Below are 53,109 nucleotides of genomic sequence, written 5' to 3' on the forward strand. Positions count from 1 at the left end.
TTTTACACGACCAAGACCCTTAGCGGAAGTTTGCTCTAGCCGGAGCCAACCTGTCGTGCTCTTAATTCAGGACTGGCTTTATCTTTGGCCGCGCGGTCGCTTACTTCGTAGCGCGCTAACCCCGTGGAGTCGCAGCCATGGTGCAGAATCTCATAGCCGGATTTGTCGTAGTGGCTTTGATTATCATGGGCGTGCTTGCTTATGCCCAGAAACATGAAGGGTGCTTGCGTGGGCGCTCGCTCCAAACCTTCCAGCCCTGCGGATCAATCGGCTCTGACATATAGCGCTGCCCGCGACGCCGCGGCTTGCCTCGCGAGACTGTGTTTCAACAGCCTAGGTCTGGTTGTGGCCGCAACGCCCCCCGACGATTCTCCTCTGCGCGTTGCTTTCAAGAGCACAGCGGACATCAGGCCCGCCTAATCTGAGCCACAAGAGCGCGCTCGGCTCTGCTCGGCAAGATCGAGGAGAGCCTCGACCTGATCCAGGCCAGCGAAGACGCGAACGCCAAGCATAGAATCGCCCGCGCGTGGTGCCAGCCCCGTCATCCTGAGGTGCGAAGCGCGCGATGAGAAGCATCGCGCGGGGAGCCTCGAAGGATGAACGGCCTCGATGCAACCGGGCCGTCGCCCTTCGAGGCTTGCCCAGCTGCGCAATGCGCCGCAGGGCAAGCACCTCAGGGTGACGGGGATGGGTCCAAGTCGCCTTGTCTACGCCGTCACTTCGCGAACGACCGCGTCGGCGGCAAATGCAGCGCCCAGGCGTCGACCTTGTCGCTCGCGCGCGGATAGATCTCGGTCACGATCGGATCGTGGCCGGGAATATAGCGGTCGGGATGGCCGGCGAGACGTTCGATCGTCTCCCAACCAACGGCCATGTCGCCGACATTGTAGACGATCGGGAATGGGTTGCGGCGCTGCAGATTGGCGTAGTAATGCGCGGCGTCGGACGCCAGCACCACCGGACCGCGCGCGGTCTCGACCTTGACCACCTGCAAGCCGTCCGAATGGCCGCCGACACGATGCACGGTGACACCGGGTGCAACCTCGCCGTCGCCGGAATAGAAATTGACGCGCTCGCCATAGACGTGGCGCACCATCTGGGTGACGTGCTCGACCGAGAACGGATGTCGCAGCAGTCCGTTGCACATGCAGCGGCCCGTGGCGTAAGCCATCTCGCGCTCCTGGAGATGGAATCGCGCATGCGGGAAGCGGTCGAGATTGCCGGCGTGATCGTAATGCAGATGCGTCACGATAATGTCGCGGATGCTCGACGCGGCGACGCCAAAACGCTCCAGCGCATCGACCGGATTGAGCGTCAGCTTGCGTGCGCGCGAGGTCGCCTCCTCGGCATTGAAGCCGGTGTCGACCAGAATCTCGCGGCCCTGCCCGCGGATCAGCCAAACGAAGTAGTCGAGATCCTGCGCCGCGCTGTCATGCGGGTCGGGCGCCAGGAAATTCATGCTGGGGGTGCGCGGCGACATGGTCGCATAGCGCAGGGCGTAGATTTCGTAGGCGTTTCCCATGACTTTGATCCCGGCTTTTGCTTTTCTGAGTGGACCTGCCGCGCACCAAGCCATTGCCCACCGTAAAGGTCAAACGTCTGAGCCTGCGGTGGACGCAGGGTGCAATGTGAGACCAATCACATTTTCGTCGCGAGTACCGGCCTAACATGACGGCCGGAACCCTGAACGAGAACGCGTCGAGGAGAACCGTGACCGCAGATTTATTCCCCTTGCGAGCTGCTTGTGCGTCGCGGTCAATTGTCGCGATAGTGCCGAATCTCCAAGCGGTTGACGCCCCCACTCGCCGGTTTGATAATGCACATTGCGTAAGTTAAGGTCGCCGCGGCGCAAGCTGGGAACGGCGCCTTTTTGGCTGGACCGCGCTGACTATGAAAATTCGCCTGCTTTTTCTTCTGCCCTTACTTGTCTCGCTCATCCCGGCCGCGCCGTCGCACGCGGCCGGCGACCGCTATGCGCTGGTCATCGGCAATGCCAAATATCCGGACGCGGACAGCCCGCTGAAGGAGCCGATCAACGACACCCGCGACGTCGCCGACGAGCTCAAGCGCGACGGCTTCTCGGTCGATGTCGGCGAGAACCTCACCGGCGACGGCATGCGCCACGCCTTCGACAAGCTCTATGGCAAGATCAAGCCGGGCTCGGTGGCGCTGATCTTCTATAGCGGGTTCGGCATCCAGTCGGCGCGCCAGAGCTACATGATCCCGGTCGACGCGCAGATCTGGACCGAGTCCGACGTCCGTCGCGACGGTTTCAGCATCGAAGCGATCCTGGGCGAGCTCAACACCCGCGGCGCCGGCGTCAAGATCGCGCTGGTCGACGCTTCCAGGCGCAACCCGTTCGAACGGCGGTTCCGCAGCTTCTCGGCGGGCCTGACCCCGGTCATCGCCCCGAACGGCACGCTGGTGATGTATTCGGCGGCGCTGGCGTCGGTGGTATCGGACGCCGGCGGCGACCACAGCCTGTTCGTCCAGGAACTGCTCAAGGAAATCCGTGTCCCCGACCTGATGGCGGAGGAAACGCTGAACCGCACCAAGATGGGCGTCACCCGCGCTTCGCGCGGCGAGCAGGTGCCGTGGATCTCGTCCTCGCTCGCCGAGGATTTCTCGTTCATTCCGGGTGCCGCTGGATCGCGCCCGACGGCGACCACCCCGCCACCGGCGCCTCCCGCACCGCCGCCGGTCGCCAACAACCCGCCTCCGGCTCCGCCAGCCCCGCCAGCACCACCCGTGGCCGCGAACAATCCGCCGGCGCCGCCTGCACCTTCGTCACCGCCGCCGGCACCGAAGCCGCAGGTTGAGGCCGCGCTGCCTCCGCCGCAGCCGCCGGCTAAACCGGCGGACCCAGCCCCGGCGCCGAACGCGGATGGCGGGCCGAGCGCGGCCGCGCTGGCTGAAGATCCCACGATCAAGGGCCTGACGGCCAAGATCGCCTCCAATCCGGACGACGTGAATGCGCTGTACCGGCGTGGCCAAGTCTATGCCAGCAAGGGGGCCTACAGCCTCGCCATCAGGGATTTTGACGACACGCTCCGGATCAATTCGAAGGACGTCGAGGCGCTGAACAACCGCTGCTGGACCCGTGCCGTGATCGGCGACCTCCAGGGCGCGCTGAAGGATTGCAACGAGGCGCTGCGGCTGCGGCCGAACTTCGTCGATGCGCTGGACAGCCGTGGGCTGGTGAACCTCAAATCCGGGGCGGCGAAGAACGCCATCGCCGATTTTGACGCCGCGCTGAGGATCAACCCGCGCCTGACCTCCTCGCTCTATGGGCGGGGCGTGGCGAAGCAGCGCAACGGCTCAGCCCAGGAGGGCGCGGTCGACGTCGCCAATGCCAAGGCGATGGACCCGAACATCGTGCAAGAATTCGCAAGTTACGGAGTGCGTTGATATTTTTTTTGATTTGAGGCCGACGGCGCCTCGAACCCGCGGCGGTCCGGCAAGACTAACAGAACGGATGCCGCAGGCGGCCTTGCCGTGGGGCCATTTGCAGGAATTTTGGAACCGCGCGGGCTCGCGCAGGAGGGACTGGCAATGAGATTGGCTGCAAAGGGACTGACCGCGATCATTTCCGTCATTACCATCGGCGCGGCGCTGTCGCTGACGCTCCCGCCGGCCTTCGCAGGCGATGACGGTAACAGCAAGAACGTCACCGAGGACGAGATCGTCCGCGCGCTGGCGCCGGCGCCGAAGAAGCCCCTGACCCGCGGCCTCTCGATTGCCCCTCAGGCCGATCCGGCGCCGAACCCGGCGGAAACCAAGCTGATCCAGTCCGTCCGCGGCCGCGCCACGCGCTCGCTGTCGTCGACCGAGCGTGAGGAGATCGCCTCCGCCGCCAAGGACAAGCCGAATATCGATCTCGAAATCACCTTCGACTACAACTCGGCCGATATCAGCTCCAAGTCGCTGCCTTCGGTGCAGGCGCTGGGCCGCGCACTGACCAGCCCCGATTTGAAGGGCTCGACGTTCGTGGTCGCCGGCCACACCGACGCCGCCGGCGGCGAGGGCTACAATCAGGAGCTGTCGGAACGCCGCGCGGATTCGATCAAGCGCTACCTCGTCGAGAAGTACAGCATTGCCGCCACCGACCTCGTCACCGTCGGCTATGGCAAGAGCAAGCTGAAGGATCCGAACCAGCCGATGGCGGAGGTGAACCGCCGCGTGCAGGTCGTGAATATGGAAAACAAGACCACCGCATCGAAGTGACCACGACGTAATCCGTTGAAGTGCCAAGTCGTGATGTGGTGTAAAGTCCTGCTCCCAGCGCGCGTCCCGCAGCCCTGCGGGACGCCGCTTCGTTTCAGGGAAACGATCCCAGCAACCCCGAGCCAGGCCAGGATGATCCGGCGATGAACATCTCCGAATATCTCAAGCCTGCGGGAACCGTGGCGTTCATCATTGCGCTCGGCGTCGGTTATTACTGGTTCGAGCATCGACATCGCCCCGAGGCGAAGGAGACGCCGGGCGAGGCGCTCGTCATCGTGACGAAGTCGACCAATGCCTGTTTCTCCGATCTGGTGCGGGTCACCGGCTTCTTCGTGCCGCGGCGCGAGGCCGTGGTCATGGCCGACCAAGAAGGATCGAAGGTCACCGACATCTTCGTCACTGAAGGCGCGGTCGTCACCGACAACCAGGAGCTGGCGCGCCTGACGGCGCCGCCGCAGATCCCGGGTCAGCCGCAACGACCGGGCCCGCAAGGCCCGATCTCGCTGAAGGCACCCGCGCCTGGTCTCATCACGGAAGTGCGGACCATTGTTGGTGCGCCGGCCTCGCCGCAGGCCGGACCGATGTTCCGCATCGCCGTTAGCGGCGAGATCGAGCTGGATGCGCAGGTCCCGGCCGTGCACATGCCAAAACTCAGCCCCGGCGCGACGGTACGGATCAGCCGGGATGACGCCGCCGACCTGATCGGCCGGGTCCGGCTGGTTGCACCCGAGATCGACCGCGCGACGCAGCTCGGCCGTGTCCGCATCAGCGTCACCAACAATCCATCACTGAAGGTCGGCGTGTTTGCCCGTGCCTCGATCGACGCCAAGCGAAGCTGCGGCGTCGCGGTTCCCAAGACGGCGATCGACCATCTCACCGTGCAGGTGGTCAAGGGCAATACCGTCGAGACACGCCGGGTGCGCGTCGGGCTGACATCCGACAGCCAAACCGAAATCCTTGAGGGGGTCGACGTCGGCGAAATCGTCGTGGCCGACGCCGGCTCTTCGCTCCATGACGGCGACCAGATCAAGACCATGTTCGCCGATGAACTCGATCGCACGCGGGTACGCTGATGGCTCTCAATATCTCGGCATGGTCGATCCGTAATCCACTGCCGTCGGTGGTGTTTTCGATCATCCTCCTGATCCTCGGCTGGACCTCCTTCAGCAAGCTCGCGATCACGCGACTGCCCTCTGCCGACATTCCCGTGATCTCGGTCGCGGTGGCGCAGTTCGGCGCCGCCCCGGCAGAACTCGAATCCCAAGTCACCAAGACGGTTGAAGACGCCGTCTCCGGCGTCGAGGGCGTGCGGCACATCACCTCCTCGATCACCGACGGCGTTTCGGTCACCACCATCCAGTTCGCGCTGGAGACCAACACCGACCGCGCACTGAACGACGTCAAGGACGCGGTGACGCGCGTGCGCTCGAACCTGCCGCAGAACGTCACCGAGCCGCTGATCCAGCGCGTCGACGTGATCGGCCTGCCGATCGTCACCTATGCCGCGATCTCGCCCGGCAAGACGCCGGAGCAGCTCTCTTATTTCGTCGACGACGTGGTCAAGCGCGCGCTGCAAGGCGTGCGCGGCGTCGCCCAGGTCGAGCGCATCGGCGGTGTCGAGCGCGAGATACTGGTCTCGCTCGATCCCGACCGCCTGCAGGCGATGGGGCTGACTGCCGTCAATGTCAGCCAGAGCCTGCGCGGCACCAATGTCGACGTCGCCGGCGGCCGCGCCGAAATCGGCAAGAACGACCAGGCGATCCGGACCCTGGCCGGCGCCAAGACGCTGAGCGACCTCGCCGGCACCATGGTCCCCCTGTTCGGCGGTGGTGAGGTCCGTCTCGACGATCTCGGTACCGTCACCGACACCATCGCCGACCGCCGCACCTTCGCCCGCTTCAACGGCGAGCCGGTGGTCGCGCTCGGCATCAAGCGCTCCAAGGGCGCCAGCGACGTGAAGGTCGCCGAAGCCGTGCAGAAGCGCATCGACGCCCTCAAGGCCGCCTATCCCGACGTCGACCTCAAGCTGATCGACACCTCCGTCGAATACACCAACGGCAATTACGAGGCGGCGATCTCGACCCTGTTCGAAGGCGCCATCCTCGCCGTGGTCATCGTGCTGTTGTTCCTGCGCGACCTGCGCGCCACCATCATTGCCGCGGTCTCGCTGCCGCTGTCGATCTTCCCGGCGTTCTGGGCGATGGACATCCTCGGCTTCTCACTCAACCTCGTCAGCTTCCTCGCCATCACGCTGTCGACGGGTATCTTAGTCGACGACGCCATCGTCGAAATCGAGAACATCGTACGGCACATGAACATGGGCAAATCGCCCTACCGTGCCGCACTGGAAGCCGCCGACGAAATCGGCCTCGCCGTGATCGCGATCTCGCTGACCATCATCGCGATCTTCGCGCCCGCGAGCTTCATGTCGGGCATCGCCGGACAGTTCTTCAAGCAGTTCGGCATCACCGTCTCGGTGCAGGTGTTCTTCTCGCTGCTTGCGGCACGCTTCGTGACGCCAATGCTGGCGGCCTACTTTCTCAAACATAGCAATCACGAGGAGCCGCCGCCGGGCCGGGTGCTGCGAGGCTATCACAAGCTCGTCTCGTGGTCGGTGAAGCACTATTTCATCACCGTGATGATCGGCTTCGGCATCTTCGCCGCCTCGATCTGGAGCATCACGCTCCTGCCGCAGGGCTTCCTGCCGGCGCAGGACAGCGCCCGCTCGCTTCTGGCGCTCGAGCTGCCGCCGGGCACGCAGCTCTCCTATACCGAAAAAGTCACCGAAGACATCGTCGCACGCCTGCGCAAGCGGCCCGAGGTAAAGAGCATCTTCGTCGACGGCGGGCGCGTCCCGCCGGGCACCCAGGAAGTCCGGCGCGCCGCCCTGATCATCAATTACACGCCCAAAAACGACCGCAACATCACCCAGCGCGAGCTCGAATTCTCGATCAGCCAGGAGCTGGAGAACGTTCCCGATATCCGCTTCTGGTTCCTGGACGAGAACGGCCTGCGCGCGATTTCGCTGGTTGTGACCGGTGTCGACCCCAACATCGTCAACAACGTCGCCAGCGAGCTCGCGACGCAGATGAAGCGGATTCCGACCATCTCCAACGTGATCTCGGAAACCTCGCTGGAACGTCCCGAACTGCGCATCGAGCCGCGCGCCGATCTTGCCGCGCGACTCGGCGTCTCGACCGAAAGCCTGTCGCAGACCATCCGTGTCGCGACCATCGGCGACGTCGGTCCGGCGCTCGCCAAGTTCGACGTCGGCGACCGTCTGGTGCCGATCCGCGTGCAGCTCGAGGACGCCGCGCGCGGCAATCTCAAGACACTCGAGCAGTTGCGCGTGCCGCTCGGCGAGCATGGCGAGAAGGGCGGCGTGCCGCTCTCCGTCATCGCCGACGTCAAGCTCGACCAGGGTCCGACCAGCATCAACCGCTACGACCGCGAGCGACAGGCCACCGTTGCCGCCGACCTCGTCGGCGCCGCGGCGCTCGGCGATGCCACCAAGAAGATCTACGACCTGCCGGTCATGAAGAGCCTGCCGAAGGGCGTGAAGGTCTCACCCTCCGGCGACGCCGAAAGCCTCAACGAGCTGTCCGACGGCTTTGCCACTGCGATCACGGCCGGCCTGATGATGGTGTATGCGGTGCTGGTGCTGCTGTTCGGTACCTTCCTCCAGCCGATCACCATCCTGTTCTCGCTGCCGCTCTCGATCGGCGGCGCCATCGCCGCCCTGCTCGTCACCGGCAAGCAGCTCACCACGCCCGTGTGGATCGGCATCCTGATGCTGATGGGCATCGTCACCAAGAACGCGATCATGCTGGTGGAATTCGCGATCGAGGCGATCCGCGACGGCAAGCCGCGCGACGAGGCGATGATCGACGCCGGCATGAAACGCGCCCGCCCGATCGTGATGACCACGATCGCGATGGCCGCCGGCATGATGCCGAGCGCGCTCGCGGTCGGCGCCGGCGGCGAGTTCCGCTCGCCGATGGCACTCGCGGTGATCGGCGGCCTGATCTTCTCGACCATCCTGTCGCTGGTGTTCGTGCCCGCGATGTTCATGGTGATGGACGACCTCGGCGCCCTGATCTGGCGCTTCGGCAAGCGGCTGATCGTGCACAGCGACGATGCGGAGACCGACGGTCATCACGAGGCTGCGGAGACGGTGCCGGCGCCGAAGAGCATCGTGCATCCGGCGGCGGAGTAGACCGAGCCCGGTAGCGGAAGTCGTCGTAGCGAAGTGAAACTCTTCGCCGCGACCGCTTGATCCTACTCGTTCCGCGCGATCGCCGTCAGCTTGGTCATGTTCCGCAGCAGGATGCGGCCGCGCTGGAGATCCAGGATCGCTTCCTTGCGCCAGGCCTGAAGCTGGCGGTTGACACTCTCGCGGGCGGCGCCGACGAAGACGCCGAGCTGTTCCTGCGAGATGTGCACCTCGGAACCGAAATCGGCGGCGAGCGCGCAGAGCCGCCGCGCCAGCCGCACCGGCAGCGGCTGCAGCATGGATTCCTCCATGCGCTCGCTCTGCCAGCGGATGCGCTGGCACAAGAGCGCGATGATCTTGATCGCGACCTTGGGCTCGCGCTCGAGGAAGGCGAGGAAGTCTTCGCGCCGCAGCACGAACAATTCGCTCACCTCGCCGGCGGTCGCGTCCGCGGTGCGGCTTTGGCCGTCGAGCACCGCGACCTCGCCGAACAGATCGCCCGGCCCCATGAAGTTCAGCGTCAGCCGGCTGCCGTCGGAGGCGCCGGTCTCGATGCGGACCTGGCCGCGGCGCACGCCGTACAGCGCGTCGCCCGCATCGCCCTTCTGGAACAGCACCTCGCCATTCCCCAGATGCTGGGTGTGGCAGAGGTTGGACAGCCGCTGGAGTTCGTCCGTCCCGAGGTCGGCGAACATGGCATTCATTTTCAGAATGACCGCAAATTCGGCCTGCTTGCTCATTTCAACGTCCTTGTGAATTTACTCGTCAATTTCCTGGGCAAATCGCTTGGAAGCATCGTCGTCAGAATCGCGTAAAACCGCGCCGGGGAAGTGTGTCATAAGTCACATAACTTTGCAGCACCTCCCGACTAATTTTAGCCGCTTGGAGCGGCTTCCCGTCCCGGGATAAACTCAGGCGTGAAGGACGGGCAATCTGCCGGATTCGACGCCGCTCGTCCGTCGTTGGAAAGTCGACATGAGAGCAGTGAAATTCGTCGGCGCAGCTTTGGTCGCCGTCATCGTCGTGATCGCGCTCCTGCTGGTGATCGGGATCCCCTCGGGCTTCCTGACCGCGACGATTGCCTCCCGCGTCGAGCAGGCGAGCGGCTATCGCCTGTCGATCGACGGAACCACCAAGATCAGCCTGTGGCCGACGCTGAACGTCACGCTGAACGACCTCACGCTCCAGGACCCCAAGGACCGGAGCGGCATCACGCGCGTGACGATCGACAGCGTGCAGGCCGACATGTCGCTCGCAAGCGTGTGGTCGGGTCACCCGAAGATCAGCGAGATCGACGTCACCCATCCGGTGCTGTACCAGCCGCTGCTGCGCGAGCGCCTGCCGAACGCCGATGCATCGCCGAAGCCGCTTGCGCTCGACATAGACGGCGCGACCATCGACCGCGTCAAGATCATCAACGGCGAAGTCGTATTCTCGCGCGTTCGCGATCGCGTCGACGGCCGCATCAGCGCGATCAATGCCGACGCCGTCATGGGCCGCGACCGCAAGGTCAATGTCGCCGGCACCGCGCGCGTCGGCGAGCACCCGACCAAGTTCGACATCAAGGCGACCACCCCGGCGCCGCCGGTCGAACGGCAGACCATCCCGGTGGATTTTGCCATCGATATGCCCGACGTGCTGAAGTCTCAGCTCGCCGGCCATGCCGAGCTGCGGCTCAACGGCGCGGTCGTGATGGTCAACGGCGTCAACGGCACGCTCGGCGACGGCGCCTTCAACGGCTGGGCCTCGGTCGATATCGCGAGCAAGCCGCTGGTGAAGGTCGACCTCGACTTTCAGCGGCTCGCGATCCCTCTGGCGAAATCGCCTGACGGTGCGGCCGGACAGCCCTGGAGCGATGCGCCGATCGACGTGTCCGGACTCAATTATGTCGACGCGCAGATCAGGGTCTCGGCCAACGAAGCCGTCATCGGCGACGCCCGTCTTGCGCCGCTGGCGCTCGATGCAAAACTCGCCGGCGGTATCTTGAAGGTGGGCACAGCGAATCTCGGCGCCTATGGCGGCCAGGTTTCGGGCGAGGTGATCCTGGATGCGACCAGCGGCGCGCCGAGCTTTGCGATGCATTCCGACCTCCTCGGCGTGCGCGCGCTGCCGCTGCTGCAGGGCCTTGCCGAATTCGACCGGATCGACGGCAAGCTGCAAGCCAAGCTCGCTTTGCGCAGCGCCGGCACCAGCCAGCGCGCGCTGATGGCGAACATGCAGGGCACGGCCTTCGTCAGTCTCCAGGACGGCGCGATCCGCAGCATCAATGTCGCGCAGATGATCCGCTCGCTGACGTCGGGCACGCTGTCGGGCTGGCAGGACAGCGAGGCCCAGAGCACCGACCTGTCGCAGCTCTCGGCATCCTTCCGCATCGACAAGGGCCAGGCGGTGACGACCGATCTCAATCTGATCGGGCCGCTGGTGCGCGTCACCGGCGCCGGCACCATTGCGCTCGACACCAAGATGATGGGTTTTCGCGTCGAGCCGAAACTGGTGATGACGACCGAAGGCCAGGGCCGCACCGCCGATCCCGTCGGCTTCGGCATTCCCGTGATGATTACCGGCGCGTGGTCGCAGCCGCGGATCTATCCTGACATGGCCGGCATGCTCGACAATCCGGATGCCGCCTATGCGAAGTTGCGCGAGATGGGCAAGGGCCTGTTCGGACCGGATGGCGCCGGGCTCGGCAACATCCTGAACAGTTTTGGCCTCGGCGGGGCCGCCGCCCCAGGTGGCGGCAACGCGGCCGGCAACACCAATCCGCAAGCCCAGCAGCCGGGGCAAGGACAAGGGCAGAACAATCCGCTCGGCGGCCAGCTCGGCGAGGCGATCGGCAATCTGATCCAGCAGGGGCTGTCGAGCGGCGCCGGAAACGGCACCGGCCGAAGCCGCAGCCTGCCCGGCGCATCGGCTACCCCGGCCCCCCAGGCTTCGCCGACCCCTCCGACCCAGGACCCGCCTGAGGCGCAGCAGGATAGCCAGCCGATGAACGACGTGATGCGGCAGCTGTTTAATCGATGATTGGCGGACCAAGGCGGCGAACTCCGCGCGCAGCCTTACACCGCCTCGTCACACAGTTCTTCCTCCGAACGGAGGAGACGGCCTGCCTGCTGCGGCAATTCACCACCCTGCCGCCACCCACGTCCCCTGCGGGTAACCACACCCGCCCCTTGCTGGTCCCTTGCCGGTCCAAAAGCCCAAATTGTGGTAGAACAGCCGCGGGGCCCGTACGGCCCATAGCGCCGGCGTCGGTCGCGGCGCAAGAGGATCCGGATGGCGGGAGCGAAAGACAAGACCTGGTTTCTGCGCGAGGGCCTGTTCGCCAAATATGTCGTCTCCCTCGTCGGCCTCGTCGTGTTCGTGCTCGCCGTCAACGGCGCGATGGAGACCTGGATCTCCTATCGCGCCACCAAGACCTCGCTGACCGACGGGCTCGAGGACAAGGCGCAGGCCGCCGCAAGGCGCATGGAGCAGTCCGTCTCCGAGCTCGAACGCCAGATCAGCTGGGTGACGACGGCAAGCCGGGACACGCTGGAGAAGCGCCGTGCCGATTACGCCCAGCTGCTGCAGCAGGTCTCCGTCGTCTCACAGCTATTCCAGCTCAACGGCGACGGCCACGAAGTGCTGCGCGTCTCGCGCCAGTCGACCACGACCGGCAGCAATGCCGACCTCGCCCGCGACATGCGCTTCACTGACGCGGTGGCGCGCGGGGTCAGCTATTCGGCGGCCAGTTTCGTCGATCAGAAGCCGGTGATGTCGATCTCGGTGGCGCATTCCGGTTTCAATGCCGGCGTCACGGTGGCCGAGATCGATCTCAGCTTCCTCTCCGACCTCCTGTCCGACGCCCAGGTCGGCAAGGCCGCCTTCGCTTATGCGGTCGACGCACGCGGCCGCGTGCTGGCGGCCTCGTCGAAGGGGCCCGATGTCGGCAAGGACCTGTCGAAACTGCCGCAGGTCGCGGCGGCGATCGCGCCCGGCCGTGAGCCCGAGACGTCAGGCACCGACTTCAACGGCCATTCTGTTTTGACTGCTGCGAGCACCGTACCAAAACTTGGCTGGAGCGTGCTGTTCGAGCAGCCGACCGTGCAGGCGCTGACGCCGATCCGCGACCAGCTCGTCCGCATCGCGCTGCTGATCGGCATGGGCCTGCTGGTCGCGATCCTCGCCGGCACGCTGCTGGCGCGCCGCATGATCATCCCAATCACGGCGCTGCGCGACGGCGCGCACAAGCTCGGCGAAGGCGACTTCAGCCACCGCATCGACGTGCACACCTCCGACGAGCTGGAAGAGCTCGCCGGCCAGTTCAACCGCATGGCCGGCCAGCTCCAGGAGACCTACACGGACCTCGAAACAAAAGTCGAAGAGCGCACCCGCGACCTCGCGCAGTCGATCAACGAGCTGAAGGTGCTGGAAGAGGTCGGCCGCGCGGTCGCCTCCTCGCTCGACCTCAACGCCGTGCTGCCGACGATCGCCGCGCGTGCGCTGGAGATCAGCCACGCCGATGCGGTGCTGATCTACGGCTATGACGCCGAGCAACACCGCTTCAACCTGGTCGAGGCCGACGGCATCGACAAATCGGTCGAGGGCGCCCATGTCACGATCGACGAAGGCGAGAACATTTTGAGCGAGGCCGCCGCGCGCGGCGAGCCGATCGCGATTGCCGATCTCGATCACGCCGCCGGGCAGCCGCTGCGCGACGTCGCCGTCGATGCCGGCTTCCATTCGGTGCTGGTGGTGCCGCTGGTCGACCAGCAGGGCACGCTCGGCTCGCTCGTGGTGCTGCGCCGCTTAAGCGGCGCGTTCGAGGGCAGCCTCACCGGCCTGATGCGCACCTTCGCCAACCAGGCGGTGCTGGCGATGCGCAATGCGCGCCTGTTCACCGAGGTCGACCACAAGAGCCACGCGCTCGAGACCGCGCACGAGACCGTGCGCGCCCAGGCCGACAAGCTGCGCGAGCAGACCGAGCAGCTCAAGGACTGGAACAAGTCGCTCGAAGAGCGCGTCGAGACCCAGCTCAGTGAGATCGAGCGTATCCGCAAGCTCGAGCGTTTCCTGGCGCCGCAGGTGGCGCAGCTGATCGCCTCCTCCGACAGCCCCGAGGGGCTGCTCACCAGCCAGCGCCGCGAAGTGACGGTGGTGTTCTGCGATCTGCGCGGCTTCACCGCATTCACGGAAGCGACCGAGCCGGAAGAGGCGATGAACGTGCTGCGCGAATATCACGCAGCGCTCGGCAAGCTGATCTTCAAATATGAGGGCACACTCGACAAATATGCCGGCGACGGCGTGATGATCCTGTTCAACGCGCCGATCCAGTTCGAGGACCACACCACACGCGCCGTGAAGATGGCGGTGGAGATGCGCGACACGATCGGCCCGCTGACCGAGCGCTGGCGCAACCGCGGACACAGCCTCGGCTTCGGCATCGGCATTGCGCTCGGCTATGCTACGCTCGGCCAGGTCGGCTTCGAGCAGCGGCTGGAATATGCCGCGATCGGCAGCGTCACCAACCTCGCCTCCCGCCTCTGCGGCGAGGCCCTCGCCAACCAGATCGTGGTGAGCCGCCGCGTCTACGGCATGGTCGAGCAATCCGTCGAGGCCCGCGCGCTCGACGATCTCCAGCTCAAGGGTTTTAATCATCCCGTGCTGGCGATGGAGATTTTGTCCTGGCACGAGGAAGTCAACAATTTGGTGGATGCCTCCGCGGCGCGGCGGAGAGGCTGACCTCCAACACAAAAGTCGAAAACAACCCCATGCACAGTAGCCAAGGCACTGGCGGCGTTGCGAATCTTCGTGACCTCTACGGATTTTAAGAAATTACCTTTGACACGTCGGGCAAAACACCGGCATGATGGCATCATCGGGCGTTTGCGCCTGATCCCACCAAGCTCTGATGTGCTTGCTCGTCGGGTCAACTGATCCGACGACTACCTTTCCATTGCAACCCTGACCTCGCCCACGAACCACATCCCTTCTCGCCGCGACTAACCCTCGCCTCAACGGCGAGACTGGAATTCGAATGGGAGAGACCCGTGGCGTTTGCGTCACCTTCGCGTGCCTATGATTTGCAGATGCTGGACCGTCCCACTGAGCGTGCGCGCGACCATGGCTGGGTCTATGGCCTGCCGCCGGGCATCGAGAGCGAGCAATGGCCGCTCGATCCCGTGACTGGATTCCCGCTGATGCACGGCTTTACGCTGAAGCTGCCGGACGACTACCGCGTGCATGGCGACGATATTGTCGCGGTGTCGTTCTTTGCGACCGCGCCTGACCACAATGATGGCGGCGCGCCCGATGATCCCGAGATCCGCGAAGCGGTAGCGGCACGGCCCTCGCATCCGCGGCTGTCCCGCATGACCGACATTCTCGATTACGAATATGCCGCGCTGCTGCTGACGGCACGCGAATATGACGGCGCATTCGCAACGCCACCGGCGCCACTTGCGCTTGCCACCGCCGACCGGCCGCGCTGGTTCGACGTCGGCGGCGCCAGCGCCTTCTTCGAGGCCGCCGCGCCCTACGCGAAGAAGATGTTCGCCGCCCCGCCGCGCACCGACCTCGCCGAGAACCGCGCGATTGCGCTTGTCCCGCGCGCGACCGATCCCAACGCCGGCAAGGGTCCGCAGGACGAACACACCAGGCGCAAGGCGCCGACCGGCTATCAGCCGTTTTACTACTACGCCGGCGGCGTGCCGAGCCGCGACAATTTCCGCCTGCACGATTGGGGCAAGGACCACGCCCCAAATCATCTCGGCGGCACCATGCGGCCCTGCCAGGCCGTGCCGGAGATGAGCCCGTTCTACATCGAGTTCGAGGAATATTTCGGCGGCTACAATTTTGGTGGCGGCAATGCGCAGCTCGATTTCGGGGACATGAAGTTCGACTGGGCGTGCGGGTAGCGCCTCAATACCGCTCTTCCCTCCCCCTTGCGGGTCGCCACAAGGGGAAGGCAAGCGCCCCCTCACTGCAGGGTCAAAAACTCCACCCAGTTCGGCTTCTTGCCGGTGGCGTAGGATTTCAGCTTGCTGAGCGCGCCGCTGCTCTGGTCGATGGCGTAGACGGTCATGCCGTCGGATAGCTCGCCGACCGCGGCGAGGTAGCGGCCGGTCGGATCGATGTTGAAGCCGCGCGGCTGCTTCTCGGTCGGCACGCTGCCGATCGTGGTCAGCTTGCCGCTTGATGCATCGACCTTGTAGGCGGTGAGCGTGTTGGTGGTGCGCTCGGAGGCGTAGAGGAAGCGGCCGTCCGGGGTGATGTGGATGTCGGCGGCCCAGGGTTTGCCGCTGAAGCCCTCAGGCAACGCAGTCGTGCGCTGGATCTCGCCCCAGGCCCCGCTCCTGGCTTCATAGCTATAGGCTGCGACGTCGCCGTTCAGCTCGTGGATGAGATAGACGAACTTGCCGTTGGGATGGAACACGAAGTGCCGCGGCCCGGATTTCTCCGGCGTCTTGATCGACGGCGGATCGCTCGGCGCCAGCGTGCCCGCAGCGGCATCGAACGCAAAGCTCAGCACCTGGTCGGAGCCGAGATTGGTCGCGAACACAAAACGGTTGTCGGGCGCGGGCAGGAAGGCGTGTGCGTTCAGCCCGGTCGGGATCACCTGCTTCGGCTCGCCGACGACGCCGTTCGCTTGCAGCGGATTCAGCGCGACCTTGTTGCCGCCATAGGAGGCGCTGAACAGCACCTTGCCGCCGCGGTCGGTAGCGATGTTGGCCATGCTGTCGGCGAGCGGCCCGTTGCCGATATGGCTCAGCTGACCCGTCTTGGGATCGATCGCAAAGCTCACCGCGAGGAACGGCTGCGAGCGGATTCCGGCGATCAGCACGCGATGGTCCGGCGTGATCGCGAGCGGAGTCGAGGCGCCAGCCTTTTCAACGCCGGTGAAGGCGGCGGTCTGCACCGGTGTCATCTCGCCGCTCTCGGCGATCTTGAACACGCTGATGTCGTTGCTGTCGGCATTGCCGACATAGGCGAAGGTTTCGGCCATGCCGGCACGGACTCCGGAAACGAGGGCAAGGGTGCTGACAAGAGCGGTGAAGAGTGTGGTGGCGATCGCCGCGCGGTGTGCGGGGCGTGTCGGTCTGATCATGGGCCGTCCTCCTTGAGCCGGTTTGGCTTGTCGTTTTGCGGCAGAGGATAGCGGCTGGTGTTCCCTTGCACCAAATTCCAATTGGGATTGATCGATGCTGAAATGGTATCGGTTCGGTTATGGGCGCTAGCGCACCGCGGCCGTCAGGTCGCGCGAGGGCAGATGCGGGCCGGCCGGATGGTCGGGCGGACCGAGCAAAGTCCAGACGGCGACGGCCACCAGGGCCGAGGTCAGGATGGTCCAGGCGACCAGTTGTTTGCGCATCAGGCCAAATCCGTCCATCGAAGGTTCGGCCATCCTGCACTGCAAAAGGCGGCAACCGTATGAACTCGTTCACAGCCGAATAGCGCGCGCGTAAATTACGAACCATTGCCGGCCGCGTGCATTGACCCGGCATGCCCCGCGAAAACGACCTCGAAGGCGAACCTGACATGGGCGGCAAGCATGGCGGCCAATCCGGCCAGCCCAAGCCCCCGCCGCGCCCGCGTGAAGGCCCGCGAGATGAAGACGTCGTGGCAAAGCGCCACACCGGTCAAACCCATCAAACCGATCGTAAGGCCTCGCCGACCAACACCAGAAAGCGCTAAGCTTTGCCTGCTATTGCTTAAGGCCCCGGCCACGGGATCTCCAGGGAACGGCAGCCTTGTCTCGCCGTTACTCCGGTCTCGCGGGCGGAGGACGCCAAAACGGAGGCTGACAAACGGAGGCTGGAAGTGTTTTGGATTTATTGGGACACCGCCTGGTCGCTGATCATCAGCGGTATCATGTTCACCACCATCGTCACGCATCCGGACGCCGAGTTCGTCGAGATCCAGGCCGCCAGACGGACGAAATGAGCCGCGCGACCTGAGGCAGCTATCGTCCCCAGCCACAAATTGGGCCTGGTGCGCGCGCCGGACGCGCCCGTGGGCGCGTGTGGTGAACCAAATCTTAGGGGCAGGCCGGTATTTTTCGGCATCTTTTTCAGCGATCCGGCGCACCCCATGGCATTGTTCGGCAATCCCTCCATCCGCTCGGTTCTCGGCGCCATTATCGGCGTCCTTTGCCTATTCCTGATCGGGCAGCTCGCGACCGGGCTTTTTGGTGCGATCGAGCGGAACGGCGCCGCGCAGAAGGTCGAGCGCTTCGCCAGCACCGACCAGCAGCTTTTCACGGCCCTGCTCGGCTTCCGCATCGAACGCGGCACCTTCCTGTCGGCGCTGGTTGCCGAGGAGCCGGCCGCCGCCAGTGCCGACGATCGGATCGCCACCAACCGGCAATTGTCGGAAACCGCCTATAAGAGCGTGCTCGAACGGCTCGATGGCGTATCCGATGCCCGTCTGACCGGTGCCCTGAGCAAGCTCGTTGCGCTCCATGATGCGCTTGTGCCGCTGCGGACGAAGGCAGAAGCCCTCATCCACCAGCCGAAGGCGGCACGCGATACGAAGGCGGCCGACGAGTTTCGGAAAGCGGCGCAGGACTATCTCGACTCCCTGTTCGTGCTGACCTCCGAGCTGGAGAACGCACTGAAGCTGACCGATCCCGTGGTCGATCACCTCCTGGGCGTGAAGCAGTCGGCCTGGGCCGCGCGCAATTTCGGCGGCCTCGTCGCCATTCGCCTGGAAGCCGCGGGCGCCGCCGCAAAGCCCTGGACGGCCGTCGACATCGTCGGGGCGGCCGAGGATACCGGTCGTGCCAGGCAGGCCTGGAGCCAGGTGCTGGATGCGGCAGGCCGCGCCGACGCCCCCGCGAACCTCATCGACGTGATCACGCGCTCGAAGCAAAGCGATGCCACCGCCATGATCGAGCGCCAGCAAGGCCTCATCAAGGCACTGAGCAACAACCAGACGATCGACATCAAGGGCGTGGAGCTCGCCAAGCTCAACACCGCCATCCTCAATTTCTACGTCGAGGCCGGCCACGCCGCGCTTGCCGAAATGGTCGCCCGCGCCGGGCAGCAGATGACATCGGCGAAATGGAGCCTGGCGCTCAATGGCGGGATGATGCTGATCGCGCTCGCTATCACATTGTTCGGCTTCATCCTGGTGAACCGCCGCGTCAGCGCGCCGATCCGCAAGCTGACGCAGGCGATGCGCTCGCTTGCCGAGCGTGATTATGCGATCGAGCTCGCGGGCATCGAGCGCGGCGACGAGATCGGGGAAATGTCGCGCGCGGTGTCGGTGTTCAGGGAGAACATGATGACCGGCGATCGCCTCGCCGAGGAGCAATCGGCAGAGCAGGGCCGGAAAGAACGGCGCCAGCTCGCCGTCGACGGGCTGATCCAACAGTTCGAGAAGACCGTCACGGAATCGCTGCACACGCTGGCCTCGGCCTCCGGCGAGCTCAACGCCACCGCGCAGTCGATGTCGTCGACCGCCGAGCAGGGTTCGTCCAAGGCAGCCTCGGTCGCGAGCCTGTCCGGCGATGCCTCCTCCAACGTGCAGACGGTTGCGGCGGCGACGGAAGAGCTCTCGGCCTCGATCACCGAGATCAGCCGTCAGGTCGCGGAATCCTCCAGCATTGCAGGTGCCGCCGCCAGCGAAGCCGATCGCACCAATACCGAGGTGCAGGCGCTGGCCGATGCCGCCCAGCGCATCGGCGACGTCGTTGCGCTGATCACGGGCATTGCCGAGCAGACCAATCTGCTCGCGCTCAACGCCACCATCGAGGCGGCGCGCGCGGGCGACGCCGGCCGCGGTTTTGCGGTGGTCGCGTCCGAGGTGAAGAACCTCGCGACCCAAACGGCGAAGGCGACCGAGGAAATCACCGGCCAGGTCGCTGCGATCCAGGGCGCGACCAAGTCGTCGGTGACCGCGATCCAGTCGATCGGCACCACCATCCAGCGCGTCAACGAGATCGCGGCTGCCATCGCGGCCGCCGTCGAGGAGCAGGGTGCCGCAACGCGCGAGATCGCGCGCAACGTGCAGCAGGCCTCGCAAGGCACCAACGAAGTCTCGCGGCACATCTCCGGCGTGTCGCAGGCCGCAGGGCAAACCGGTGCAGCCGCCGGCGAGGTGCTGGATTCGGCCAAGATGCTGGCGCGCCTGTCGGACGATCTCAAGCGCGACGTCGACCGCTTCGTCGGCGATCTCCGGGCGGCGTAGAGTCAGGTCCGTAGGGTGGGTTAGCCCTGCGGCTGCGCGCAGCGCAGTCCGCCGGCGTAACCCACCACTGTTCGTCTCCGCGAAGGCAGAAGAGGTGGATTACGCCTTCGGCTAATCCACCCTACTAAGCGTGGGCGAAATCACTGCATCATCGCGGCTGCGATCTTCTCCGCCGACATCAACACCGGAAAATTGGTGTTGGCGCATGGCACCACCGGGAAGATCGAGGCATCGACGACGCGCAGGCCCTGGATGCCTTTGACCCGGCCCTGGGCATCGACCACCGCCATCGGATCGTCGGCCCGGCCCATACGGCATGAGCACGAGGCGTGCCACACGCCGATGGTGGCCTTGCGCACGAAGGCTTCCAGCGCCTCGTCGTCGTTGATCACGTCATCGAAGGTGAAACCTTCGACCACGAAATTGTCGATCAGGTAGTGGCGCAGCGCCGCCGGTCCATCCATCAGGGTCGCGGCGATCTGGGTCAAAATCCTGTTCCTGGTGTTGACCACGCCAATCTTGCGGACCTTGTCGGTATAGGCGGCCGGGAACGGCTTGTCGGTCACCGCCTTCACGATGTCGCTCATCTGAATGGCCGCCATCTTGCGGAAGCCGCTCATCAGGCGATCGAGGTCGCGGCGGTCGGACAGCAGATTGAACTCGACGATCGGCTCGGCTCCCGGGTCGCGCGAGGCGAGCTTGACCTGTCCGGTCTCGGAATAGGTCTTGTTGACGAAGGTGAGCAGCGAGCCGATCTGCGTGCCGACCGCGTGCCAGGCCGATTTACTGAGCACGATGACGAACATGTCGCCATTCGGCACACCCGGCAGCCCCGACGAATAACGCAGGCCAAGCTGCATGTGCCGCCTGGTATGCTCGTTCATGCGCGCGCCGCGGCGGACGAACGACGACAGCGAGATCGAGGGATGATCCATCAGGCGTTGGCCGACGCCCGCGAGCCCCATCAGCACCGGGATGCCCATATCCTTGAGGTGGCCGACCGGGCCGATGCCGGCACGCAACAGATGCGCCGGCGAATGGATGGCGCCGCTGGAGAGGATGATCTCGCGTCCGCGGAATTCCTGCTCGCGACCGTCGACGACAGCTTTTACGCCGACGCATTGCGTGCCTTCGAACAACAGCTCTCTCACCTGCGTGTTGGTGGAGATCGTCAGGTTCGAACGCTTGCGGGTGTCGCGATCGAGATAGCCCATCGCGGCCGAGACGCGCTGCTCGGCCTGGTTGGAATGCGTCACCGGAAAATAGCCGTCGACGAATTCGCCGTTCTGGTCGGCGACGAAGGGATGGCCGGCTTGATCGAAGGCGTCGGCGAAAGCCTGCGAATGCCGGGTCCAGTGCTCGCGCGGAATGCGGCGCACGGGAATGCGGCCGTCCTTGCCGTGATACGGTCCATCGAAATCGAGGTCGCGCTCGACCCTCTTGAAGAACGGCAGCACGTCGTTCCAGGTCCAGCCCTCGGCACCCCGCGCGTCCCATTCGTCGTAATCGGTCGGTGCGCCGCGATTGGCCATCTGGCCGTTGATCGAGGAGCCACCGCCGAGCACGCGCGCCTGCTCGTATTTGCGCAACGGCGGGGGCGCTTCGTTTGGATTGTTGTGGCTGACGACCTGGGTCGTGACCTTCAATTCCGTCCAGTGGAAGCGAGGATCGAAATAGGCGGTGCCCGGATAGCTGTCCCTGATTTCGGCCGGCTCGTTGCCGGGTGGTGTGTCCTGTCCGGCTTCGCACAGCAGGACCTTGTTGGCGCTCCTGGCGGAGAGCCGGTGGGCCAGCACGGACCCCGCCGAGCCGCCGCCCACGATAATGTAGTCGTACACGATTGGCGTTTCCTCTTGTTCTTGTCCCAAGAGGGTAGCGTGGTTTGATCGCGAGGTCACCTCGGCTGAATTTCGCCTAGCGGTTTGCCTTGAAAGCCTCCCAAGCCGTGCATCCGCATAAAGAGCTCGCGCAGGATCAGCACAGTCCAACGATCACCCACGACGCTCTCGGAGCGGGCGACGGGCAAAGTGTTTGGTCAGCCAGGTTGTCTTTCATCGGCTTCATCACGCTTTCTTCATCCGGCAGCGCTGCGGCGCGCCGCCACGGCACACGGCGATCATGAAAGACGGAGCGGCGAACACGATGCAAATTGGCCGGACTGGTACGCCGACCACATCATCCACGAACAGACCGGCCAGAAATTGCCCGAGTAGATTCCATGCAATCAGCCACATGGCTGCTCAAGGAGGCGACAATGGATACGATCGACAATGACAGGCGCAGGCTGCTGATCGGCGCCGCCATCGGGTTTGCTGCCACGAGTGCCACGAGCCTCCTTTCGGTTCGTCCGGCGCCGGCCGCCACCGCCGGCGAGATTCGTCCCTTCCACATCGATATTCCCGAAGCGGATCTTGTCGACCTTCGCCGGCGTCTGGCGGCGACCCGCTGGTCGGACAAGGAGACGGTGGCCGACGATTCCCAGGGGGTGCCGCAGGCGATGCTCCAGGAGCTCGTCCGTTACTGGCAAGCCGATTACGACTGGCGGAAGGTCGAGGCGCGGCTGAACGCGCTGCCGCAATTCACCACCGAGATCGATGGTCTCGACATCCACTTCATCCATGTTCGCTCGAGGCATCAGAACGCCCTGCCGATGATCGTGACCCATGGCTGGCCCGGCTCGGTCATCGAGCAGATGAAGATCATCGATCCCCTCACCAACCCGACGGCGCATGGCGGCAGCGCGGAGGATGCCTTCCACCTCGTGATCCCCTCGATGCCTGGTTATGGATTCTCGGGCAAGCCGACCACGACCGGTTGGGATCCGCAGAGGATCGCACGCGCGTGGGTCGTGCTGATGAAGCGTCTCGGCTACGAGAAGTTCGTCGCACAGGGCGGCGATTGGGGCTCGCCCGTCTCGAACGAGATGGCCAAGCTCGGCGCCCCGGAGTTGATCGGCATCCACGTCAATCTGCCCGGCGTCGTTCCGCCGGAGATTCTCAAGGCCGTGGCGTCGGGCGAGCCTGCCCCGGCCAATCTGTCGGATGAGGAGAAGCACGCCTTCGCCCAGCTCATGGTTCAATTCACGAAACGCCGCGCCTACGCGCAGATCATGGGCACGCGCCCGCAAACGCTCGCAGCCCTGACGGATTCCCCGGCCGGTCTTGCGGCCTGGCTGCTCGACCACGGCGACGGTTATGCCCAGCCGGCCTCGGCGATGCAGGCCGCGGTGCTCGGGCACGCGGTCAACGGATACTCAGCCGGCGCGCTGACACGCGACGACGTGCTGGACAACGTCACCCTGTACTGGCTGACCAACAGCGCGATCTCTTCGGCGCGGCTGTACTGGGAGAACAAGGCCAATCTCTATCTGCCGGCGAATGTCGAGATACCGGCCGCCGTCACCGCGTTTCCCGGCGAGAGTTTCGTGGCACCGCGGAGCTGGGCCGAGAAGGCCTATCACAAGCTGATCTACTTCCATCAGGCCGAGGCCGGCGGACATTTCGCGGCGTGGGAGCAGCCAGGGATTTTCAGCAGGGAGGTTCGCGACGCGTTCCGGCCTCTCCGAAGCCCAAGTTGAAGACACCGGCGCGCAGCGAGCCGCCCTCGTGCGGGGAGACCATCCCCTATTGCAGAACCTTCGGCATCACGACCACGACATCGACCTGTCGCTTCAACACACGCGCTGCGACACCGGCGATATAGATCGAATAGCCGTCCTCGATGTCGGAGGCGATCTCCTCGTCCTTGGCGAAGGCATACAGCATCGTGCCGTCGAGCTTGTCGAAGCGGATGCCTGCAAAGAGGCGATCGAATGTCTCGGCGCCGACGGCGCCTGCCATCAACGCCTGTATCGCCTGGTCCTGGACGAGTGTGAGCTGCATCATGCCGGTGAGATATGGAAACACTGCGCGAATACAAGGTGCGGACGATCAGGACGAACGTAACAGCCTTTGTCTGAGCGGACGCTGAACGAGCGTCCCGGCGTGATCGTGTCTGGGACTAACCCGGCTCCTGGTTGCCCTCGCCGCCTGGCTTGTGTCCATCGGGCCCGCGGTCGAACAGACCGTAGTGGCTGGAGCGGCTGCCATCAGCCTGCACCGGCCTGGCCGCGAGCCCCAGTCCGAGCAACTCCCGAATGGCCGCCGCCCGGGTCGGCATGCGGTGGGCAAACCTGAAATCATCAATCAGCGAAAGCTCTTCCGGGGTGAGCATGATCTGAAGACGTTCTCCGCGAAGGTCCTGCATAGCCTTTCTCGCTGCAGTGGGTTGGGATGGCGCGTGAGTAAACTACTCAATCTACTCATTTCACTAAAAGTTCCCCAAGCTCCCTGAAAACGGGCTTATGAGCATAATATTCTTGTGAAAACAATGGGTTGAACGTCACGCGGGGTGAGCGATCCCGACGAGCCCTGATCACGCACCTGCGCGTCCACTTCCTGAGAGTTTGCCAATGCGTTTTAGCCCTATCTTATGGGCTGCATCCCTAGATTGCGGCCGATTTGCATGTCGGGAGTTACCGCAATGGCGTTCGGCAAGCGTCAATCCGGAGTTGGTGCGGCTGCACAATCTCTCAATGTCGACCCGCATGTCGCATCAAGCCGGATTGCGACCGAGACGGTCCAGGGGCCCAGCCCGTTTCGCTGGTTCATCATGCTCGTTGCCTGCGCCGCGGGGCTTTACCACCTGTTGGCCAGCTACGGTCCGGACCTCCTGCGCGACCATCGGCTGGCCGGGACCTGGCAGCCGGCGTACGATCTGCAAGCCACGGAAGGAAAGTGCGAACGAACGAACTTCGTGATCACCTTCTGCAGTACCAAGATCAAGTCGGTCGCCAGGCCTGATCAAGCGCCGATGACTCATAGTTTCCTGATGTTCTTTTCGAGCGGTGGCGGCGAAGCGCTGGTGCCGGTGCGCTCGACGACCAACCGCTCGGCGGTCTCGATCTTCTACGCCGCGGAAACAAAGCTCTGGAACCGCACGCTGTCGCTGATTTTCGCAGCGGGCATGATGGCCTTGCTCGATCTCGTCGCGCTGTTCGGTTTCTGGAACGCAGTCAATTCGTGAAGGCCTCCTTCCCACTGATTGGTCGTAGACCGTGACACTGCTCAAGACCCTCGTCTGCATCGGCTGCATCGTGATCGTCTGGGCCACTTTCCAGATGCCGTCCGGCTCCGGAGATGTGGCATCTCGACAGACCTTGTCGATCAGCGAGGAGCCGGACCGCATCGTGCTCGGCTGGAGCGGGCCCGTGCAGGAGCCGATGAGCGAGCGCGTCGCCGCCGCGCTCGATCGTTACAGGATGGATCAGCGCCGGCTCGTCCTCATCCTCAACTCGCCGGGCGGCTCGGTCGAACACGGGCGCAAGGTCGTCGCCGCGATCCGCGGGCGCGACCGCGCGATCGACACGCTGGTCCAGAAGGCCGGCGTCTGCGCGTCCATGTGCGTCCCGATTTTTCTCGCCGGCGCCGAGCGCAAGGCCGATCCCGAAGCCTATTTCATGTTTCACCAGGTCAGCCTGGACCGGAGTGCAAAGGAAAATCTGAAGCGGCGAGAGCTCAGTGACTCCGAACGAGCTGCCGTCTCGCAAGTCGTCAAGACCATCGAGACGCAGGTCACGGACGATTTCTTCCACAGCGATTTCGCCATCCGCGGCGTCAACGCGGCCTGGCTTGCCATGATGCGGCGAAAGATCTCCGACCGCGATGTCTGGATGAGCGGCCAGCAGCTGGTCGACGAAGGCTCCGGCATCGTCGACAGTCTCGTCCGCACACCCGCCGGTTAGCAGGTCTGGTTTCCCATCCGAAGCGCGCGCCTTACGATGTCGAACAGCTATCGGCTATCGCGCCACGCAGCCAGGTACAATGGAGATCTGCGCACTTCTTCAACGGTGGTCCTCGACAAGCCCATGTCTGCGAGCAGACGATCGTCAAGTTCGAGAAGCCGCCTGTACTGGCATCGTCGTTCCCACTCCCGTGCTATTCCAACGAGCCACGACAACGGGCTGCTCCAGGACCATCTGGAAACCCGAAAGGATGGCGATCCTGCATCAAGAGTGTTTGTTGAATGGCCGCAAGGCATGTTTCACCTCCGTATTGGAGCGAAACAACGCTTGGCTGCGGAGGCTCATCGGGCGGTTGTCAAAGGCCCGAGGAATTTGTGTATCACGTGTCTCTCAGGGGCTCAAGCGATCGTAAGCGGACGTCGACTCATGAAGTCGCCGTGCTTCACTATCTGAGAGCGTTCCCGCAGACCCTCATCACGGAGCGCGAAAGATCAGTGCCGTTACGATCAGCGACAGGCCGGCGAGCAGAAGTAGCACCAGCACGACCTTGCGGAAGGTTTCGTCATCAATTGTTCCAAAGAGCTTGAATCCGATCCACAGACCCGCGAGCATGAATGGGAAGCCCAGGACATACAGTTCAAGAGCTTCCGACGTGATGGCGCCAGCGGCCGCGGATCCCCGGTCTTCAAACAGACAGGTTGATCAAGTTCCTCTGATCCTAGCTCTTTGTACTGGCTGTCTTGTCGAGCGCTGCGCGAAGTCCTCGGGCAAGCTTCATCGCGTCGTCATTGGCCCAAAAGTGCAAGAAGAACAGCCGCGGCTGTTCGTCCAGCATGTGGCTGTGGACGGCGGTTACGTCGATACCATTCGTTCGTAATGCCTTGATCACCGGATTGACCTCGTCGCTGGAAAGAACGAAATCGCCTGTGATGGCTGCCTTGCCGCCCCCCGTGGGTTGAAAACCAATGGCTATCGCAACGCCCATCGGCCCGACTGGGCTAATCTGCATGCCTTTTTCCGTGACGGGATCACGGCGCGGCACGGCGAACTGATAAACACCGTTGTTCGCCTGTCCCTTGACGCCGATGATCTGATCGAGCTGTGCGGTATCGAGGTCGATGGCTGGCGGAGACGACGCGGCAGGTGTCGCGAGCGGTGTCCTGCTCTCCGCCAAGGCATCACGAATGACGGCGGCCATCCTGGCAGGATCGCCGTGGCCTCCGACATGCATGTAGAACGTGGCCGGACTGGCGCGCAGCAGGTGATTGTGGACGGCGGTGATCTCGAGGCCGCCTTCGATCATCTTGAGCATGACGGGATTGATTTCGGTCTCGAGCAGAACGAGGTCGCCCATGATCATGGCCTCGCCGCGCATCGGCATGAACGCGATCCAGCCGCCGAGCGCCAGGGCGGGCTTGATGGTCACCCCGTCGAGGGTCACGGTCAGGTCCGTGCGGGGGAAGCCGTAGCGATGCACCTCGCCCGACACTACCGCTTTCCTTCCGAGCGTATCATCGACGTTTTTCCAGTCGGTTTCCTGGGCGGTCGCAATCGTGGTGAAGGAGGCCGCAACGATCGAGGCGACGAGCCAGAGTTTGTTGCTCATCTAGGTATCCTCCTGATTTGGCGCGGGTTTGGTCGGCCCGGGATCGGCCGGCAGAATGCCTGCCTCAACTCCCATCGCGCGTAGCGCAATGGCGAAGCCTTTGTTGATTCTCTGCGAACTGCCGAAATAGACGACTGACGAGTCATCGACGACAGAATCGGCCGCCGCGTCAGCGTCTGACAGACCGCAAGGGGTGCGCTGTGAAATTGGAAGTTTTCGGTCGTCCATGCGCAATCCCCTCGACATGTCGAGCGTTGCGCAGAGCTTGGACGGGGCCCGTCTAACGGGGAGTCTGCTTGTCCCCTCGACTACAGACTAGTTTGAAAGGACGCGACCTGCAAGGTCCGTAGCGTCCGTCACGCGCTTGCATGTCCGCTTCCGGGGGAACGTGTGGACTTCGCCGATAGAGGCGCTCACGCTGCGGCGGCCTGCTTCGACAGCAATTGCTTCAGCTTCGCCGCCGGCACCGCCGGGCTGAACAGCCAGCCCTGCATCTGGCTGCAGCCGAGCTGCCGCAGCACTTCGCGCTGCGCCTCGGTCTCGACGCCTTCGGCCGTCGTTGCCATGTGACGCGCGGCGGCCATATGCACCACGGCCTGGACGATCGGCGAGGAATCTTCTGGTTCGCCGATGCCGCTGATGAAGCTGCGGTCGATCTTGATCTTGTCGAACGGGAAACGGTGCAGGTAGCTCAGCGACGAATAGCCGGTGCCGAAATCGTCGAGCGCGATGCGCACGCCGAGCTCGCGCAGCTGCTGCAGGATGGTCAGCGCCTCCGCGTCGTCGCGGATCAGCACGGTTTCGGTGATCTCGAGCTCGAGCCGCCCTGGCGCGAGGCCTGACTCGGCCAGCGCGGCGGCGACCTTCAGCGCCAGCGTCTTCGACCGGAACTGCACCGGCGAGACGTTGACCGCGATGTGGATGTCGCCGGGCCAGGAGGCGGCTTCCGTGCAGGCCTGCCTCAGCACCCATTCGCCGATCTCGCTGATCAGGCCGGTGTCCTCAGCAACCGGAATGAAGTCGGCGGGCGAGACCATGCCGCGCTCTGGATGATGCCAGCGCAGCAGCGCCTCGCAGCCGGTGACGACATTGGCGGAGAGATCGACCAGCGGCTGGTAGTGCACCTCGAATTCGCTGCGGGCGAGCGCCTGGCGCAGATCGAGCTCGAGCTGGCGGCGCAGCCTGGCCTTGGCGTCGTATTCGGGCACGAAGATGCGGAAGGTGCCGCGTCCCTCCGATTTCGCGGCATACATCGCCAGATCGGCGCGCTTGAGCAGGTCTTCGAGATTGTCGCCGTGGTCGGGCGCGATCGCGATGCCGATGCTGGCGTCGCTCGCGATCTCCTGGCCCTTGCAGTCCACCGGCGTGCGCAGCGAATTCAGTATCTGTTCGGCGAGTGCACTCAGCTCGGTCTGGTCGCAGGTCCCGGCCTTGATGATGGCGAACTCGTCGCCGCCGAGCCGCGCCACCAGATCGTTGCCGCTGACGCAGGCGCGCAGGCGGTTGGCGACCTGGCGCAGCAATTCGTCGCCGACCTCGTGCCCGAGCGAATCGTTGACGCCCTTGAATTCATCGACGTCGATATAGAGGATCGCAAACGGCTTGCCTTGGGCAAGCTCCGCCACGCGCCGTTCAAGATGGCCGCGCATCAACACGCGGTTGGGCAGGTCGGTCAGCGCGTCGTAATGCGCCATATGCGCGATGCGCTCGTCGGCGCGGATGCGCTCGGTGACGTCGTCATGGGTGGCGAGCCAGCCACCGGCCGCGCCGGGCTGGTTCTTGATCTCGATCAGGCGGCCGTCGGAGGTCTCGACGATGTTGCTCTGGATGCGTCCGACGCTGTTCAGGATGTCGTCGCAATAGGAATCGACGTCGCCGTCGAACGAGCCGGTGTCGGCGCGATGCTGGATCACGTCGCGGAAATAGGCGCCGGGCTTCACCACCGCGGCCGAGAGCCCATACATGTCGATGTAGCGGCGATTGCAGACGATGAGCCGCTCGTCCTGGTCGAACATGAGCAGGCCCTGCGTCATCGTGTTCATCGCGGTGTCGAGCCGCTGCTTCTCCAGCGAGACGCGGCGCGTCACCTGGCGGAAGATCAGGAACAGCGTCAGCACGAGCAAGCCGATCGACAGCACGGCGACAGTGACGAAGAATTTGGTCTGGGTGCGCCAGGTGGCGAGCGTCGCATCCAGCGATTTGGTGGCGACCACCACCAGCGGCTCGCCGGTCAGCATGCGCGAGGCGACGATGCGGTCCTTGCCGTCGATCGGGCTGGCAAGCTCGGTCGTGACGAAGGTGCGTTCGAACACGGCCCTCTGCTCCGGCGAGCCGGTGCGGTAGTTCTGCCCGATCATGGCGTCGACATGCGGAACGCGCGCAAGCAACTGGCCATTCTGGTGGTGCATCGCGATCGAGGACTCTTCGCCGAGCCCTGTCGAAGCAAAGTACGATTCGAGCTGCTCCGGCGCGATCGCCCGCGTGACCATGCCGAGGAATTCGCCATGCAGGCCGGACACGCGGCGCGCGATCACGATCGCCGGGCCATTGCCGAGCCGGCCGGGCACGACCTCGATCTCTTCCTGTGCGATCGGATCGTTCTTGAGCCGGTTGAAATAGCCGCGGTCGGCGACGGAGACGTCGGGGACGGGCCAACGCCGCGACGAGTTGATCAGCACGCCGTTGGAATCGAACACGTTGGCGCCGGCGATGTCGGACCAGCCGCTCGCCTTCGCGCGCAGCTCTTCGTGCATGGCGAGCGTACTCATCTCGCTGCGGAAGACGTCCGGGGAAGCGATGCCATGACTTTCGAGTTCCGCGATGACGCTCTTCTGGAGCACCGCGAAATCCGCGAATTCGCGGTCGAAATGACGGGCGAGCAGCCGGACTGCGCTCTCGAGGTTGTCGCGGCCACTCTCGATGGCGCTCTGGCGGAAGCGATCGACGGTGAGCCCGGTGCCGATGGCGGTTGCCGCCATCAGCACGAAGCCGCCGACGATCAGCCACGTCAACGGCGCGCCCCGCCATTGGCGAAGCAGCGCGCGCAGTCGCGCGGTCCATCGGATTGAAGCGCCCATCCCGTCCTCCCGTGGGATGCAAGATGCAGCAAAACCGCCAAGACCCCGTTACCAGTCAGGGTTAGGAAAATGTGAATCGGAGCGGAATCAGGGAGTTGGTTCCCCGGCCGACAGGCGATGAAACGTCACCGCTTGATCTCCCAGTTCAGCGCTTCCGCGTTGCCCTTGGCGAACATCGCCGGCACGTCGAATTTGCCGGTCTTGAGGTCATAGCGACATTTCCAGTCGGCCAGTCCCTTCACGGCGACGTTCTTCGGGTGTTTGTCCATCTCGCCCGACAGCGAGATCAGGAGGTAGCGGTTGTTGGGCCAGTCGACGCCGAGCCAGCGATAAGCATCCTCGGTGCCTTTCATCAGATTGGCCGAGATGTGGTAATCGAGCTTCATGTTCCTCGTATCGGGCCGGCTGTGAAAATAGTCCCAGGCCAGATCGCTCAGCGACTTCCTGGTGGCGCTGGCGAAGGCGCCGTTCTCGACATGGTAGAGAAACAGATCCTGCTCGCCCGAGCCGGTCTTCTGCATCCGCACCAGCCATTGCGAGTCGCTGGTGAAGCGGAAGCCGGCGCCATAGCCCTGCTCCGGCTTCAGCTCGGTCATCTGGTCGCCACGCCGGGCCCAGACCTGCCATTTGACGTCGAAATCCCCGCCGTCCTTCATGTACTGCTCGAGCCTGGTGGCGCCGTCGGGCGAGGTGAAGGCGAGATCGGCATTGTCGGTGAGGACGAAACCCGCCGGCGGGCCGGAGGCGGCGAGCGCGGGGGCGGCGGCGAGCGTCAGAGCAAGCACCAGCCATGGCGCGGCGCGATAAAATGCGGTCACGAGGTAGTCCTTAAAAAAAAATGCCGCAGTGCGGCCTCGCCCATTTGACGTAGAGCGGGGCCCGTCGGTTCATCCCATTGACCGTCTTGCTGCCGTAGCCAAAACGGCGCAATTTGCCGGGGTTGATTTGCGACCTGAGGTTTGAGGACTGATGATCACCGCATCCAAGGCCTTCATTGCATTCTGTCTGCTCGCGGTGGCCGGCACCGTGCTGGTGATCGGCCCGACCGAGCTGCGCCGCCTGCTGCCGGGCGGAGCGAGCACCGAGGTCGCGGTCGTCGCCAAGCCTGGGAGCAAGCCGGAGGTGAAGGCCGAGGCCAAGACCGAGAAGGCCGAAGAACCGAAGCTCGCTGCGGTTGCACCACCGGCACCGGCCGACGCGCCGAAGGCGGGGGCGCTCGCCGAGACCCAGAAGCAGGTCGCGGCGCTGGCCGATATCGCGCCGGCCAAGCCGCAGCCATCCGTTGCGGACACCGGTCCCCGCTTCGACGTCGCCCGCGTCGACGACCATGGCGAGGCCGCGGTGATCGCCGGCCAGGCCGCGCCGGGTTCGAAGGTCGAGCTGCTGCGTGATGGCCAGCCGCTCGACAGCGTGGTCGCCGATGCCTCGGGCCAGTTCGTGATGACCCCGCCAAAGCTTCCCGCCGGCAGCTATGAGCTGACGCTGCGCGCCAAGGCGCCCGACGGCACCGTCACGCAATCCGGCCGTACCATGCCGGTGACGGTGGCCGAAACCGCGCCGCCGCCTGCGCGCGTCGCATCGGTTGCGAAGCAGGAAGCAAAGCCTGACGACAAATCCGACGTGGTCGCGTCCCTGCCGGCACCGCACCTGGCCTCCGCGCCGGATCGGTCCGCAGCTCGGCCGCGCATGATGGGCACGCCCAAGCCCAGGTCCATGGCGAGGATGCCTGCGGCGGGTGCGACGGTCGCTTCCGCCTCGCCCGCGGACGTCCTCAACACGACACCGGCGGAGGCCGGCGGCAGCCGGGTGGTCTCCCGCGGCGACAGCCTCTGGGCACTCAGCCGTCTCGCCTACGGCGACGGCAACCGCTACGCGGTGATCTTCAACGCCAACCGCGAAAAGATCCGCAATCCCAATTTGATCTATCCCGGGCAGACTGTTGTCATGCCGCAAAAGGCGCAGTGAGGCTTGCTTCGCCTCTCCCGCTTGCGGGAGAGGCCGACGCGCCCCGGGCGATGCGAAGCATCGGCCCGCGCGCGGCGGGTGAGGGTTCTCGCCATGCAGGGACATTCTCTGCAATCCTCAACAATCCCGACGCGGAGACACCCCCACCCTAGCCCTCCCCCGCAAGCGGGAAAGGGAGCGCAGTGCCGATGCCGCCGCATCGTGCACACCATTGTCTTGCCGCAAGCGGGGAGAGGTAAGCGCCACCACTCTGCGACGCTTTGACCGTCTCGCCGCGGAACATTTGGTTCCCCTGCGCGTCTTCTTCCTGCGACGCGATGCGCGCTTGGCGCTGGAGGAGGGCCAAGAAGTGATCGGCTCGGTGGTCATGTCGAGATCACGCTTGGGACTGGCGCTTACCGGCGCTGTCCTGGTGCTTCTGACAGTGCTGTTGCCGAATACGGCAGAAGCGCAGTTCGGGCTACGCGGCGGGCCGCTCGGTGTTGCGCGCTTCGCCGTCGGCCACGTCATCGGCCTGTCGCGATTGCGCCACGCACGGATGGCAGTGCGAAGCGGCCGCACCCGTGACGCCGCGTTGAGATCGCAGGACCCGCGCGGTGCCGAGCGTGGCCAAGCCGCCAATCCCTACGTGATGCGTGCCGCGCTCACGGCAGGTGCTGCGCTGTCAGCCTGGCATGGCGGCCGCCGTCCGCAGGGCTGGTGGCGTCATCCCGACGGCAGCTATGGCTGGATCGGTCCCGTATTCTGGCCGTTCGCGCATGACGACCTCACCACCGCGATCGTCTTCGGCGATACGACCAGCCTCGCGCTCTATGGCTATGGCGATATCTATGCGGCGATCTTCGCGCCCTATGCGGCGCCGGAGCTCGCCGCCTACACCGCGCCGCAGGGCCGCCGTGCGCGACGCGTCCCTTCGGTGGAAGCGGTCTGCGATGGCAGCGACACCGGCGGCTTGCCCGTCGACCGCATCGCCGCCGCGGTGCAGCCGAACGAGATGCAGCGCACCGCGCTCGACGATCTCAGCGCGGCCTGGGCTTCGGCGCGCGATACCATTCGCGCCGCGTGCCCGGCGCAGGCGCCCATGACGGCGGCGGAGCGGCTCGGCGTGATGCGGGCCCGGCTTGATGCCATGATCAAGGCGACGGACGCGCTGGCGGCGCCGCTCGCCAAATTCGTCGACCTTCTCGATGACAGCCAGAAAGCAAAGCTAGATTCGCTGGCCAACGAACGCCGCGCGGCGCTCGCGTCGGCCCAGCATAAGGACGCGCAGGCCGCCTCAGCCTGCGATCCGAACAACGATCCCCGCTACGATGTGCAGGCCCAGCGTCAATACGAGCAGCTCGTACAGCAGCAATGGCCCGCCGCCGACATCGCATCCACGCTGAAGCTCGACGACACCGGTCGCGCCCGGCTCGACGTGCTCCAGGACACCACGCTGCGCACCATGGAGACGCTCAGTCCCTGTCCGTCGAAATCGGCAGCAACGCCGCAGGCCCGCCTCGCCGCCGTGAAGGCGCGGCTCGAAAGGATGCAGCAGGCGGTGGGCGGCGTCGGCGATGCGCTCGACGATTTCGAGGCGGACCTGAGCGACGAGCAGAAGGCTGCCTTCGAGGCGATCGGACCGAAGCGCGGGATGTGAGCGGCCCGCTCTCTCTGCGTTCCCTCCCCTTGCCGAGCTGGGTAAAGGCGGCGAACCTCTTGGCTGTCGCAGCGACTAAATCAACGGGCGGCATCCCGCCGCCTGCGCTGCGGCATTTCTCATCCGGTCAGCCCATGGCCCGCCGCAAGCGCTTCTGCTATCGATTGAAGCCTTCTTGCGATCAACCGGAATGACCGATGCGTTCATTGCCTGCGCGTTCCTTTTCCCAGACCTTCGTTGCCCTTGCCGGACTGGCGCTGGTCTCCGCCCAGCCCGTGCGCGCTGCCGATGACGACGCGCCCAAGGGGCCGGCGGTCACGGTGCTGAAGGCGGCAAAGTCCTGCTTCTCCGACATCGTCGAGGCCACCGGCTCGATCATCGCGCGCGAGGAGACCTCGGTGCGGCCCGAGCGTCCGGGGCTGAAGGTGACCGAGGTGCTGGCCGAAGCCGGCGAGACCACGACGGCCGGCCAGGTGATGGCACGGCTGGCGTTGCCCGAAGGCGGCACGCTGCAGGTCACCGCTCCCGTCGCCGGCGTCATCGCCTCCTCGAGCGCACAGATCGGCAACCTCGCCTCGGCCAAGGGCGAGGCGCTGTTCACCATCGTGGCGCGCAGCGAATACGACCTCGTCGCCCTCGTCGCGACCAGCGATATCAGGAAGCTCGCTATCAATCAGCCGGCCACCGTGCGCATTGCCGGCGCCGGCGATCTCGACGGCAAGGTGCGCCGCATCGGTCCGACCGTCGAGCCGAACATCCAGCAGGGCATGGTCTATATCGGGATCTCGTCGCAGAAGCGGCTGCTGCTGAATGCGAGCGGCCGTGCGCTGATCAAGACCGGGCAGAGCTGCAACGTCGCGGTGCCGCTGACGTCGGTGCAATATTCATCCGCCGGCACCGTGGTGCAGGTGATCCGCCGCAATCGCGTCGAGACCAAGCGCGTCGAGACCGGTTTGATGTCGGGCGGCAATATCGAGGTACGTGACGGCCTCAACGAAGGCGATATCGTCGTCGCCCGCGCCGGCGCGCTGCTCCGCGAAGGCGATCCCGTGCGCCCGGTGATGGCGAGCGAAGCGGCGAAGTAGCAAGACGGTCTCGTAGGGTGGGCAAAGCGACTTGTCCGCCATAGCTCGTAGAGCGACGGCGGAAGCGTGCCACGTCTCCCATCGAATTAAACCACGGAGAGATGGTGGGCACGGCGCGTTGCGCCTTTGCCCACCCTACGAAACTGTTCGCGTCGAGAGAGAAGTGGTGGATTACGCCTTCGGCTAATCCACTTTACGAACCCAGCGAACTAGCCGCCGGCCTGGTCGAAATGCACATCCTCGAGCAGCGAGGACGAAACCGTCGGGACCTGGTCGCCTTCGGAGGCGCGGGAGATGGCGACGCGGGTCTTGTTGAAGACGCTTTCGGCGCTGCCCTGCGCATTGAGATTGGTGAGGAGCTCGCTGACCAGCGTGCTGTGCTCGCCCTTGCCGTCGTCGACGACCTTGCCGGGCGAGGCCGAGGAGAGGATCAGCGCATTGTCGGGCGTGCCGATCGGCGCGAGACCGTGAGAGTATGAGCGGAAGCGGCGCTCATAGGGATTGCGGCGGGACGCATCGACGACGACGAGCTTGGCCTTGGCGCCCTGCTCCTTCATCATGTTGAGCACGCCCTCGATCGAGACGCCCTGGCGGCGGACGTCGCTTTCCTTCCAGATCACGGCGTCGACCGGCAGCATGTAGCTCTCGCGGCCGGCCTGCACGCCGTAGCCGCCGAAGAACAGCATGACGACGGTGTCGTGCTTGATGCGGGACTTCAGGCGGTTGACGGCGCGGACCATGTCGTCCTTGCTCGCGTCTTCCACCATGTCAACGTCAAAACCGTTCTTGCGCAGCGACGAGGACAGCGCGCGCGCGTCGTTGATCGACTGCGTCAGCGGTGCGGTCGCGTCGGGATAGTGACCATTGCCGATGACGAGCGCGAGACGCGAGGTCTGGCCCAGCGAGCCCGTGACCTGGTCGGTCGAGACGGCCTTGGCAGCGTCGAGCGCGCGCATGTTGAGGGCAGCATGGGCGCCGATCGCCAGCGACACCGTGCCGATGAGGGCGGCGACGAGCGCAATCGAGCGTCGGGAAATGTCGAGCTGCCTTACATTCATCTCGCTTCATTCCTGTGCCAAAGACCGGCCAAGCGCGCGCACACTGTTTGAGTAGCGCGATGGCGGCTTTAGGTTTGAGGGATTGGCCGGGGGAGTGGCCCCGAATTGCGCGCAATTTGCGGCACCGCACCAAACAAACTCTTAACCGGATATCGCCGGCCCGGCAATAGATCGTCCAAAATTTGAACTAAGCCTATGAATATGTTGATTAATTCTCCTACCCAATTCTCCGCCTTTTCGCTTCCCCGTAACCTTCCGGGGTTCGATCATGCAACCCTGGGGCAGGGTTTTTCCGTGACGTTCATCACATTTGAATTTCCTGCGAATCCGGGTAGCTTTTTCAAAGACTTGCGGGGGTGGGTCATCGACCTGGCACCCGGATAAGTCCCCCGCGACCAGGTATTTCATGAGCTTTCATTATTTCGCAGGAGCCGCGTGCCGGGCACTGACGGCGCGGAAAGACGGCCCCTCCCTTTATGACGTCTGCGATCCCGTATTGTCGGGCCAAGCCAGCGGCGATCCGCATCTGGCGAAATTCTACAAGACCGCGCTCGGCAATCCCGCGCTGCGGGTGCTGCTGCGCCGCGCCGGCCTCCCCGAGCTGCGTGACGAGGCCAAGCTGACCCGGCTGCGCGAGGCTTTGGTCCGCGCCCGCGACGATGCCGAACCCGACTGGGCGGCGGTCGGCCAGCCGATTGCCGATCTCGTCGACACCATCACGCTCGACCATCCAAAACCGCCGCCGGCCAATTTCGTCGGCGCCATGCCGGCACAATCGCAGATCGACGGCGTGATCCGCGATTGCGCGCAGCATCTGCTCGGCTCGTACCGCAAGAACGGTTTCCTGCCGACCTATGCCGCCTTCAACCTGATCGGCGATCCCGATTTTCGCGGGCGCGAGCTGATCATGGCGCTCACCGGGCTGAACGCGCGCGGCTACAAGAATTCGTCGCTGCTGTTCAACCTCGCCCGCGTCTTCATTGCGCGCTCGGAAACCCGCGCCGTGGTCAATCCACCCTGGCGCGGGATTGCCGAGCCGATGTGGGAGCCGATGCAGATCCGCCACCGCTCGGCCTATTACGACGCGTTCTTCATCGAAGCACTGCTCAGCTATATCGAGACCGGGCTCGCCTCGCCTGCGGATAAGAGCTCAGCCGAGCGCGCCATCGCCGACATGGTCGATTTCTGCGTCAATATCAGCCGCGAAGAGGTCGAGGGCATTGGCGGCCAGCGCTTCAACGTCATCACCGCGCTGGCGCCTCCGCCGCATCCGCGCTTTTCGCGCTATTTCGCCCAGATCAAGCAGGACCTCGGCTTCGGCGTCTACGTGCCGGATTGCGACACCACGGCGTGCTCGATTTCCGCGGCGACGCAGGCCGGCTGCACCGATCCGATCATCGACCAGCCGCTGCTGGATTTCTATGCCGGCTATCAGGTCCATGCGGGTGTCAACGAGCCGCGCGTGACGGTGCCGCTCAACGATAATATCGACTACGAAGGCGGCGTTGCGACCTGGATCGACAACCTCAAAGGCGAGCGCCCCTACGGCAACGATCTCGATCCGACGCTCAATCTCGACATTCTCGAGGTGAGCTTTCGCAACCTCGCACGCTGGAACATTCTGGAGACGCCGGCGCGGCTCGCGACCGTGCATCGCATCATCGGCTTCCAGAAGCGCTTAGCTGCGAGCGGCGCCTTCGCCAACCCGCGCTCGCATATCTATTATTTGCCGGAGCTCTACAGCGCCTATTTCGGCCGCTGCTATGCGGCCTTTCTGGCGCTGCCGCTGGCCGCCCAGGCCGCAATCGATCCCGACGGCGATTTCGATTTCATCCGCCATCGCGTGCTGTCCTACGTCAAGGGCGAGCTGATGGCCGCGGAGATGAACGTGTTCGACGCGGCGCTGGCGCTGATCGCGCTCGGCCATCTCGGCGCCGACCCGCGCGCCTTTGCACCCGCGCTGAACGTGATCGTCGATGCCATCGGCGAAGGCGGCCGCCGCGGCCCGTTCCGCGCCTATGAATGGAACAAGATGAAGACCCCGACGCGGATTTTGGTCGGCGGACCGGAGGTGACGTCGGCGTTCGTGTTGATGGGGCTGGCGGTGGCGAAGCGCGCGATGGCGGGGCGGTGAAGTTTCGTGCCCCGTTCGATCAATGACGGGAAGTTGAAAGCCTGTCCGTTAGGCATATGCTGGCCGCGTGGCCCAAAGCCGACCACAATTGCGCGGCTTATCAAGGTGTTCCCAAGACAATGCGGACGACAATGCGGACCGGCATGTTGCGAAAATTCCTGATTGCGCTGTCTCTGCTCGCCGTGCCGTCGCTGGCGCAGGCGGCTGACATCACCGGCACCGCCAAGGTCCGTGATGGCGATTCCGTCCTGATCGGCAACACGCGGATCCGGCTTGGCGGCATCGACGCGCCGTCGGGCGACCAGCTCTGCCTCAACAACAAGTCCGAGCGCTGGACTTGCGGCGCGGCCGCGCGCGACGAGCTCGCCAAATACACCGAGGGCAAGAGCTGGGTCTGCCATACCCGCGCGATCGACCGGCGCGGCCGCACCGTGGCGCGCTGCGAGGTCGGCGGCGAGGACATCCAGAAATGGCTGGTGCGCAGCGGCTGGGCGCTGTCCTACACCCGCGTCTCCCACGATTACGATGCGGATGAGGCCGCCGCGCGTGAGGCAAAAGCCGGGATGTGGCAGGGCGCCTTCATCGCGCCCTGGGACTGGCGCGTGCGCAACAAGAAGACGACGATTTTGGGCGCCACCAAGCCGCCCGAGGGCGCCCATTCGATACTGCTCGCCTCGGCCTCGGGGCCGGTCGCGCCCTCGCCGGACTGCACCATCAAGGGCAACGTCAACACCGCCGGCGAGTGCATCTACCACACCCCGACCAGCCGCTGGTACACCCAGATCAAGATGAAGATCAGCAAGGGCACCCGCTGGTTCTGCTCGGTCGAGGAGGCCGAGGCCGCCGGATGCCGCGAGACCAAGCGATAAGAGCCCCAGACCTGCGTTTTGCGCGCTTTTCTCAGGCGCCTGCGCCGCGTAGAAGTGTAAATCAGAACCCACCAGACCGTCTTCAAAACACAAGGAAGATAGCAATGACCGTTCGCGCGGGCCGGGAATTTCTGGCCATCCCCGGGCCCACCACGATGCCCGACGCGGTGCTGCAGGCGATGCATCGTCCGGCGATCGACATCTACTCCAAGCAGATGACCGATCTGACCGAGAGCCTGCTCCGCGACATCTCGAACCTGTTTGCGACCAAGGGCAAATCCTACATCTACATCGCCAACGGCCACGGCGCCTGGGAAGCCGCGCTGAGCAACGTGCTGTCGCGCGGCGACAAGGTGCTGGTGCTGGAGAGCGGACGCTTCGCGATCGGCTGGGGCCATGCGGCTTCGCTGATGGGCGCCGAGGTCGAGGTGCTCAAGGGCGACTGGCGCCGCGCCGTGCGGCCGCACGAGGTCGAGGAGCGCCTGCGCCGTGACAAGGAGCACACCATCAAGGCCGTCGTCGTCGTCCAGATCGATACGGCGTCCGGCGTACAGAATGACATCGAGGCGATCGGCAAGGCCATCAAGGCGAGCGGCCATCCCGCACTATACATGGTCGACACAGTCGCCTCGCTCGGTTGCATGCCGTTCGAGATGGACAAATGGAATATCGACGTCGCGATGTCCGGCTCGCAGAAGGGCCTGATGACGCCGCCCGGCCTCGGCTTCGTCGCCGCCAACGCGCGCGCGCTCGAGGCGCACAAGAAGGCGAACATGAGCACGCCCTATTGGAGCTGGAGCGAGCGCGAGGGCGCCGAGCATTATCGCAAATATGCCGGCACCGCGCCGGTGCATCTGTTGTTCGCGCTGCGCCAGGCGATCGACCTGATTCACGAGGAAGGGCTGGAGAACGCCTTCCGCCGCCACGCCCTTCTCGGCGAGGCCACGCGCCGCGCTGTTGGTGCATGGACCGAGGGCCAGGTGCTCGGCTTCAACGTTGCCGAACCGCACGAGCGCTCCAACACCGTGACCACGGTGACCATGACCACCGGCCACGATCCCGCAGTGCTGCAGCGCTATTGCAAGGAGAAGTGCGGCGTCGTGCTCGGCAACGGCATCGGCGACCTGACCGGCCAGGCCTTCCGCATCGCCCATATGGGCCATGTCAACGCACCGATGCTGCTCGGCACGCTCGGAGTGATCGAGGTCGGCCTCAACGCGCTGAAGATCCCGCATGGCAAGGGCGGGCTCGAGGCGGCGGTGGCGTATCTCGGCGAACAGGTGGCGGTGTAGGCGAAAGCGCGCGCCACACACTCATTGTCGTCCCGGCGAAGGCCGGGACCCATACCGCGTGATTTATCAGTGACCCGCGGTGCACGTACCGCGGGAAGGCCTCTTAACTGCGAGTCTTCGCCAAACTCCTCCTGGGGTTATGGGTCCCGGCTTTCGCCGGGACGACGGCGGAGCTTGAGGTGGTTTCGGCGCCTCACATCGGCTTTGCCGCTTCTTTAAATCCCCCACATTCGATCTGATATAGAGGCCAGACACTCCGCCCATATCGAGGATCGATTTGCCCCAATCCGCCAGCACGACCCCGACCGCTCCCGTCGCCCCGCGCCGGCCGCATTCCTTCACCCGTCACGGCATCACCGTCACTGATGACTATGCCTGGCTGAAGGACGCGAAATGGCAGGAAGTGCTGCGCGATCCCAAAGTGCTGGATCCCGATATCCGCAAATATCTGGATGAAGAGAACGGCTATACCGAGAGCCTGCTCGGCCACACCGCGAGCTTGCAGAAGACGCTGGTGCGCGAGATGCGCGCCCGCATCAAGGAAGATGATTCCAGCGTGCCGTCGCCGGACGGACCGTTCGCGTATTTCCGCAAGTTCCGCGAGGGCGGCCAGCACGAGCTGTTCGGCCGCATGCCGCGCGACGGTGGCGAGGGCCATATCGTGCTCGACGGCGATGCGCTCGCCAAGGACCACAAATATTTCAAATTCGGCGGCAGCCGCCACTCGGACGATCACAGACTGCAGGCCTGGAGCGCCGACACCAAGGGCTCGGAATATTTCACGATCCGCATCCGCGACTGGGCTACGGCTAAAGACCTCGACGACGTCGTCGAGGAGACCGACGGCGGCGTGGTCTGGAGCAAGGATGCAAAATCCTTCTTCTATGTGAAGCTCGACGACAATCACCGGCCGATGCAGGTGTGGCGGCACAGGCTCGGCACCAAACAGGCCGACGATACGCTCGTCTATGAGGAGTCGGACTCCGGCTGGTTCACCCATCTCCATGAAAGCACCAGCGGCTGCTTCTGCGTGATCGCCGGCGGCGACCACGAGACGAGCGAGCAACGATTGATTGATCTCGCCAACCCCGAAGCGCCGCCGCGTCTGGTCGCAGCGCGTGAGGAGGGCGTGCAATATTCGCTGGCCGATCGCGGCGACGAGCTCTTCATTCTCACCAATGCCGACGACGCCATCGACTTCAAGATCGTCACCGCGCCGCTTGGCCAGCCCGAGCGGCAGAACTGGCGCGATCTGATCCCCTATCGTCCCGGCATCTACATCATCGACCTTGATCTCTATGCCGGCCATCTGGTGCGACTGGAGCGCGCCAACGCGCTGCCGGCGATCGTGATCCGCGATCTCGCAACCAAGGAAGAGCACGCGATCGCCTTCGACGAGGCCGCCTATTCGCTCGACACGATGGGCTCCTACGAATTCGACACGACGAATTTGCGCTTCGCCTATTCGTCGATGACTACTCCGTCGGAAGTCTACGACTACGACATGGCCAAGCGCACGCGCACCTTGCGCAAGCGCCAGGAGATCCCGTCCGGCCACAATGCGGCCGACTACGTCACCACGCGCATCATGGCGAAAGCCCGTGACGGCGCCGAGGTGCCGGTCTCGATCCTCTATCGCCGCGGCTTGAAGCTCGACGGCGCGGCGCCGCTGCTGCTCTATGGCTACGGCTCCTACGGCATGGCGATGCCGGCCTCGTTCAACGCCAACCGCCTGTCGCTGGTCGATCGCGGCTTCGTCTACGCCACCGCCCATATCCGCGGTGGCGCCGACAAGGGCTGGGGCTGGTATCTCGACGGCAAGCGCGAGAAGAAGACCAATTCGTTCGACGATTTCGCCGCCAGCGCCCGCGCGCTGATCGATGCGAAATACGCCAGCGCCAAGCGCATCGTCGGCCATGGCGGCTCGGCCGGCGGCATGCTGATGGGCGCGGTGGCAAACCGTGCCGGCGAGCTGTTCGCGGGCATCGTCGCCGAAGTGCCGTTCGTTGACGTGCTCAACACCATGCTCGACGACACGCTGCCGCTGACGCCGCCGGAATGGCCGGAATGGGGCAACCCGATCGAGAGCGAGAAGGATTTTCGCACCATTTTGTCCTACTCGCCCTACGACAATGTCGCGGCCAAGGACTATCCGGCGATTTTGGCGATGGGCGGGCTTACCGATCCTCGCGTCACTTACTGGGAGCCCGCCAAATGGATCGCACGCCTGCGCGCGACCATGAGCGGCGGCGGCCCGGTCCTGCTCCGCACCAACATGGGCGCCGGCCACGGCGGCGCGTCGGGGCGCTTCGACCGGCTCGACGAAGTCGCGATCGTTTATGCGTTTGCGCTGTGGGCGACAGGGATGGCGGAGGCGTAAGCTTGTAGCCCGGATGGAGCTTCGTTCCATCCGGGCTACGAAGTTACCTGCCGTTCTTCTTCCGCCATTCCGCGAAGTCGGTGAGCGTCTGCGGATCGGTCGCGGGATAGAGACCGAAAATGCCGCGGCCCTTGCCGACCTCCTCGGTGACGAAATCCTCGAACGCGGTCATCTCGAAGGTTTCGCTCGCAATCTCGTCGGCGAGATGCGCGGGGATCACGATGACGCCGTCGGCATCACCCAGAATGACGTCGCCCGGAAACACCGGCGCATCGCCGCAGCCGATCGGAACGTTGATCTCGATCGCCTGATGCAGCGTGAGATTGGTCGGCGCTGAGGGACGATGGTGGTAGGCGGGAATGCCGAGCTTCGCGATCTCCGCGGAATCCCGAAAGCCGCCGTCGGTGACGACGCCGGCGACACCGCGCTTCATCAACCGCGTCACCAGGATCGCGCCGGCCGAGGCCGCGCGCGCGTCCTTGCGGCTGTCCATCACCAGCACCGCACCCGGCGGGCAGTCCTCGACCGCCTTGCGCTGCGGATGGGAGTGATCCCTGAAGACATCGATCGTGTTGAGGTCCTCGCGCGCCGGCATGTAGCGGAGCGTGAAGGCTTCACCGACCATGGTCGGCTGGTCGGCGCCCAAGGGGTGCACATCCTGGATCATCTGGATGCGCAGGCCCCGCTTGAACAACGCGGTGGCGACGGTCGCCGTGGAGACGGATTTGAGCTTGTTGCGAGTGGCTTCCGAAAGTTTTGACATGATGTGCTCTCTAGTAAATCGATGGCTCGCCGATCGGCGCGCCGAAATCGGTCTCGAGGAAGTCGAAGTCGCAGCCGTCATTGGCCTGCTTGATGTGCTTGGTGAACATCCAGCCGTAGCCGCGCTCGAAGCGGCGCTCGGGCTGCTTCCAGGCGGCGCGGCGCTTGTCGAGCTCGGCCTCGGGCACATCGAGATTGATGGTGCGCGCGGCGACGTCGAGCGTGATGCGGTCGCCGTTCTGCACCAACGCCAAGGGACCACCGATGTACGATTCGGGTGAGACGTGCAGGATGCAGGCGCCGTAGCTGGTGCCGCTCATGCGCGCGTCCGAGATGCGCACCATGTCGCGCACGCCCTGCTTCACGAGTTTTGTCGGGATCGGCAGCATGCCCCATTCCGGCATGCCCGGTCCGCCCTGCGGGCCCGCATTGCGCAGGATGAGGATGTGGTCTTCGGTGACATCCAGATTGGGATCGTCCACCGCCTTCTTCATCGACGGATAGTCGTCGAACACCAGCGCAGGCCCGGTGTGCTTGAGGAAACGTGGCGCGCAGGCGGAGGGCTTGATGACGCAGCCGTCGGGCGCAAGATTGCCCTTGAGCACGGCGAGCGCGCCCTCCTTGTAGATGGGATTTTCCACGCCGCGGATGACATCGGCATTGTGCACCTCGGCACCGTCGATGTTCTCGCCAAGGGTCTTGCCGCTCACCGTGATGCAGTCGAGATGCAGATGCGGCTTGATCTGGCCCATCAGCGCCGGCAGGCCGCCGGCATAGAAGAAATCTTCCATCAGATAGGCATCGCCGCTCGGGCGGACATTCGCGATCACGGGTACCTTGCGGCTCGCGATCTCGAAATCGTCAAGCCCGATGTCCTGGCCGGCGCGGCGCGCCTGCGCGATCAGATGGATGATCGCGTTGGTCGAGCAACCCATCGCCATCGCGACCGCAATCGCATTCTCGAACGCCTTGCGGGTCTGGATCGTCTTCGGCGTCAGATCTTCCCACACCATCTCGACGATGCGGCGGCCGCATTCAGAGGCCATGCGGATGTGGTTGGCATCGGCGGCGGGAATCGAGGAAGCGCCTGGCAGCGTCATGCCGATCGCTTCGGCGATCGCCGTCATGGTCGAGGCCGTGCCCATGGTCATGCAGGTGCCGTAGCTGCGGGCGATGCCGGCCTCGATGTCGAGCCAGTCCTTGTCGGAGATTTTCCCGGCGCGCCGTTCGTCCCAATATTTCCAGCCATCGGAGCCGGAGCCGAGCGTCTTACCCTTCCAGTTGCCGCGCAGCATCGGGCCCGCCGGCAGATAGATCGCCGGAATGTTCATCGATGTCGCACCCAGCAGCAGCGCCGGCGTGGTCTTGTCGCAGCCGCCCATCAGCACCACGCCGTCAACGGGATGGCTGCGCAGCAGCTCCTCGGCTTCCATCGCAAGGAGATTGCGATAGAGCATCGTGGTCGGCTTCAGCAGCGACTCCGACAGCGACAGCGCCGGCAATTCCACCGGCAGGCCGCCGGCCATCAGGATGCCGCGCTTGACGTCGTCGACGCGCGACTTGAAGTGCATGTGACAGGGCTGCGCTTCCGACCAGGTGTTGATGATCGCGATACACGGGCGATCCTTCCACTCCTCCGGGGCGTAGCCCATCTGCATGGCGCGGGAGCGGTGGCCGAACGAGCGGAGATCGTCGGGCGCGAACCAGCGCGCGCTGCGGAGCTGGTCGGGTGTTTTCTTCTTTTTGGTCACTTTCCTTCTCCGTCGGGGAATTCGCGCTGCTCTTCTCACGGGACGTCCATCCACCGCAAGGCACCGGACAATCAGTCACGCGAGCGGCTGGTATGCACGGGGGCGTGCGTACATCAAGGTGCAGTGCAATAACCGGTCCGCCGACCCCGGGGGAGATCCGAAGTGCTTGCAGCCCAGGCACGATCCGCGCAACAATTTCGCATTTGATGCTTTGATTTGGGTCACAGGGAACTTCCCTGCCCGACCCGGAGGCTTTTGACGTGGCCAACATCCTGATCGTGGATGACGACCCGGCCGTTCAGTTGACGATCCGGCTGCTCCTGGAGCGGGCCGGTCACCACGTGACGGTCGCCGGCGACGGCCGCAAGGGGCTCGCCTTGTTCGAGGGCAGCCAGTTCGACCTGCTGTTTCTCGACATCTTCATGCCGGGCATGGACGGGCTGGAAACGATGCGCCACGTCCGGGCGCTACAGCCGAATATCCTGATTGTCGTCATTTCCGGCCGCTCGATCACGCCGGATGCCTATGCCGAGCCGGACTTCCTGAAGATGGCGACCAAGCTCGGGGCGGTGGCAAGCTTGCAGAAACCATTCCGGGCCGACGCACTGCTTGCGGCTGTCGACGGCTGCCTGAAATCGGCGCAATCATTGTCCCCGCCGCTGCCCGATGCCGGAGCCGGCAGTCGATGACGGGGCGATCCATGGTGCGCCGGTGCAGAACATTCGGGTCCATTCTCGACGCGGCGCGACGGCCAACATGACCCTCGCAACCCGGCTGGCAATCGCAATGATTCTGCTGGTCGCGGTGACCGTGGCCGCGGTCGACTGGCTGGGCTATCGCAACGTCACGCAAGCCGTCATTCCGCGCGTGCTGGAGCGGGTTGAAGCGCAGTCACGCCTGCTGGCGACCAATCTTGAATCCTACGTGGCCGGAGTTCGCGGCGATTTGATCGGCTATCGCTCCGCCGCGGCAATCAACGGTCTGATCCGCGCCCACATCGGTGGAGGAACTGACACTCTCGACGGCGTATCGGAGCAAACCTGGCGCGAGCGCATCGCGACACGGCTCATGGCCGAGATCGAGGCCAAGCCCAGCTACGGGCAGTTTCGAATCATCGGCCTCGACGACGACCAGCGCGAACTGGTCCGCGTCGATCGCTCAGGCCCGAACGGAGCGGCGCGGATCGTCCCCGACAGCGAACTGGAGCGCAAGGGCGAGCGAACCTACTTCCAAGAGACGATCCAACTGGCGCCGGGCGAGATTTATGTTTCGCCCATCGAGCTCGCGACCCGTCAGGGGGGGACCGCGGACCTGCACGTTCCGACTCTGCGAGTCGCCACACCCCTGTTCACGCCGGACGGCAAGCCGTTCGGTATCATCATCGCCAACATCGATATGCGTCCGGCTCTCGACCGCATCCGCTCGACGACGAGCTCAGCAGGAGAGGTCTACGTCGTGAATTCGCACGGCGACTATCTGGTCAATCCCGATCGTGCGCGGGAATTCGGCTCGTTGCGCGGCCACCCCACCAACTGGCGCAGCGATTTTCCATTTTTCTCAGGCTTGGTTGGCACGCCGGCGGTATCCACGGAGATCATGACCGATCGGTCGGGCCGGCCGAGCGGTGCGGCGATTGCGCCGGCACTGCTCGCGGGCAAGGAATGGGTCGCAATCCTTGTGATCGTTCCCCCGTCCGTGTTCGGCCGCGTGCCGGCCGCCATTCAAAAAACGTCCTTGCTCGTCGGCGTGCTTGCCGTCCTCGCCGCGGCTTTGCTCGCGGTGCTCGTGGCGCGCTCGTTAACGCGCCCGATCGGGCGCCTGACCGCAGCGGTGGAGGCGATCGGCAGCGGACGGCCAGCCGACATACCGGTCGATGCAAGCGGCGAGACCGGCGTGCTGGCGCGGGCTTTTGCCCAGATGGTCGAGGAGACGCGGGCGAAAACAGCCGCCCTCGAGCGCGAGGTCCGGGAGCATCGCCGCACCGAGGCCGCACGAAGCCACCATGAGGCGCGCGAGCGCTTGTTCAGCGCCGCGGTCGAATCATCCGACGACGCAATCGTGATGCAGTCGCTCGATGCCATCATCACGGGCTGGAATCCTGCCGCCGAACGCCTCTATGGCTATTCGGCGAACGAGGCGATCGGAAAATCGACCTCGATCATTGTCCCACCCGACCGCCGCGAACAGGGCAAGGATTATCGGGCGCGGATCGCCCGGGGCGAGCCGATCGAACGTTTCGAGACGGTGCGCCAGCGCAGGGACGGCACGCCGGTCGAAATCGCGCTCAGCCTCTCGCCGATCAGGGGGCCGTCGGGCGAGATCACCGGCATCTCCGGGAGCGCGCGCAGCCTCACCGAGGCGCGGCGCGCCGAACGGGCGCTCGAGCAGCAGATCGAGGAGCGGCGGCAGCTTTTCGACACCTCGCAGGATCTGATCATGATCATGGACGCGCGGGGCGATATCGCGCAGATCAACCCGAGCAGCAAGGCCATTCTGGGCTACCAGCCCGACGAAATGATCGGCCGCAGCGGCGTCGACTTCATCCATCCCGCCCATCTCGACCAATCCCGCGAGGAGATGCGCGCGCTCCGGCGCGGCGGACATCCGAAGCTCGCCGACACGCGCTGCATTCACAAGGACGGCCACGAGGTCTGGCTGTCCTGGCTCGGCAATTGGTCCGATCAGGCCAAGCGCTTCTTCTTCGTCGGGCGCGACATGACCGAGACGAGGCACACCGCCGAAGCCTTGCGTGACAGCGAGCAGCTTGCGCGCAACATCGTCGAGACCGCGCTCGACGCCTTCGTCCAGACCGACGATCGCAGCACCATCCTGAACTGGAGCTCGCGGGCCGAAGAGCTGTTCGGCTGGCGGCGCGACGAGGCGCTGGGCCAGAACGCAGTCGATCTGATCGTCGCCGAGAGCGAGCGCGACAGGGTCAAGGCCGGCCTCGCCCGCTTCCTCGAGTCAGCAGAAGGCCAGACCCTCAACCGCCGCCGCGAGCTCGTGGTCCGCCGTCGCGACGGCAAGGAGTTCAAGGCCGAGCTCAGCGTCACGGCGCTGAGGCGCCGCGAGGGCGTCCTGTTCAACGTGTTCTACCGCGACCTCACCGACAAGATCGCCTCCGAGGAGCGCATCCGCCACGCCGAGAAGATGGAGGCGGTCGGCCAGCTCACCGGCGGCGTGGCGCATGATTTCAACAACATCCTCACCGTGATCACCGGGACGATCGAGATCCTCGCCGATGCCGTGGCCAAGGATCCGGGGCTTGCCGCGATCACGAAGATGATCGACGAGGCCGCCGGCCGCGGCGCCGAGCTGACCCAGCATCTGCTCGCCTTTGCGCGCAAGCAGCCGCTGCAGCCGCGCGAGATCGACATCAATTCGCTGATCATCGACACCGCAAAGCTGTTGAGGCCGACACTGGGCGAGCAGATCCAGATCGAATCCGTGTTCGAGGACGAGAGCTGCGTCGCGGTGGTCGACCCGAACCAGCTCACCACGGCGATCCTCAACCTCGCGCTCAACGCGCGCGACGCGATGCCCAGCGGCGGCAAGCTGATCGTGGAGACGGGCGCCGCCTATCTCGACGAGGTCTATGCCAACGTCAATGACGTCCCGCCCGGACACTACGTGCTGATCGCGGTGAGCGACACCGGCTCGGGCATCCCCGCCAACATGCTGGCCAGGGTGTTCGATCCCTTCTTCACCTCGAAGGGGCCGGGTAAGGGCACCGGGCTCGGGCTCTCCATGGTCTACGGCTTCATCAAGCAGTCCGCTGGCCACATCAAGATCTACAGCGAGGAGGGCCACGGCACCACGATCAAGATGTATCTCCCGCCCGGCAAGACGCCGACGGTCGTCAACGAAGGCGTGACACCGGCGTCGATCGAAGGAGGCCATGAGACCATCCTCGTGGTCGAAGACGACCGGCTGGTGCGCGACTACGTGCTGGCCCAGCTGCATTCGCTCGGCTACGTCACCCTGCAAGCCGCCAATGCCGCCGAGGCGCTCACGATCGTCGCAAGCGGCAAGCCGTTCGACCTGCTGTTCACCGACGTGATCATGCCCGGCAAGATGAACGGACGGCAGCTCGCCGATGAGGTGTTGAAGTCGCGCCCCGACCTCAGGGTGGTCTACACATCAGGCTATACCGAGAATGCGATCATCCATCACGGCCGGCTGGATTCAGGCGTGCTGCTGCTGGCAAAGCCCTATCGCAAGTCCGATCTGGCGCGGATCATCCGCAAGGCGCTGCAGGCGTAAGGCGCGAGAAAACCAGCCGCCTTACGACGCGCGCTGGGCCGCGGTCATCACGATGCGGATCAGATCGGCGGCATTGCGGGCGCCGAGCTTTTTCATGATGTTGGCGCGGTGGTCCTCGATGGTGCGCGGGCTGATGCCGAGGGTGCGGCCGGCTTCCTTGTTGGAGGCACCGGCAGCGAACTGCTCCAGCACCTCACGCTCCCGGCGGGTCAGCGGCTCGCGTCCGGGGAAATGCAGCGAGCCGAACTTCGGCGACGCATTCTCCGACTGCCTGCGTGCATAGGCGCCGATCGCCTCGTCCAGCCGGCCGACGATCTCGCTGCCGCGGAACGGCTTCTCGATGAAGTCGAGCGCGCCGCTCTTGATGGCGCCCACCGCCATCGCAATGTCGCCCTGGCCGGAGATCATGAAGATCGGCGCGGGATAGTCTTCGCCATGCAGCTCCTTGAGAATATCGAGGCCCGACTTTCCGGGAATGTTCACGTCGAGCAGCACGGCAGCCGGCGTGCGGCTTCGCGCGACGGACAGCAGTGCTGCGCCGTCCGCAAAACAGATCACTTCATAGCCCGCCGCCTTCAACACCATCGACAGGGTGTCGCGAACAGCCGGGTCGTCATCGACCACGAAGATCTCACCACGGGAGGTTTGTTCGACCATGTGCCATGTCCATTCGCCAAGGCGATTGCCAAGTCCGTTCGGCATCCTAGGACTCGCGTCCGCGCCTTAACGTTATGGCTTTCGGCGCAGATTCGACCCACCCGCATTTGTACGGGACATGAACTTAACGCACAAGTAGCGCTGAGGTGCCTTATTGCGGGGGACGGAGAATATCCATGCTAAATTACGCTGGCACACCCCCGCTCGCCGCGATGGCTGAAACGGACAGCCGTCAGTTGATCGCGGCCGAACTTCGCTCCCTGATCGCGCGCATCGAGATCAGTGTGCGTCTGGTCGACGCCGCGATGGAGCCTGAAGACGATAGCGCTATCTTGAGTGCTATCTCGGGTTCCACCGAGATTGTCGTGCTCGACGACGTCACGCCCCGTTATGCCACAGTGGGCGCGGCTCTCAATGCCTGCCGGGCGGAGCTTGGCAACGCCCTGCAGAACCTGTCGGAATCTGGCAATCCCGCATAAGCAGCAATCAGCGCGGCCGATTTGCCGCAGCCGATTGCATGGCAGCTCCGCGCCCTCAGACGCGGTGCCGTTCCACGATCGCGTCGGTGGCGACGCCGCCCCAGGTATGGATCGTCGGCAACCCCATCGCCGTCTTGCCGAGATTGGCGAGGCTGATGCGCAGCGCCGCGAGATCCAGCGGCTTCGGCAGGCTCTGAAGCTCGATCCCGACGGAGCGGGCGAAACTGCGGGCGGCGCTGCGGCGCTTGCCGTCCATGCCGCTGATGACGATCACGGAGCCCGTGAACTTCGCCGCCGCCATCTCGCGCAGCACGTCGATGCCGTCGCCATCCTCCAGCACGAGATCGAGCGTCACGCAGTCGAAGCGCGCCGCGCGCAGCTTTTCGATGGCCTCCGCAACCGACGGCGCAACCGCGACTTCGTGGCCGGCCTGCCTGGCGGCGACCGTGATCAGGCTGCGCTGCGTGGCGTCGTCATCGACCACCAGGAGCTGAAGCGCGCGCCGCTCGGCGACGTCGGGCAGGTTTGACGTGACGGAAGAGAGAGAGCTTCTTGGCATGGCCGGACCCTGAAATTGCGACCGGCCGTTGATACACGGTACGCGCTTAGGCCACGTAAAGCCGGGTCGACGAATTCGTTCGGATGTTTTCAGAAAATGTGAAGCAACGCGTCAGCAAAAGGCAGCCGCGCGTGGCGATCACGCCACCGCATCATGGCCGTTGGCCGCGCCGCGCTTCTTGCGGTTCTTGCCGCGCAGGAACTGGATGTCCATCTCGGCGCCGTTGACGCGCACCAGCTCGCAGCGGCGGTAGGCAAGGCCGGTGGACGACAGCAGCAGGAAGAACTCCTTGAGGTTCAACCCCTGGATCGAGCCCTCCACCGTGAGAATGGCATCGGTATCGGAAATCGCATTGAGGGTGCAGTCACGCCGCCACGTGCCGTCGATGGCCATGATGCAGACATCATAGCCCCGACTGAACGTGACGCGCTCTACGCCCTTGCCATCCTCGGCCATTCTTATCGTCCTGCCATCGCGGCCATCCGCGGCGCTCCGGCACCGACCGGGGCCGCGGCACGCGCATCGTTCGGCCTGTAGAGGCCGCGGCGATCCGCAAGCGGCCTGAACGTATCGGTCAGTCCGACCACGGTTTCAGCCGCGCCGAGCACCAGGAAGCCATCGGGCTCGATCTGGCGGGCCAGGCGGTTGAAGATGTTGATCTTGGTCTCCTGGTCGAAATAGATCAGCACGTTACGGCAGAAGATGACGTCGAACGTTCCGAGGTGGGAGAAATCCTGCAGCAAATTGAGCTGCCGATGCTGGATCATCGCCCGCAGCTCGGGATGGACTTGCCAGGTCTCGCCGGTCTGCTTGAAATACTTCATCAACATCTGGATCGGCAGACCGCGCTGCACCTCGAACTGGCTGTAGACGCCGGCCTTGGCCTTCTCCAGCACTTCCTGCGAAAGGTCGGTCGCGATGATCTCGACGCGCCAGCCGGTCAGGGCCGCGCCCATCTCCTTCAAGGTCATCGCAAGCGAATAGGGCTCCTGCCCGGTCGAGCCTGCGGCGCACCAGATCCGCACGCTGCGGCGGCTGGCACGGGCCTTGAGGATTTCCGGCATGATGGTGTCGCGGAAATGGTCGAACGGGACCTTGTCGCGGAAGAAGAAAGTCTCGTTCGTGGTCATGGCTTCGACCACACTGGTGATGAGCGCGCTCGAGCCGCCTTGCAGCTTCTGCACGAGCTCGGGGATGCCGGAGAGCCCGGCCTTGCGCGCCAGCGGCAGCAGGCGGCTTTCGATCAGATATTGCTTGTCGGCGGACAGGTCGAGACCGGAGCGCTCTTTCAGCAACTTACGCAGATACTCGTAGTCGGGCGGGTTCACAGGATACCTCTTGACGCTACTAGCAGGTGTAATTTCAGGCAGCTGTCTCTTCTTCGCGCGCGACCAGCCCGACCTCTTGGAACTTCGCCAACACGATTTCCTTGTCGAAGGGCTTCATGATGTACTCGTTGGCACCGCCGCCCATCGCCTTCGTGATGTGGTCGATGCCGTTCTCGGTGGTGCAGAACACCACTTTGGGTTCTTCGCCACCGGGCATGCGGCGCAGCGTTCCCAGAAACTGGAAGCCGTCCATGACGGGCATGTTCCAGTCGAGCAGGATCGCTTCCGGCATGGCCTTCTTGCAATGAACCAGCGCTTCGACGCCGTCTTCCGCTTCAATAACGTGGAAGCCCAGCGCTTCGACGATGCGACGGGCAACCTTGCGAACGATGCTGGAATCGTCAACCACCAAACAGGTCTTCATCTTGGTTCTCCGGCTTAAATGTCTTTCGTGAAAGTTCAGGCAGCCATTTGCACTTCGGTCTTGAGCTCGAGGACGCGATCGACGTCGAGGACGACCATGAGCTGTCCGTCGAGGCGGTGGACGCCGCCGGCGAGCTTGGCCATGCGGGGGTCGAGATTGACGGGGTTCTCTTCCTTGCCGTCCTCGGACAGCCGCAGCACCTCGCCGATCTGGTCGATCAAGAGGCCATAGGATTCGCCGCGCAGGTCGACGCCGACCGCCATCGCCGTCTTGCCGTCCTCGGGCTTGGGCAGGCCGAGGCGGGCACGCATGTCGACCACGGTGACGATGCGGCCGCGCAGGTTCAGCACGCCCGCGATCTCGCGCGAGGATAAGGGAACGCGGGTGACGCGC

At 64.6% G+C, this 53,109-nt stretch carries 46 protein-coding genes; 22 read left to right on the forward strand and 24 right to left on the reverse strand.

Annotation, left to right across the window (positions count from 1 at the left end; translation table 11 throughout):
• Nucleotides 1-715: 715 nt before the first annotated feature.
• On the reverse strand, nt 716-1,522 hold the full coding sequence (locus FXB40_RS46445; protein WP_187437600.1) for an N-acyl homoserine lactonase family protein: 807 nt from the start codon (nt 1,520-1,522) through the stop codon (nt 716-718).
• A gap of 368 nt (nt 1,523-1,890) precedes the next feature.
• On the opposite strand from FXB40_RS46445, the gene FXB40_RS46450 reads away from it, so the two are divergent.
• The 4 genes from FXB40_RS46450 to FXB40_RS46465 all read left to right on the forward strand — a co-directional run bounded on the left by FXB40_RS46450 (nt 1,891) and on the right by FXB40_RS46465 (nt 8,440).
• Nucleotides 1,891-3,408, forward strand: coding sequence for a caspase family protein (locus FXB40_RS46450; RefSeq protein ID WP_148778947.1), 1,518 nt, complete (start codon nt 1,891-1,893; stop codon nt 3,406-3,408).
• Between the two features lie 144 nt (nt 3,409-3,552).
• Nucleotides 3,553-4,224, forward strand: coding sequence for an OmpA family protein (locus FXB40_RS46455; protein ID WP_148778948.1), 672 nt, complete (start codon nt 3,553-3,555; stop codon nt 4,222-4,224).
• Nucleotides 4,225-4,367: 143 nt separating this feature from the next.
• Nucleotides 4,368-5,297 (forward strand): RND family efflux transporter, encoded by a 930-nt coding sequence (locus tag FXB40_RS46460; protein WP_148778949.1) that lies wholly within the window; start codon nt 4,368-4,370, stop codon nt 5,295-5,297.
• Nucleotides 5,297-8,440, forward strand: a complete 3,144-nt coding sequence (locus tag FXB40_RS46465) for an efflux RND transporter permease subunit (protein WP_148778950.1) — start codon at nt 5,297-5,299, stop codon at nt 8,438-8,440. The genes FXB40_RS46460 and FXB40_RS46465 overlap by 1 nt, the downstream gene beginning before the upstream one ends.
• 62 nt (nt 8,441-8,502) lie before the next feature.
• Here the strand turns inward: FXB40_RS46465 and FXB40_RS46470 are convergent, their stop codons facing one another.
• Complete coding sequence (locus FXB40_RS46470; RefSeq protein ID WP_148778951.1) at nt 8,503-9,177, reverse strand: Crp/Fnr family transcriptional regulator; 675 nt, start codon at nt 9,175-9,177, stop codon at nt 8,503-8,505.
• Between the two features lie 235 nt (nt 9,178-9,412).
• On the opposite strand from FXB40_RS46470, the gene FXB40_RS46475 reads away from it, so the two are divergent.
• The 3 genes from FXB40_RS46475 to FXB40_RS46485 all read left to right on the forward strand — a co-directional run bounded on the left by FXB40_RS46475 (nt 9,413) and on the right by FXB40_RS46485 (nt 15,333).
• Nucleotides 9,413-11,458: an AsmA family protein gene (locus FXB40_RS46475; RefSeq protein WP_148778952.1), complete on the forward strand. Its 2,046-nt coding sequence runs from the start codon at nt 9,413-9,415 to the stop codon at nt 11,456-11,458.
• Nucleotides 11,459-11,710: 252 nt separating this feature from the next.
• Nucleotides 11,711-14,158 carry an adenylate/guanylate cyclase domain-containing protein gene (locus FXB40_RS46480; protein WP_148778953.1) on the forward strand — a complete coding sequence of 816 codons (2,448 nt, stop codon included), beginning with the start codon at nt 11,711-11,713 and terminating at the stop codon, nt 14,156-14,158.
• A gap of 308 nt (nt 14,159-14,466) precedes the next feature.
• On the forward strand, nt 14,467-15,333 hold the full coding sequence (locus FXB40_RS46485) for a hypothetical protein (protein ID WP_148778954.1): 867 nt from the start codon (nt 14,467-14,469) through the stop codon (nt 15,331-15,333).
• Nucleotides 15,334-15,395: 62 nt separating this feature from the next.
• Here the strand turns inward: FXB40_RS46485 and FXB40_RS46490 are convergent, their stop codons facing one another.
• The 3 genes from FXB40_RS46490 to FXB40_RS48575 form a co-directional block, all read right to left on the reverse strand.
• Complete coding sequence (locus tag FXB40_RS46490; RefSeq protein WP_148778955.1) at nt 15,396-16,523, reverse strand: lactonase family protein; 1,128 nt, start codon at nt 16,521-16,523, stop codon at nt 15,396-15,398.
• Between the two features lie 126 nt (nt 16,524-16,649).
• Complete coding sequence (locus FXB40_RS48570) at nt 16,650-16,787, reverse strand: hypothetical protein (protein WP_210352245.1); 138 nt, start codon at nt 16,785-16,787, stop codon at nt 16,650-16,652.
• 95 nt (nt 16,788-16,882) lie between these two features.
• Nucleotides 16,883-17,065 carry a hypothetical protein gene (locus FXB40_RS48575; protein ID WP_187437601.1) on the reverse strand — a complete coding sequence of 61 codons (183 nt, stop codon included), beginning with the start codon at nt 17,063-17,065 and terminating at the stop codon, nt 16,883-16,885.
• A gap of 171 nt (nt 17,066-17,236) precedes the next feature.
• Between FXB40_RS48575 and FXB40_RS50055 the strand changes: the two genes are divergently transcribed.
• Together FXB40_RS50055 and FXB40_RS46505 are read left to right on the forward strand one after the other, a co-directional pair.
• Nucleotides 17,237-17,359 (forward strand): hypothetical protein, encoded by a 123-nt coding sequence (locus FXB40_RS50055; protein WP_283813023.1) that lies wholly within the window; start codon nt 17,237-17,239, stop codon nt 17,357-17,359.
• 147 nt (nt 17,360-17,506) lie between these two features.
• A complete protein-coding gene (locus FXB40_RS46505; protein WP_148778957.1) occupies nt 17,507-19,606 on the forward strand; it encodes a methyl-accepting chemotaxis protein in 2,100 nt (699 codons plus the stop codon).
• Between the two features lie 140 nt (nt 19,607-19,746).
• On the opposite strand, the gene FXB40_RS46510 is transcribed toward FXB40_RS46505, so the two are convergent.
• Nucleotides 19,747-21,444, reverse strand: a complete 1,698-nt coding sequence (locus FXB40_RS46510; protein WP_148778958.1) for a GMC family oxidoreductase — start codon at nt 21,442-21,444, stop codon at nt 19,747-19,749.
• Nucleotides 21,445-21,669: 225 nt separating this feature from the next.
• Nucleotides 21,670-21,840 (reverse strand): hypothetical protein, encoded by a 171-nt coding sequence (locus FXB40_RS50640; RefSeq protein WP_187437602.1) that lies wholly within the window; start codon nt 21,838-21,840, stop codon nt 21,670-21,672.
• A 20-nt stretch (nt 21,841-21,860) separates the two neighbouring features.
• Here FXB40_RS50640 and FXB40_RS46525 point away from each other — a divergent pair, with 20 nt between their 5' ends.
• Nucleotides 21,861-23,183, forward strand: a complete 1,323-nt coding sequence (locus FXB40_RS46525) for an epoxide hydrolase family protein (RefSeq protein WP_246208375.1) — start codon at nt 21,861-21,863, stop codon at nt 23,181-23,183.
• 46 nt (nt 23,184-23,229) lie between these two features.
• Here FXB40_RS46525 and FXB40_RS46530 read toward each other — a convergent pair whose 3' ends face one another.
• Both FXB40_RS46530 and FXB40_RS46535 read right to left on the reverse strand, forming a co-directional pair.
• Nucleotides 23,230-23,511 (reverse strand): hypothetical protein, encoded by a 282-nt coding sequence (locus FXB40_RS46530; protein ID WP_246208377.1) that lies wholly within the window; start codon nt 23,509-23,511, stop codon nt 23,230-23,232.
• Nucleotides 23,512-23,605: 94 nt separating this feature from the next.
• A complete protein-coding gene (locus tag FXB40_RS46535; RefSeq protein WP_148778961.1) occupies nt 23,606-23,851 on the reverse strand; it encodes a hypothetical protein in 246 nt (81 codons plus the stop codon).
• A gap of 276 nt (nt 23,852-24,127) precedes the next feature.
• On the opposite strand from FXB40_RS46535, the gene FXB40_RS46540 reads away from it, so the two are divergent.
• A complete protein-coding gene (locus tag FXB40_RS46540; protein WP_148778962.1) occupies nt 24,128-24,670 on the forward strand; it encodes a hypothetical protein in 543 nt (180 codons plus the stop codon).
• Between the two features lie 31 nt (nt 24,671-24,701).
• Nucleotides 24,702-25,388, forward strand: a complete 687-nt coding sequence (locus FXB40_RS46545) for an ATP-dependent Clp protease proteolytic subunit (RefSeq protein WP_148778963.1) — start codon at nt 24,702-24,704, stop codon at nt 25,386-25,388.
• A gap of 47 nt (nt 25,389-25,435) precedes the next feature.
• On the opposite strand, the gene FXB40_RS50060 is transcribed toward FXB40_RS46545, so the two are convergent.
• From FXB40_RS50060 to FXB40_RS48585, 6 genes are all read right to left on the reverse strand, one after another.
• Nucleotides 25,436-25,684: a YjiS-like domain-containing protein gene (locus tag FXB40_RS50060; protein WP_148778964.1), complete on the reverse strand. Its 249-nt coding sequence runs from the start codon at nt 25,682-25,684 to the stop codon at nt 25,436-25,438.
• Between the two features lie 178 nt (nt 25,685-25,862).
• The gene (locus FXB40_RS46555; protein ID WP_246208380.1) at nt 25,863-26,000 is read right to left on the reverse strand and encodes a hypothetical protein; all 138 of its coding nucleotides are present in this window, start codon (nt 25,998-26,000) and stop codon (nt 25,863-25,865) included.
• Between the two features lie 106 nt (nt 26,001-26,106).
• A complete protein-coding gene (locus FXB40_RS46560) occupies nt 26,107-26,994 on the reverse strand; it encodes a DUF1259 domain-containing protein (protein ID WP_148778965.1) in 888 nt (295 codons plus the stop codon).
• On the reverse strand, nt 26,995-27,222 hold the full coding sequence (locus tag FXB40_RS46565; RefSeq protein ID WP_148778966.1) for a hypothetical protein: 228 nt from the start codon (nt 27,220-27,222) through the stop codon (nt 26,995-26,997). It lies immediately after the preceding gene.
• Nucleotides 27,223-27,407: 185 nt separating this feature from the next.
• A complete protein-coding gene (locus FXB40_RS46570; RefSeq protein ID WP_148778967.1) occupies nt 27,408-30,071 on the reverse strand; it encodes a bifunctional diguanylate cyclase/phosphodiesterase in 2,664 nt (887 codons plus the stop codon).
• A gap of 125 nt (nt 30,072-30,196) precedes the next feature.
• A complete protein-coding gene (locus FXB40_RS48585; protein WP_187437603.1) occupies nt 30,197-30,889 on the reverse strand; it encodes a hypothetical protein in 693 nt (230 codons plus the stop codon).
• Nucleotides 30,890-31,040: 151 nt separating this feature from the next.
• Between FXB40_RS48585 and FXB40_RS46580 the strand changes: the two genes are divergently transcribed.
• The 3 genes from FXB40_RS46580 to FXB40_RS46590 all read left to right on the forward strand — a co-directional run bounded on the left by FXB40_RS46580 (nt 31,041) and on the right by FXB40_RS46590 (nt 34,760).
• Nucleotides 31,041-32,036: a LysM peptidoglycan-binding domain-containing protein gene (locus FXB40_RS46580; protein WP_148778968.1), complete on the forward strand. Its 996-nt coding sequence runs from the start codon at nt 31,041-31,043 to the stop codon at nt 32,034-32,036.
• A gap of 367 nt (nt 32,037-32,403) precedes the next feature.
• A complete protein-coding gene (locus FXB40_RS46585; RefSeq protein ID WP_148778969.1) occupies nt 32,404-33,675 on the forward strand; it encodes a Spy/CpxP family protein refolding chaperone in 1,272 nt (423 codons plus the stop codon).
• Between the two features lie 197 nt (nt 33,676-33,872).
• Nucleotides 33,873-34,760, forward strand: coding sequence for an efflux RND transporter periplasmic adaptor subunit (locus tag FXB40_RS46590; protein ID WP_148778970.1), 888 nt, complete (start codon nt 33,873-33,875; stop codon nt 34,758-34,760).
• Nucleotides 34,761-34,969: 209 nt separating this feature from the next.
• On the opposite strand, the gene FXB40_RS46595 is transcribed toward FXB40_RS46590, so the two are convergent.
• Nucleotides 34,970-35,818 (reverse strand): caspase family protein, encoded by an 849-nt coding sequence (locus FXB40_RS46595; RefSeq protein WP_148778971.1) that lies wholly within the window; start codon nt 35,816-35,818, stop codon nt 34,970-34,972.
• A 406-nt stretch (nt 35,819-36,224) separates the two neighbouring features.
• Here FXB40_RS46595 and FXB40_RS46600 point away from each other — a divergent pair, with 406 nt between their 5' ends.
• The 4 genes from FXB40_RS46600 to FXB40_RS46615 all read left to right on the forward strand — a co-directional run bounded on the left by FXB40_RS46600 (nt 36,225) and on the right by FXB40_RS46615 (nt 42,493).
• Nucleotides 36,225-37,952, forward strand: coding sequence for a hypothetical protein (locus FXB40_RS46600; protein ID WP_148778972.1), 1,728 nt, complete (start codon nt 36,225-36,227; stop codon nt 37,950-37,952).
• A gap of 143 nt (nt 37,953-38,095) precedes the next feature.
• The gene (locus FXB40_RS46605; protein WP_148778986.1) at nt 38,096-38,821 is read left to right on the forward strand and encodes a thermonuclease family protein; all 726 of its coding nucleotides are present in this window, start codon (nt 38,096-38,098) and stop codon (nt 38,819-38,821) included.
• 104 nt (nt 38,822-38,925) lie between these two features.
• A complete protein-coding gene (locus tag FXB40_RS46610; protein WP_148778973.1) occupies nt 38,926-40,113 on the forward strand; it encodes a pyridoxal-phosphate-dependent aminotransferase family protein in 1,188 nt (395 codons plus the stop codon).
• Nucleotides 40,114-40,390: 277 nt separating this feature from the next.
• On the forward strand, nt 40,391-42,493 hold the full coding sequence (locus FXB40_RS46615; RefSeq protein ID WP_148778974.1) for a S9 family peptidase: 2,103 nt from the start codon (nt 40,391-40,393) through the stop codon (nt 42,491-42,493).
• Nucleotides 42,494-42,536: 43 nt separating this feature from the next.
• On the opposite strand, the gene FXB40_RS46620 is transcribed toward FXB40_RS46615, so the two are convergent.
• Both FXB40_RS46620 and araD read right to left on the reverse strand, forming a co-directional pair.
• Nucleotides 42,537-43,256, reverse strand: coding sequence for a ribonuclease activity regulator RraA (locus FXB40_RS46620; protein WP_148778975.1), 720 nt, complete (start codon nt 43,254-43,256; stop codon nt 42,537-42,539).
• Between the two features lie 10 nt (nt 43,257-43,266).
• On the reverse strand, nt 43,267-45,006 hold the full coding sequence (gene araD, locus FXB40_RS46625) for an L-arabinonate dehydratase (RefSeq protein ID WP_148778976.1): 1,740 nt from the start codon (nt 45,004-45,006) through the stop codon (nt 43,267-43,269).
• A 260-nt stretch (nt 45,007-45,266) separates the two neighbouring features.
• On the opposite strand from araD, the gene FXB40_RS46630 reads away from it, so the two are divergent.
• Nucleotides 45,267-45,695: a response regulator gene (locus FXB40_RS46630; protein ID WP_148778977.1), complete on the forward strand. Its 429-nt coding sequence runs from the start codon at nt 45,267-45,269 to the stop codon at nt 45,693-45,695.
• Complete coding sequence (locus FXB40_RS46635) at nt 45,673-49,269, forward strand: PAS domain S-box protein (RefSeq protein WP_148778978.1); 3,597 nt, start codon at nt 45,673-45,675, stop codon at nt 49,267-49,269. The genes FXB40_RS46630 and FXB40_RS46635 overlap by 23 nt, the downstream gene beginning before the upstream one ends.
• A gap of 21 nt (nt 49,270-49,290) precedes the next feature.
• Here FXB40_RS46635 and FXB40_RS46640 read toward each other — a convergent pair whose 3' ends face one another.
• Entirely contained in the window at nt 49,291-49,926 is a 636-nt protein-coding gene (locus FXB40_RS46640) for a response regulator transcription factor (protein ID WP_148778979.1), read from the reverse strand.
• A 176-nt stretch (nt 49,927-50,102) separates the two neighbouring features.
• On the opposite strand from FXB40_RS46640, the gene FXB40_RS46645 reads away from it, so the two are divergent.
• Nucleotides 50,103-50,405, forward strand: coding sequence for a hypothetical protein (locus FXB40_RS46645; RefSeq protein ID WP_148778980.1), 303 nt, complete (start codon nt 50,103-50,105; stop codon nt 50,403-50,405).
• A 55-nt stretch (nt 50,406-50,460) separates the two neighbouring features.
• Here FXB40_RS46645 and FXB40_RS46650 read toward each other — a convergent pair whose 3' ends face one another.
• From FXB40_RS46650 to FXB40_RS46670, 5 genes are all read right to left on the reverse strand, one after another.
• Nucleotides 50,461-50,964 carry a response regulator gene (locus FXB40_RS46650; RefSeq protein WP_148778981.1) on the reverse strand — a complete coding sequence of 168 codons (504 nt, stop codon included), beginning with the start codon at nt 50,962-50,964 and terminating at the stop codon, nt 50,461-50,463.
• A gap of 138 nt (nt 50,965-51,102) precedes the next feature.
• Nucleotides 51,103-51,420: a hypothetical protein gene (locus FXB40_RS46655; RefSeq protein ID WP_057748535.1), complete on the reverse strand. Its 318-nt coding sequence runs from the start codon at nt 51,418-51,420 to the stop codon at nt 51,103-51,105.
• Between the two features lie 2 nt (nt 51,421-51,422).
• The gene (locus FXB40_RS46660; RefSeq protein WP_148778982.1) at nt 51,423-52,292 is read right to left on the reverse strand and encodes a CheR family methyltransferase; all 870 of its coding nucleotides are present in this window, start codon (nt 52,290-52,292) and stop codon (nt 51,423-51,425) included.
• Between the two features lie 34 nt (nt 52,293-52,326).
• Complete coding sequence (locus tag FXB40_RS46665) at nt 52,327-52,716, reverse strand: response regulator (protein ID WP_148778983.1); 390 nt, start codon at nt 52,714-52,716, stop codon at nt 52,327-52,329.
• A 35-nt stretch (nt 52,717-52,751) separates the two neighbouring features.
• On the reverse strand, nt 52,752-53,109 hold a 358-nt coding region (locus tag FXB40_RS46670), incomplete at its 5' end, for a chemotaxis protein CheW (protein WP_148778984.1).

Origin of the sequence: Bradyrhizobium rifense, from assembly GCF_008123425.1 — a bacterium.
In the GTDB taxonomy this organism is placed as follows: Bacteria; Pseudomonadota; Alphaproteobacteria; order Rhizobiales; family Xanthobacteraceae; genus Bradyrhizobium; species Bradyrhizobium rifense.

Excerpts from the sequence above, each read along its gene's own strand:
- FXB40_RS46445 (WP_187437600.1), bottom strand. The coding sequence starts at position 1,522 with ATGGGAAACGCCTACGAAATCTACGCCCTGCGCTATGCGACCATGTCG.
- FXB40_RS46450 (WP_148778947.1), top strand. The coding sequence starts at position 1,891 with ATGAAAATTCGCCTGCTTTTTCTTCTGCCCTTACTTGTCTCGCTCATC.
- FXB40_RS46455 (WP_148778948.1), top strand. The coding sequence starts at position 3,553 with ATGAGATTGGCTGCAAAGGGACTGACCGCGATCATTTCCGTCATTACC.
- FXB40_RS46460 (WP_148778949.1), top strand. The coding sequence starts at position 4,368 with ATGAACATCTCCGAATATCTCAAGCCTGCGGGAACCGTGGCGTTCATC.
- FXB40_RS46465 (WP_148778950.1), top strand. The coding sequence starts at position 5,297 with ATGGCTCTCAATATCTCGGCATGGTCGATCCGTAATCCACTGCCGTCG.
- FXB40_RS46470 (WP_148778951.1), bottom strand. The coding sequence starts at position 9,177 with ATGAGCAAGCAGGCCGAATTTGCGGTCATTCTGAAAATGAATGCCATG.
- FXB40_RS46475 (WP_148778952.1), top strand. The coding sequence starts at position 9,413 with ATGAGAGCAGTGAAATTCGTCGGCGCAGCTTTGGTCGCCGTCATCGTC.
- FXB40_RS46480 (WP_148778953.1), top strand. The coding sequence starts at position 11,711 with ATGGCGGGAGCGAAAGACAAGACCTGGTTTCTGCGCGAGGGCCTGTTC.
- FXB40_RS46490 (WP_148778955.1), bottom strand. The coding sequence starts at position 16,523 with ATGATCAGACCGACACGCCCCGCACACCGCGCGGCGATCGCCACCACA.
- FXB40_RS48570 (WP_210352245.1), bottom strand. The coding sequence starts at position 16,787 with ATGCGCAAACAACTGGTCGCCTGGACCATCCTGACCTCGGCCCTGGTG.
- FXB40_RS48575 (WP_187437601.1), bottom strand. The coding sequence starts at position 17,065 with ATGGGTTTGACCGGTGTGGCGCTTTGCCACGACGTCTTCATCTCGCGG.
- FXB40_RS46505 (WP_148778957.1), top strand. The coding sequence starts at position 17,507 with ATGGCATTGTTCGGCAATCCCTCCATCCGCTCGGTTCTCGGCGCCATT.
- FXB40_RS50640 (WP_187437602.1), bottom strand. The coding sequence starts at position 21,840 with ATGTGGCTGATTGCATGGAATCTACTCGGGCAATTTCTGGCCGGTCTG.
- FXB40_RS46525 (WP_246208375.1), top strand. The coding sequence starts at position 21,861 with ATGGATACGATCGACAATGACAGGCGCAGGCTGCTGATCGGCGCCGCC.
- FXB40_RS46535 (WP_148778961.1), bottom strand. The coding sequence starts at position 23,851 with ATGCAGGACCTTCGCGGAGAACGTCTTCAGATCATGCTCACCCCGGAA.
- FXB40_RS46540 (WP_148778962.1), top strand. The coding sequence starts at position 24,128 with ATGGCGTTCGGCAAGCGTCAATCCGGAGTTGGTGCGGCTGCACAATCT.
- FXB40_RS50060 (WP_148778964.1), bottom strand. The coding sequence starts at position 25,684 with ATGCCTTGCGGCCATTCAACAAACACTCTTGATGCAGGATCGCCATCC.
- FXB40_RS46555 (WP_246208380.1), bottom strand. The coding sequence starts at position 26,000 with ATGCTCGCGGGTCTGTGGATCGGATTCAAGCTCTTTGGAACAATTGAT.
- FXB40_RS46560 (WP_148778965.1), bottom strand. The coding sequence starts at position 26,994 with ATGAGCAACAAACTCTGGCTCGTCGCCTCGATCGTTGCGGCCTCCTTC.
- FXB40_RS46565 (WP_148778966.1), bottom strand. The coding sequence starts at position 27,222 with ATGGACGACCGAAAACTTCCAATTTCACAGCGCACCCCTTGCGGTCTG.
- FXB40_RS46570 (WP_148778967.1), bottom strand. The coding sequence starts at position 30,071 with ATGGGCGCTTCAATCCGATGGACCGCGCGACTGCGCGCGCTGCTTCGC.
- FXB40_RS46580 (WP_148778968.1), top strand. The coding sequence starts at position 31,041 with ATGATCACCGCATCCAAGGCCTTCATTGCATTCTGTCTGCTCGCGGTG.
- FXB40_RS46585 (WP_148778969.1), top strand. The coding sequence starts at position 32,404 with ATGTCGAGATCACGCTTGGGACTGGCGCTTACCGGCGCTGTCCTGGTG.
- FXB40_RS46590 (WP_148778970.1), top strand. The coding sequence starts at position 33,873 with ATGCGTTCATTGCCTGCGCGTTCCTTTTCCCAGACCTTCGTTGCCCTT.
- FXB40_RS46595 (WP_148778971.1), bottom strand. The coding sequence starts at position 35,818 with ATGAATGTAAGGCAGCTCGACATTTCCCGACGCTCGATTGCGCTCGTC.
- FXB40_RS46600 (WP_148778972.1), top strand. The coding sequence starts at position 36,225 with ATGAGCTTTCATTATTTCGCAGGAGCCGCGTGCCGGGCACTGACGGCG.
- FXB40_RS46605 (WP_148778986.1), top strand. The coding sequence starts at position 38,096 with ATGTTGCGAAAATTCCTGATTGCGCTGTCTCTGCTCGCCGTGCCGTCG.
- FXB40_RS46610 (WP_148778973.1), top strand. The coding sequence starts at position 38,926 with ATGACCGTTCGCGCGGGCCGGGAATTTCTGGCCATCCCCGGGCCCACC.
- FXB40_RS46620 (WP_148778975.1), bottom strand. The coding sequence starts at position 43,256 with ATGTCAAAACTTTCGGAAGCCACTCGCAACAAGCTCAAATCCGTCTCC.
- FXB40_RS46635 (WP_148778978.1), top strand. The coding sequence starts at position 45,673 with ATGCCGGAGCCGGCAGTCGATGACGGGGCGATCCATGGTGCGCCGGTG.
- FXB40_RS46640 (WP_148778979.1), bottom strand. The coding sequence starts at position 49,926 with ATGGTCGAACAAACCTCCCGTGGTGAGATCTTCGTGGTCGATGACGAC.
- FXB40_RS46645 (WP_148778980.1), top strand. The coding sequence starts at position 50,103 with ATGCTAAATTACGCTGGCACACCCCCGCTCGCCGCGATGGCTGAAACG.
- FXB40_RS46650 (WP_148778981.1), bottom strand. The coding sequence starts at position 50,964 with ATGCCAAGAAGCTCTCTCTCTTCCGTCACGTCAAACCTGCCCGACGTC.
- FXB40_RS46655 (WP_057748535.1), bottom strand. The coding sequence starts at position 51,420 with ATGGCCGAGGATGGCAAGGGCGTAGAGCGCGTCACGTTCAGTCGGGGC.
- FXB40_RS46665 (WP_148778983.1), bottom strand. The coding sequence starts at position 52,716 with ATGAAGACCTGTTTGGTGGTTGACGATTCCAGCATCGTTCGCAAGGTT.